We start from the raw sequence: 57,671 nt of genomic DNA, 5'->3' as shown, positions 1-57,671 counted from the left end.
CAGAGTCTTGGAAATTGGTTATCTAAGCTTCGATAATCTTTGCATCTCATTTTCAATTCTTCTTACTTCTAAAATCATACCCTCCTTGTTGAGGGTATTTTTTATTTCTTGAGTTAGCTACAGATATAAATACTTATAAAATTTATAGATCCTTTTTAATTCTACTCATTTGATCATCTGCTCTTGATCAATCCTTCAGAACTGATTAAGTTATAGAAAACTTAAGAAATATTTGAAATGAATAATTTTACTCAAACAATCGCCTCACTACTCCTTATGCTACCTATTTGTAGTTTTGCGCAAGCTTCAGACGATTACACCACCACAGTAAAAGTCAATGGTGTAGAGCTCAATCAAGCGCTAAGTGCAACGCAAATTGAAAAATTGCTCGGAAACACCTCTCAAAAAACTATAAAAGCATTTTCTGAATGTAGTGGGAACTATGAATATTCAAGCTCTACTGCATCAGGGAAAAAACTGATGTTTGAAATTTATAGTGAAGACAATCCACAGATTAAGTCTAACTCCTTCTATAAAACCAAAAATAATTTTCAACAACTTGGCACAACCAAAGGACGAGTTTGGCTTTCTTGGACAAATGCACCAGCAATCACAGATACAATCCTGATTAACAATAAACCCATCACTAATCTATATAGCATCAATCAATTTAAAAAAGACTTCCCAAACAGCGCCAAAACTGGCACCAGTGTTTTAATTTTAACGGCATCGGAAGCCAAAGAGTTTTTAAAAAATCCTGCTGAGTTTGAAGCGGGCTATATCGCCTACGTCAATTTTAATTTTAAAAATGGCAAACTAAGCAAATTAGAAATCAACCAAGGGATGGCCTGTTAAGTTTTATTGAGAATAGCATATTGATCTATATGCTATTCTCTAAAAGAATAACCTACCATATGACTTGTTTGTTTAAGCAAATAACATGTCGCACTATCGAATTACATATGTTTTCACATAAAAAAGACTGTAATCAGCTTTCTAACTTGTCTATAGCCTGATTTTGCTATTAAATTTGTGTCAGCATATTCATGGAATTAAACGATGCAATTTAAAATTCACGTCATAGATGTAAAAAATCAATTACAAAACTATATTTGGCTGATCGAAGAAAGTCAAAGCCATGATATCGTTGCAATTGATCCCACTGAAGCATCACTCGTTGAAAATTATTGCCTTGAACATCAGCTGAATTTAAAACAAATTTGGCTCACACACTGGCATAAAGACCATATTGGTGGTGTTCCAGAATTGATCGCAGACCATAATATTCCTGTTTATGGGCCGCGCGCTGAACTGAGTCACATTCCTTTTATTACCTACCCACTACAACACGATGATCAATTTGAATTTCATGGATTAAACATCGACATTATCGCAGTACCAGGTCATACCCTAGGACATGTCGTTTATTTTATTGATGAATTAGACAGTGTTTTCTGTGGTGATACCCTTTTTGCTATGGGTTGTGGACGTATGTTTGAAGGAACTGCTGAACAATTTTATCACTCTCTCAATCGACTCGCCGCTTTACCACCAAGAACCAAAGTTTACTGTACACATGAATATACCCTTTCTAATGCACAATTTGCTTTGCATATCGAACCAGAGAACCGAGCAATACAACAACGTGCCGAAGAGATCCAACTGCTTCGTGAACATGGGCAAATCACATTGCCCAGTACCATTGAACTTGAGCTTGAAACCAATCCTTTTTTACGTGTCGAAAGTGCTGAAGAATTTGCGCGTATTCGCGCATTGAAAGATAATTTTTAAGCAATCACGATTATTGTCCTCACAATGTTAAAACTGCGCCAACCTAAGCCTCTGTTTTTAAAAGCCTCTCAGCGGGCGGTACTGATATTACATGCATATACCAGTACCGTTCAAGATATGAGGGCCTTGGCAAAATTTCTGCATCAAAATGGCTACACTTGCTATGCACCTAGCTACGCTGGACATGGTTTAACGATTGATGAGTTTCTCACTTACACTACAGAGGATTGGTGGCGAGATACACATAATGCTTATCAATTCTTAGAAAATCAGGGTTATAAGCATATTGCTATCATTGGGGTATCTTTAGGCGCAATTTTATCATTAAAACTCACTGAGTACTTTCCGATTGATGCTTGTATTAGCATGTCTGCAACACAGGATCGAAATGTAAATGATCTCTTTAAGCGATTAAAACACTATGCAGAATATCTTCATCAATTTCAGAATAGCGATTTAGAACTAGACATAAAAAGCTTAGAAAATAAAGCAACAATACAACTACACCAATTGCATCAGTTTATTGCTGTAACTATAAGCAATGTTTCTTTAATTCGCGCGCCTATTTTTTTATTGTATGGTGAATTAGATGATGTACATTATCAATCCAGTGCACAAATTATTTATAATCATGTCAATTCCACAGAAAAACAGATTAAAAGCTATCCCAAGACAGGACACCTCATGACCTTAGGCAAAGATCAGGCTGAATTATTTAGTGATATTTTAGATTTTTTACAACAACATCATCCTGTTCGACTGCAATAATCTATTCTTCTGTTAAATTTACTTACATTTATTCAAACTAAAAATGAGAAAATTTCTGCTTTTAAAAATAGATATCTTTGCATCAAAATATTACAAGGACAATTTCCACACTATTTTAACAATTTGTTTTATTTAACTATTTTATAATAAATTCACATTTTATTCATATTTATAGCAAAAAAATACGCAATGATACAAAAGCCTCATTTCTCAAATTGCTCAAATATTGATATAAAAAATAACTTTCATCAAGTTTCCCCTTTAAAAATTTAATGATCACCCCTATTAAATTTATAGGCAGGAATTAAGGAGATCTTCTGTGAAAAAGGTTGTAAAGGCAAAGAATTTAATCGCTTTTCGTATTTGGTTAGAAAAATTAGGCTATTCAGTAAAAAATTTAGCTGATGGAAAAGGATTTACTTTCAGCTTTAAAAAAGAATATGGTTTAGTCACTTGTGATTTATCAGGTAATAACTTAGCGATACAGCTCGGTGAAGAGTTTGAGGATCACTTAAAGGCTTAGTAAGTGTGTAAATGAAGTTTCTCTTTAAAAAGACCTAAACGATTTCGTTTAGGTCTTTTTTTGATCTGGATAAAATTAAATTCCCAAACCTATGACTAAGATAAGATACAGCATCATCAGAATAAAAATTTAGGCATAAAAAAAGCATGATTTTCATCATGCTTTTTTAAATTTGGTGGGGACGGAGAGACTCGAACTCTCACACCTTGCGGCGCTGGAACCTAAATCCAGTGCGTCTACCAATTTCGCCACGTCCCCGAATAAAAACTAACGTTTTAGTCTTTTTAAATAACTTGGCAGAGGATCAAGGACTCGAACCTTGACGAACGGTTTTGGAGACCGTCATGCTACCATTACACCAATCCTCTATAACACTTCATTTTGCTTCAGTACCGCAAAATGAATTGCTTGGTGGGGACGGAGAGACTCGAACTCTCACACCTTGCGGCGCTGGAACCTAAATCCAGTGCGTCTACCAATTTCGCCACGTCCCCAATGGCTGTGTATATTATAGAGATCGTTTTATTATGACAAGCCCTTTTTTCGAAAAAGACACTCGTTTGTTTAAATAAAAAACAAATGTTGCAAATACTGCTTTTTGTTTAAACAATTTGGCTTAATACTTGTTTTATTTGATAAATATTTGAACAACGTTGCCCTGTTTTTTTCATTAACATTGCTGTTAATACCATTTCAAAAATTTTAAATCGCTCTGGTAACACCACATTTAACTCCTGACAATGCAAAAATGCCCAATCTTGATAGCTTTTTGCAGATAGCCGCTGTTGTGTCAACCACTCCAACCAAACGATTCCCAACGCATAAATATCGGATTGAAATGATTTTGCTTGCGCATGAAACAATTCTGGTGCCATATACCTTGGTGTTGCTGTATGTGTCTCAATACTTGTTAGATTTGCGTCTTGAGCTATTTTTACAGCCTGTTCAAAGTCAATCAAATAACTTTTTCCACCCTTAACCCGAAAGTGCTCAACTTTGATATCGCCATGCAGATAACCATAGTCATGCAGATGTTCAAGCACATCTAAGCTGAGTATCAATCGTATACCAATTTCAGCCAAGCTAAGTAAATCAGGTGCATCCTGAAAAAGCTTTGGGACATCTTCCACCCATAAAGCTTGATCAATGACCTCTTCTTCAATTTTAAATTGCTGAAATGGATCAAATATTGAAAAGTTTAATATTACAGGCTGAGATTCTGTCTCCAATGCATTCAATTTGCTATAGCAGTTTAGCTCATTGAAAAAGTGCTGTTGATAACAGCGATTCGAATTTTTGAGCTGCAATTTCAACCAAAACCATTGCTGTCCCTGTTGAATTTGATAAACACGGCGACCAAATTTTTGACTTTGGATTGAATTATATGCAACTGGAAGAATTCTGCTTTGGCTCATACTTCGATCAATTGTTCTGCTGGTATATCTTTCGTCATAGGATGATTCAAAACTTCTAGACAATGTTGGATTGTTTTACCAATACGTGCATGTGTTTCTATACTTGAAATTTTTGGCCAAGTTGCACGCTCACCTTCTCGTTGCAACAGCTTAAATAGATATGGGCGTGGGTTCTGTAACATATAGCTATAATGGCGTAGACTATACTCCCCAATAATATTGACATCACCATAGTAGCGCTGGTCAATAATACCGTAACCGTGATCGAGTAAACGACGCATAGATGGCACTCTTCCCATACGACCTCGAGCAAAATCCATGATCCCCATTGCAGCCATGCGTCCTTGACTACGTACGATACGTTCAGGCCAACTCAGTAAATCTCTACGGTAACGTTCTTCATCATTTTGCATAAACGGTACAATATGTGGATTAACCTGACTGGCAATGGTGTAATTCAAATTATAAAGACGTGACATGCGCTCTTGAGGGAAATCATTTCGTACGCTGCCATCCACCCAACGGGTATTGGCCAAATAAGGAGTATGTACACCATCGTAACGTTTACTAATTAAACGCACAGGTGGAAATAAAACAGGTACAGCACAGGATGCCAATACTGCACTCCAGACCAACAAATCTGGTGAAGTATATTTATTCATGATGCGTACATCTTCTTGAGAAACATCATAAGGTGCAACGGTGACATTAATATCTAATCCTGATTTTTCAAAAGCCTCATGAAAAGTCACATCGCCTAAATTTTCAACCAAGAATTTTTTAAGATATCGGACATCTGCAAAACCACCATTGCCTTTGATTAATTCTTTTACACTACGAAAGTGAAAAGCTTCGCTATAAAATTGGTCACCACTGAGTAAGTTTGGAATTTCACCTGGTTCATTTACCCCCAACATCGCAGTCATAATTGCGCCAGCACTCGAACCTGAAAGTACTTTGGGCATCAAGTCTTGTTCCATCAATGCTTTACAAACGCCACTATGAAATAAACCCAATGTAGCCCCACCTGAAAACATCAATGCAGGTTGACCATAGGCCTTTTCACAGTTTTCAAAAAACTTCCTTTTACTTTCATGACATAAAGTTTGGCAACCATCTGAAGCGATGAATGCCAAACTATTACTCACTTCCTCAATATAATCTTCAATTATTTTTTTTGTCCCAACATAGGTATGCGCAAATAACATCGGGTGCCCAATATTGGCAACATCATGACTAAATCCCTCTCTAAGGATATACATCAAGTCTTGGGTTCGATTTTGCATTCGGTAACGGCGTAATAAATTTAATCGATGGGAAATAATTTCAGCATCAAAATATGGTGAGGTATTATCTAGCTTCCACTCCTGTGCCCCCGTTTCTTCATCCAGTTTTAACGCTATAGATTTCCACTCTTCATAGTTTTCTGCATGTTTCAGTTTTCTTTTTAGTTTTTTAATACGATAAGCCTGATGCGGATTTAAATCTTGAGTAAGTTCTAATAACATTTCTAATATTCCTTTGATTTTTAATCCGACACTTTTAAATACCTGTCGATAAACTATGCTGAAAAATAACCAGATAATCAATTACCATAAGTCATTTAATTCTTGCTTTAGATTCCAATTATCGCCTATTGAGATTAGCTCAATAAAATTACTGTGCTAATATCAACCACACAATGTAATTTCTGAAAATAGCGAACGGATATGGCAACTTTCGACTTACCTGACAATATCATCCAAAAATTATCCACTGTTCTGGATCAGTTACATCAAGTCCTTCCTGAAAAGAAACAAGATACTGACTTTGAAGCAGTGGCTTTTAGGTGGCACGATAAACAACTCAAAGCGATTTATAACCCGAAAGCAATGCATTTGGATGATCTTAAAGGGATTGAACGGCAGAAAGCTAAAATTTTACAAAATACTGAACAATTTCTACACGGCTTACCTGCCAACGACATTTTACTGACTGGCTCACGCGGCACAGGAAAATCATCCATAGTTCGCTCTTTACTTACTCAGTATGCAGAACAAGGCTTACGTTTAATTGAAATTGAACGAGATGATTTGTCTGACTTGCCTGAAATTCAAAAAATTATTAAAGATCGACCAGAAAAGTTCATCGTTTATTGTGATGACTTGGCATTTAATGCTGAAGATGAAAATTACCGTAGTTTAAAAAGCGTTTTAGATGGCTCGCTACAATCTGGTTCAAGTAATTTTGTGATTTACGCAACCAGTAACCGTCGTCATTTATTGCCCGAATTTATGCATGAAAACACGCCTGTAACCAAAGTCGATGTGCCGCAATATAAAGAGTTGCATCCGCAAGAAGCCATCGAAGAAAAGATTTCATTATCAGATCGTTTCGGTATGTGGTTGTCTTTTTATCCAATGGATCAAAATCTTTATTTAGAAATTGTGGAACATTATTTGGCAAAAGCAGCAATGCCCTTTACTGAGGATGTTCGTGCGGAGGCTTTAAGATGGTGTCAGGCACGTGGTCAACGTTCAGGTCGTGCAGCATATCAATTCTCTAAACATTGGATTGGTTCAGAACGTTTAAAGGCATTATAAGCCCAACTTTTTTAGATATACAAAGCTCTAACTGAATAATAGTCAGGGCTTTAAATTATTCATCAAATAAATCGGTTCAATATACATGACCAAGCTAAGCGAATAGCAGACTCTCCAATAAAAGATCATATTTTTATTGGCTTAGTCATCCTAAACTTATTTATCGCACATTAAAGTGTCCCTGCGTGTTGGTCTCATCTGAACACAATCGCACGGACGAACACTGCTACTTTATTTAATCCATATGATTCAAATAAAGCTTAATTTCTTTATTCCCATGCAAAACCGCCTGCCAACATATAACTCAAACTGACTGCTGGTTAATCATGCAACTAAAAGCCAAAATTAAAAAATTCAGTATATTTAGATATATTTCAACAACTTAAATGCAAATCAATAATTCATCCAGAACATTTTATTTCAGCACATCACAGTTTAAGCGTGATAAAATAGCCGGCAGTTTCATATAGGATAGGTCTATGCAGTTTGTTCATCTTGGTATTCATACCGAATTCTCTATTACAGAATCGATCGTACGTATACCTGATCTGATTAAAGCTGCCGCATCTGATGAAATGCCTGCTTTAGCCATTACAGACCTATCCAATCTGCATGCAGCAGTTAAGTTTTACAACAAATCGCTGGGGAAAGGGATTAAACCTATTTTCGGCAGTGTAATTCGATTAAACGATGCCAACCATAAAGCAACTTTACTGGCGATGACCAATAAGGGATGGCGTGGGCTGACTGAAATTGTCTCTCGTGGCTTTATTGAAGGACAACAACTGTCGATTCCATGTGTACAAAAAGAGTGGGTGCTTGAACAGTCTCAAGACATCATTGTACTTTTGGGTCTACATAGTGATGTCGGAGAAATGCTTTGTGCAGCTTATCCTGAAAAAGCCGAACCGCTGTTAGAACAATGGATCGAAAAATTTGGCAATCGTGTTTATTTAGCATTGACGCGAACAGGTCGCCCATTAGAAGAAAGCTTCAATGAAGAAGCAGTTAAACTTGCTGCAAAATACAATATTGGTGTTGTAGCACATAATGATGTGCATTTTGTTAGACCAGAAGATTATGAAGCACATGAAGCACGCGTTTGTATCGCAGATGGATATGTTCTAGGTGATAATAAACGCCCTAAGCACTACAGCCCTGAGCAATATTTTAAAACCTCTGCTGAAATGATTAAGTTATTCGCAGATATTCCAAGTGCGATAGAAAACACCTTACAAATTGCAAAGCGTTGTACAGTTTCACTCCGTTTAGGATTCCATGATCTACCAGACTATCCGATTCCGGAAGGGCATACCATCCATTCTTACTTTGAGCATCTTTCTGAAATTGGTTTAGAAGAACGCTTAGACTTCCTTTATCCTGTTGAAACACGTGATGAAGATTGGGCTGAAATTCGTAAGCCTTATGATGAACGTCTGGCCTATGAGCTTGGCATTATCAATAAAATGGATTTCCCCGGTTACTTCCTCATCGTTATGGACTTCATTCAATGGTCTAAAAATAATGGTGTTCCTGTAGGCCCTGGTCGTGGTTCAGGTGCAGGCTCACTGGTCGCTTATAGTTTAAAAATTACCGACTTAGACCCGCTGCGTTATGACCTACTCTTCGAGCGTTTCTTAAACCCAGAACGTGTATCCATGCCCGACTTTGATATCGATTTCTGTATCGCTGGGCGTGATAAGGTCATCGATTATGTGGCACGCCATTATGGTCGTGATGCGGTTTCTCAGATTGCAACCTTCGGTACCATGGCTGCTAAAGGTGCGATTCGAGATGTAGCAAGGGTTTTAGGTAAATCTTACGGTTTGGCAGATCGTATTTCTAAAATGATTCCGACTAAACCTTTAGGTCTCACCTTAGAAGAATCTATTGAGGCTGAACCACAACTTAAAGATATCGTTACCAATCCATCCAACCCAGATTATGACGATGCTGCTGAAATCTGGGAAATGGCGCTCAAGCTTGAAGGCATTACCCGTAATACTGGTAAACACGCTGGTGGTGTGGTCATCGCACCAACCAAAATCACCGATTATTCGGCAATTTTGTGTGAAGCTGATGGTACGGGGCGGGTTGCCCAATTCGATAAAGATGATGTAGAAGCTGCAGGTTTAGTAAAATTCGACTTCTTGGGTTTACGTAACCTTACTGTAATTGAAGATGCGATTCAAAATATCAATAAGCGTATTCAATCTGATAAGCCGTTAAATATTTCAAACATTCCCTTAGACGATCCTAAATCCTATGCAGTATTTGCTGATGCAAATACCACCGCGGTATTCCAGTTTGAATCCGTGGGCATGAAAAAAATGCTTAAAGAAGCACGCCCAAGTAAATTTGAAGAAATTATTGCCTTCGTATCCTTATATCGACCGGGTCCAATGGACCTTATTCCTGACTTTATCCATCGTATGCATGGTGGGGAATTTGAATACTTACATCCGCTGTTAGAAAGTGTACTCGAACCCACTTATGGGATCATGGTATATCAGGAACAGGTGATGCAAGCCGCACAGTTCTGTGCTGGCTATACACTGGGCGGTGCAGATTTACTTCGTCGTGCGATGGGTAAAAAGAAAGTCGAGGAAATGGTCAAGCAACGTGCCACCTTTATTGAAGGTGCTGCGAAAAAAGATATTGATGAAGGTACAGCCAACCATATCTTTGACTATATGGAAAAATTCGCAGGCTATGGTTTTAACAAATCACATGCCGCTGCGTATGCTTTAGTTGCCTATCAAACGGCTTGGTTAAAAGCACATTACCCTTCTGAATTTATGGCTGCGGTCATGTCTTCGGAAATGCAAAACACTGATAACATTGTGTTTTTAATTGATGACTGTCGAATCAACAATTTAGTGGTATTACCGCCATCGGTAAATATGTCGTTCTACCAATTCTATGCCAGTGATGTAAACACCATTATTTATGGTTTAGGTGCAATTAAAGGTGTCGGCGAACAGGCCATGCAATCCGTGATTGATTCACGTGAGCAAGATGGTCCTTTTAAAGATTTATTTGATTTCTGCCACCGTGTAGATTTGAAAAAAATCAATAAAAGAACATTGGAAGCATTGATTCGCGCTGGTGCACTGGACTGTTTGGGAATTGAACGCTCAAGTTTAATGGCTCAACTTCCTGAAGCTGTCCAAGCAGCTGAACAAGCACGTTCAAATCGTGAAACGGGTATCATGGACTTATTTGGTGAAGTTGAAGAGGTTCAACGTAAGCCTGCTAAACCTGTAAAGCCTTGGTCAGATGAAGTGCGTCTAAAAGGCGAAAAAGATACACTAGGTTTATATCTGACAGGTCATCCAATTGATGTCTATCGTGCAGAATTAAAATCCTTTATTCCAAATAAAATTAATGAATTAACCCCAACTCGCCGTGGTGTAACTACTGTTTTCGCAGGTTTAGTGGTCGATATTGCCAATTTCCCAAATCGGATGATGATTACCCTTGATGACGGCACAGCACGTATCGAAGTCTCTGCAAATCATGAACGCTTCCAACGCTTTAAAGACATTATTCAAAATGAAAAAGTGGTTGTGATTGAAGGTGAAATTTATGAACGTGAAGGTTTTGACCGTCCTATGGGACGTTTGACCAAAGCATTCACTCTCAATGAAATTCGACAAAAGCGTGCCAATAGCATTGCCATAACACTGAATACTGAAGTGATGACTAAAACTTTAGCCTCGGATATTCAAAAGATCTTACTGCCCTTCTGTAATGTCGATATGTGCCAACATATCCCAATGCAGATCCAGTTAGATTACGACTATGCCACAGCTGAGTTACATTTAGGTCAACAATGGAAAGTTGCCCCATTGGATGAGTTACTTTCGAAATTACGTGATTACTTCGGTAAAGAATCTATTCATATTGAATACCAAGTCAAATCTAAAGCGGCAAAAGCCGTTGATCATCGTGGACTTGCCCAACCGACTCAAGTTGCACCGCCACCAGAAAATATGAGTATGGATGATGCAATGGATGACTATATGGCAGATGCAGGCCAATTCTCTTAACCTCCCTATTTGAATTTAAAGCTTAATATTTTGGAATATTCATGGATATTTTCGACAATGCTGTGATTTCACAGCATTTAAGTCATGTACGTATTGTCATGGTCAATACCACACTTCCTGCCAATATTGGAAGTGCTTTACGTGCGATGAAAACAATGGGCTTAACTAAACTTGTGCTTGTTGCGCCTAAAACCTACCCTCACCCAGATATAGATGCGTTGGCAGCTGGTGCAGCAGATCTGATCGAGCAAATAGAAATTGTCGACAGCTTAGAAAATGCCATTAAAGATTGCCATATTGTATTTGGAACCAGTGCGCGTAGTCGCACCATTCCGTGGCCTTTGCTTGATGCACGCCCTGCGGCTCAAAAATCAATGCAAGCGGTTATTCAACACCAGCAAGAAATCGCTATTGTCTTCGGTCGTGAAGATCGTGGTTTAACCAATGAAGAGCTTGCACTGGCAAACTTTCACGTTACAGTCCCAGTAAATAGTGATTATGGCGTGTTAAATGTCGCTCAAGCAATTCAAGTGCTGTGCTATGAAATGCGTATGGCAACGTTAGAACTGGCTGATAAGAAACTGGATACTGAAGCGATGATGCGTGTAACAGATTCAGAAGATATGCACTGGGATGAACCTTTGGTCACACACGAACAAATGGAACAGTTTTATCCGCATATTGAAAAAATGTTGGCTGAAATCGAGTTTTTAGACCCTAAAAACCCACGTTTACTGCCTTTACGCTTGCGTCGATTATTTGGGCGTATACAATTAGATAAGATGGAATATCATTTATTAAGAGGCATTTTTAGTCGAGTTCAAGCCTTAAATAATGGTACATGGAAAAAGTCAAAAGATGAGGATCAAAACTAATGCTAAAACAGCTTAAAGAAGATATCCAAGCTGTATTTGCGCGAGATCCTGCTGCGCGTAATACATTTGAAGTTTTAACCACATATCCTGGGATACATGCATTAATCATGCATCGTGTTGCCCATGAATTATGGGAAAAAGATTGTAAAACTTCAGCGCGTATTTTGTCTTCTTTTAGTCGTTTTGCAACAGGTATTGAGATTCATCCTGGCGCTAAAATAGGTAAACGCTTTTTTATCGATCATGGCATGGGTGTGGTAATTGGTGAGACAGCAGAAATTGGTGATGATGTCACCCTGTATCATGGAGTGACTTTAGGTGGCACAACATGGAATAAAGGTAAACGTCATCCTACTTTAGCTGACGGTGTTGTGGTGGGCGCAGGTGCAAAAATCCTAGGCCCTTTTGTGGTGGGTAAAAATGCTAAAGTAGGTTCAAATGCTGTGGTGACAAAAGCTGTACCGGATGGCGTCACGGCTGTAGGTAATCCTGCTCGCTTTATTAGCAAAGATAAAGAAATCATCTCAACACCTGAACCAAGTTGTCCAGAAGAAATGAGCAGTGTTATTGAAAATACAGAATTTCAAGCCTATGCAGCTGTACCAGAACAATCCGATCCTATGCTTGATGGTATGCGTGTTCTATTAGATCGCTTAGAACAAAATGAAAAGCGCCTCAATATTTTGTGCCAGCGTTTATCAATTTTAGACCCAACGTTCAATTTACAACACAATATTGAGCAGCCTTTGAGTGAAGATGAAATCAAAATCATTGAAGAAGTTAGACGTGAATGTGAGGCGCAAAACCATTCATCGAAAGCATAAGGCTGCTTGGGGTCTGTTGACAATTCGTCTACGTTTGCGACTACGTGTGTTTTTTAGGCGATACTAGGCGCGAAATATGAAATTTAGTCATTCTAAATGATGAGAAACATTGTTTCGCAAACTAACGAAGTAGCGGCAAAAAACACGCTAGTCCCCCGCTGTGCCTTGCGCTGCAAACAAAGCAGTACTTTGTTCTTGCTCAGGGTAGTGGCTAAAATTATCTCAGCCTTCGTTATGAAACTCGAAAACAGTCTCGCTATTCTCTTTGTTTCATCCCCTGCCTGCTCAATTTTAACCTACAACGCAAGCCATTTATGAAATGTCAACAGACCCAACTACTTTACAAAATGAAGTGTCAATAGACTGTAATGTATAATTTTTAATAATACGAACCAAATCAAGTTGCATGTTCAGACGTCTTTTCATAGACTGATGCCCATGCACGTTTTTTAATATAAATTAATGGAAGAAACACATGACGATTAAGCCTTTGGCATATGCATTACTCGCAGCTTCAGTACTTACGGCGTGTTCAACAACACCCATCAAGCAACAAAACAAAGTAGATGTAAACGAGCCTTTTATTTACACTGAGCCTGAATTGTCTCCTCCGTTCTATGCACTAAACCCTTTCGATTACTCTCAACCACCTGTTTTTGAGTTGGAGTTAAAAAAAGCATCGGCTCAACCTGTAAACAAACTTGAAGTTACTGATCCAGCAAATCCAAACCAAAAAATCATTTTAGATACCAATAAACTAATTGTACCTACAGTGAATAGCTCACAACGTGCTATGAAGTATGCAGTACTTGCGGAAAACAATGAAATTGACATCACTGCTATTGATGATTTCTTGCAAATGGTTGAAGGTAAAGCACGCCATTACCCACCACAATTTAGTGACCGTAAAGAGCGAAAAGGCTTTGAGGGTAAGTTAAAAGAAGTCTCTACTCAGCTTGACCAATTAGCCGCTGCACCAAATGCTTCTTTTGATATTTTGATTCGTGCATTTAAAGCAAGTATTTTGGGCCGTAACCTTGACCTTGGTTCATCTTATACAACTAAATCACTAGAATATGCTCAACGTATCCTTAAAATCAACAAAGATGATGCTGAAGCAAACTTGTGGTTTGGTTTCTCTTTATCAGAGGGTGGCGGTCAAAAAGAAGCCATCCCATATTTAGATAAAGCTATCAAACAAGGTGTTCAAGAAGCCTATTTATCTTCTGCAAATAACTTTATTGGTATGGAGCAAAAGAAAAATGCAATCCAAACCTTGAAAAATTATAAAGTGAAATACCCAGAAGAAGCTGAAGTTGCAGATCGTTTAATTGAAGAAATTGAAAAACAAGGTCGTTACAACGTTTGGCAGGTATTAAAAAATCCAGCACAGGCAAAATAAATTTATAAAATATAAAAAATAGACTGAACATTCAGTCTATTTTTTTTGTTTATCAATTGAATAAAACTCACGTATGATTCAGACAAAGATTGATCTAGTTAATGATTATGCAATACTCAAAAAACAATATTTTGCTTTGTGCTCTGGCAATTTGTCCATTGATTTTATCCGGATGCCAAGTTGTCAGTGTAAAAAATCAAAAGGTTAATGTAACTATTGCCAATGAACGTGACAGCATTTTGACACGTTCAAAAATGAGTGAAGCCAGCTTAAATGTTTTGTCAATGACTGGACGAGAAGCCAAATCATGTACAGATGAACCCGAAAAATGTGTGGCAGATTTAGCTGAAATCCCACAGATTCAAGATGAACAACTACTTTCGACCGCAAGTGAAATTTACTTAACCAAAGCAATCAATCTGGGCGACTCATCAGATTGTAAAGTCAGTCTTTTTTCTAAACATCAATCCACTGACAAGCAACAATCCTCCCAAAAAAACTATGAGCAATGTTTAGATCAGCAGATGGTGATGTTAGATAATAGCATCCGCTATAGTTATGCCTATTTATTTAAAACTGAACGCCAACCCCAAGACCGTATTTTTAATAACCGACAAGTTCAGATACGTGACTTTTATAATCAAGCATTAGCTAAACTGATTTCGACATATGCCCTAAGAAATAAAAACCAAAAAGTAGCAAAACAAATTAAAGTTGGCAAAAGCACTTATCGTATTAATTTTAATGGCTATCCTGCACTGGCTCAGATTGAACTTGAGGATCTTGTTTCGAGCTATAACTTAAACTTCTCAGGGTTACGCTCAATCAACCGTAGAGACGGTTTCGGTGCAGAATTTGTTGCAATTTTACCCAACACCACAGCACCTGAAGAAAACAAATATATTGTAAATCCATTTGATTATAAATACAAAAATGGCATGAATCCCAACATTCATCAACCACGTTATTTATCGGTCAGTATTGTAGCACAACCTGAAAATTCAAAGGAATCACTACAAAACATCTTACATAACCCAAATTTTCAACTGAATGTTTATGATCCTTATAGCATTGAAAATTTAAAAATTGGTGGCAAACAATACCCGCTTGCGGCAAACTTTTCAGCGCCCTATGGTCTATGGCTGGCTCAAAATAATTTAGGTATTGCGGCTTATCTGAGCTTAATTGATCGCGATCAAAGCCTGACTATGCCTCATTTGTATATGCTTGAACCATACAACCCAAATAAGAAAGTGATTGTTTTGGTACATGGTCTCGCCAGTAGCCCGGAAGCTTGGATTCGCTTAACTAATGATATTATGGGCGACAATGTATTACGTGAGCACTATCAAGTTTGGCAGGTCTTTTATTCCACTAATATGCCGATCTTAGAAAGCCGTTTTCAGATCAATGCCATCATTAATCAAGGTTTTGCTTCAATTAATCAAAATTCTGCTTCTGCTAAAGATGCTGTGTTGATTGGGCATAGTATGGGCGGGATTATTGCGCGCTTACTCGTCAGTGATGCCAATCTGACACAACCAGCCTTAAAGATGTTGAACAATCGTAAATTTGATAAATTTAAAGATGATCCAATGTTCAAATCTCGTTTGACTATTCAATCTATACCTAATTTTGATCGTGCTATTTTTATTTCAGCACCACATCGTGGCACTGCATTTGCTGATCGCTGGTTCACTTTAGCTGCTCGTCGAATTATTAAGTTGCCAGGTGCATTCTTGGGGGCTTTAGCTGACTCTATTGATGATCGTGATTTAAATGCAAAAAACTTTTTAAAAGATGTTGGGCATGGACTGATTCAAAATGGTCCAAGTGACTTAAGCCATAGCTCAAATTTCACCAAATTGACTGAAAACGTTATGCCGAAGAAAGACATGATCTATCACTCAATTATGGGCAATATCACCAATAGTACAGATCCTAACGTAATGACCGATGGAATCGTTCCATATACTAGTTCACATTTAGACGGTGCAGTATCTGAGAAAATTATCAAAGGTGGTCATTCGATCCAAGAGACACCTGAAGCGGTATTGGAACTTAGACGGATTTTAAGATTACATTTGACTGAACTTGGACTTTATAAACCATAAACTCAGCTTCTAAAGAAATAAAAATGCCAGTCAATCTTAAATTGGCTGGCATGGAGTTATTGGTTTTATAAAAATTTATCCGAATCAGTGAATAACGCACTTATGAATCAATGGTTCCGGCAAATAGTGCAATCACATCTGCTTCGGTTAATTTTTTTGTCTCATTGTTAAATGCATAAAATTCGGGCTTATTGTCTATAAAAATTTCCATATTAAATTTTAGTTCTTGAAGCTGTTGATCCAGAGCAAATGCATTGATATTGCAATAGCTTCGGTCTTTGGTCCGCCAAAACAAATTCGTTCCACAACAATTGCAGAACCCACGTTCGCCCCATTCAGAAGAATTATAAATACTTAAGTGATCATCTTGAGTAAACTTTAAACTACCCTGTTCTACATCAATCGTCATAATTACACCGCTCGTTTGTCTACGACAAATTGAACAATGACACGCATGAACATCATGATTTTTTAATTCAACCGTAAAAGTTGTTGCCCCACAAACACATTGCCCTTTCATAATAATTTCCTTATGTTTTATAAATTTTCAATAAAGATACTACAATGATGTAGAGAAATTATAGTGAAACAGATATTTTTTATCATACTCATGCTTTTTAATTGAAAACCTAAATGATTCACTCTAAATTAGTCAATACAACAATTTAAATATAATATTTGGAAAAGTATGCGTTATAAAATTATAGATGTTTATCAGCTCCAAAATATTCAACGGTATATTGCTAAGTGTTTAAAGACACAATCACCTCAATTCATCGTAATTGAAACTGATCAGACCTTATGTAAAGAGCTCGATATTATTGATGTCGACTTACAAGCATCTATTGCAACTTGGGCAACGGGTGAAAGAATTGATTTAAAAATCATTCATCAATCCAACCATATTGAAAAATTCTACGATTTTGAACATTAAAAAGATCAACTCAATCGTTCAAATTCAATAAAAAGTTTGACAGTAAATCCCCCAACATCATATTTTACTTTAAGTTCTCTTTTAGAACCCTATATAAAGGATAAATATATGAAACACCCAAAAGAAATGACAGGGCTTGAATTTCTACAAGCAATGGTTGCTGGACAAATTCCTAGAGCATCGATTAGTGAAACCATCCCAATGGATTTACATGAAATTTCGCATGGTCATGCAAGTTTTAAAGTCAAAGCGGACCAACGTTATTTAAATCCTTTAGGCGGCGTACATGGCGGTTTTGCAGCAACAGTTTTAGACTCAGCAACAGGTTGTGCAGTACATACCACCCTAGAAGCAGGCGTAGGTTATGGCACCATCGATTTAAATGTAAAAATGTGCCGCCCTGTACCTCAAAATAAGCAATTATTTGCTATTGGACAGTTGATTAATTTAAGTAAAAGTCTTGCCATTTCTGAAGGGAAATTGGTCGATGAAGATGGCAAATTATATGCACATGCAACAGCGACCTGTATGATTATTCGTACATAATTGACTGCTTAGAGTGCTATTTATATTGAATAGCACTTATTCAGCATTAGCCTTCGGTTCATCAACATACATCTTACCCATCTTCAACTGTTTTAGGCTCTCATCCCATTCCAAATTACGCTTACAATTGATTGCTTCTGCACGGCTAATTTCTGCCATGTTTTGCCCACAATATCCCCCACCAACTTCGACTTGAACGATAGCTTTGGCTTGATTATTGATAATCTGATAAGAAAATACCGCACTGTTAAAAATTTCTTGTATGGTTTTATGATCTTTAGATTGGTAGATCACCAGCTGATCTCCCCCATGCCCTCTAAATACACCATCTTCAACACACCGAATTGAGTCAGGTTCATAAATATATTCTGGCTGATCATCCCCAATTAAATCCACAACCGTAACAACATCTTTCATATCAACCGCTACAGCTTGCTTACAATGTTTCTGTGCATCTTTTACCTGCTGTATAAGCTCATCAGGATAACTTAACGTTTTAGATTTTCGCTCTATTTTTGCTTCAGTAATAGTTGTAGGAATTTCGACTTCAATCTCACTGCTTGCCTTTCCTGTATCAACTTTTGCACTCTCAACTTTGTCATTATCTGCTGCAATCGCAACTTTTTTCGTAGACTCTACTTGAGCTGCATTCTGAGAATTTTGCTGAGAGCAAGCACTTAAGAAAACAAGTCCTGATAAACTCAAAATATTAATGATGTTCAAAATATTTTCCTAAATATAAATAGGGTTTGATGTAAAATTTTATGTAAGGTTTAATAATGGAGTAAGTACTTAATGATATGAGATTTAACTATAAAAATGAAATCAACAAATCTATAAAAAACCGAATAATAACGATTTCTATGCTGATCTAGATTCACCTTTAAAATTTTGACAAATTTACTTTCGCATTTTGCTCAAAATGATTTCTAAAATATTCAGTCTGATATAAAGGTTGCATTTGATAAAAATGCTGTAAAACTTCTGCTCTTTTGACTTTATAGATTTCAGTATCAACCCATGCATATTCTTGTTGAATTTGCTGTTCATATTCTGCAAAACGTTCAGGGGGGCTAGCCAAAATTGCCAAATCGATATCAAGTAAATAATTTAAATCATGTTGATTAGACGGCTGATGTTCTTGTGTTGCAATGATCCATTGAGAAACTTTTTTTAAGACCGATTGCGTTAAAATACCCACACAATGCTTGTGCATTAATTGAGCACTTTGTTGCTCATTGTCTTTTGCTTGTGGATTATAAACGGCATCATGAAACCAAATTGCCAACTCAACAGCAACAGGATCATTCAATTGCGCTTTTACTTGGTGAAATAACTCAAGGCATTCGACAATATGTTGAACCGTATGATAATGACGTTGTGGCTCAGTATAAGCAGCAACAAGCAACTGCTGTAAAAAAATACACTGCTCTGTTTCGATTTCTATCTGATTCGCAAATTCAGCCCAATATTGATTGAATGGTTTGAGGTAATTTTCTGTTTTAGCTATGATCATATTTATAGAACATCTAAGACTTTATATATTAATACAACACTTTTGGCTGTTATCCCATGATCAATAAATCAAAATTTTTAGCCCCTTCTCATTTAGACAAATTTGCTTGTTATAAACACGCTGACTATTTTCAAGATCTCATTGATATTGAATGGCGAGGTCAAATACAGTCCTCCACACAAAATAAAAGATTTAAAATCAAATATTATGGAGATATTTTTGAAGAATATCAGCTCATTTGTGGGACAGACTTTGCACCAGAACTCATCTACGCGGTAGATGTAGAAAGCAATGAAGAAATTTTACTTTTTGATGGTACGCAACATGGCTATGATCCCATGTTCTGCGATGAGTTTACACATAAACAAATCACCGAAAGACCGTTAATCCATTTTTATAAAGATCAGGACAATCAGGATCAATTCGAGATCATTTTTAGTGTCTATCACAATATAGATTATGATGAAGAACTAGATGATTTTCTCAATCAAGACGGTGAAATTGAGCTTATTTCGGGGGAAATAATTTCTGTTGAGAGATTAAAATTAGATGGCTTTGATTTTGTTCAAATCAAAGCGGTAAATTCGCTTGGTCATGAATACATTATTTTTGAAAAAGAGCTGGCTTAAAGCAAGCCAACTCTCTTTCAATACATTAAACGATTGAAATACTTAAGCAACTTGCTCATCACGCTTAAATACCAGTTCACCTTTCAATGAACTCTCGGCATCGAAATAATAACCATCAGTATTAAAGGATTTAAGATCATCCATTTTTTTCAATTGATTTTGAATGATGTATCGAGCCATTAAGCCACGCGCTTTTTTAGCATAGAAGCTAATCACTTTATATTTACCATTCTTCTGATCTAAGAATACTGGTTTAATAATATCAGCCTGAATTTTTGCTTCCTTGACCGATTTATAGTATTCATCAGAAGCAATATTGACCAATAACGTTGAGCCGCTTTGTTGCAAATCCTGATTGATCAAATCGGTAATTCGATCCCCCCAAAACTCATAAAGATTATGACCACGGGTATTGGCAAGTTTTATTCCCATTTCCAAACGATACGGCATCATTAAATCAAGAGGACGTAATAAGCCATATAGGCCAGATAAGCTGCGTAAATGATCTTGCGCAAAATTGAGATCGTCTTGTGACAAACTATATGCATCCAGACCTGTATAAACATCGCCTTTAAATGCAAAAATTGCTTGTCGCGCGTTGGCAAAACTAAAGTCAGCATTCCAGTCACGAAAACGCTCCGCATTGAGATTGGCAATTTTTTCACTGACACTCATCAAACTGGCAATATCTGAAGCGGAGAGTTTACGACTTAGGTCTATAAGCTGTTGAGATTGATCCAGCAGTCTTGGTAGAGTGTGCGTATCGGTCGGGAGTGCTGACTGGTAATCGAGCGTCTTAGCAGGGGAAATTAAGGCGAGCATGGTCTTCCTGATCAAAAAATAACTAATCAAACTATAACAGTCGGGATATTTTAATTCCAATTCATGTTTTCTGTGAACAGAATCGGTAAACTATCGCACTTCCCTGCTTATGATCGTTTAAATTATGTCCGAACAACTGTTCATTCAAGGTTCGGTTGGCAAAATTGAAGTTTTTGTTGACTATCCTGTGGGCGAAGTAAAAGGTTTTGCTGTCGTTTGTCATCCTCACCCACTGCAAGGTGGTACACCTCAACATAAAGTTCCTGCTTTACTTGCACAAATCCTCTCTGAACAGGGTTGTGTGGTCTATCGCCCAAGTTTTCGTGGTTCTGGACAAAGCGATGGAATCCATGACGAAGGCTTTGCTGAAACTGAAGATATTCTAGAGGTCATTAGATACGTTAGACAATTACACAAAAGTCTACCTTTCTACGTTGGCGGTTTTAGTTTTGGTGCACATGTAATGGCAAAAGCCTATCATGCGCTACCTGATGAAATTAAACCGCAACAAGTGATCTTATGTGGTTTACCAACATCCACTGTAGATGGTCTGCGTCATTATGTTACCCCAGCCATTAAAGGCGATATCCTGTTTGTACATGGTGAAGCAGATCCGACGACTAAACTCTCTGATTTGCTTGAATGGGCAAAACCTCAGCGCCATTTAATTACAGTATTGCCAGGCGCAAACCATTTCTTTACAGGTTATTTAAAGCAGTTAAGAATCGCAATTTCGCGTTTTCTTCTTGTGCCATAAATCTGAATTTAAAAAGAATTCTAGGATAAATAAGGTGAATGAGTCACTTTATTTATCCGTTCACATCATCCCAACTCAAACCAAATTTCGCCAAATACTTTTTCACGCGATCACTGTCGTTGGTGGTTTGTCTTTGCTCGCGAGATACAGAAAATAAACGCCGTCCAGCATCGGCCATGGATTTCGATTTTTGGCAAACCTCAATCACCCCCTGCAATTGAATACGATCAAACTCATCAATCTGCGCCACTTGTTCAGCACTTAAAATTTTCATCAGTGACGATTGGGTTAAAGCCTCTTTATTTTCAGCAATATTCCAAATTTGTTGTAGTCGGCCAATCTCAGCATTTACTTCATGTAAACCAATACGCTCACCATTGGCTAAAGTCGCCATACGTGTCACGCTTGCAGTTAAATCACGAAAATTCCCTTGCCAACTGGCGTCTAAAGATTGCGCAAATTTTAAATATTTTTCTAAGGCGTCGGTATGAAAACGCAACTGCCGTTGATGCGCAACAGCAAAACGTTGTAATTCAAAGGTGATATTCGGTTCAATATCTTCTACGCGATCTTTTAAGCTCGGTAAAAAGAAGGTCCATGTATTTAAGCGAGCCCATAGATCTTCACGGAACCGCCCTGCACGGACTTCCTCACGTAAATCTCGATTGGTTCCTGCAATCAACTGAAAGTCAGCCTGAACCTCTTTATCACTTCCTACAGGAAAGAATGACTTATCCTCCAAGGCCTTGAGCAACATGGCTTGCTCATCCAACCCTAGCTCGCCGATTTCATCGAGGAATAAAATGCCATTATCCGCACTTTTCAAATAACCCGTACGTGCTGCAATAGCGCCTGTAAATGCACCTTTACTATGACCAAATAATGTCGACATCGCACTATCACCAACCAGTGTTGCGCAGTTCACATCAATAAAGCGTCCTGAAAAATGAAATTTTTCCTTTTTCAATTGATAAATTTGCTTGGCTAAATGCGACTTACCAACCCCTGTTGCACCCATAATCAAAATTGGCGCACTTGAGCGTGTTGCAACCAATTCCACTTCTTGAATCATTTGATTAAAGTTTTGGTTCTTCGTGGCAATATTGGCTTTTAACTGCTGCCAATTTTCAGATTGTTCATGTTCAAACCGCTGGGTTAATGCCGCATATCGAGATAAATCTAAATCTATAATCCGATATTCACCCTCGGGTTGTTGTTTACCTGTAGGTGCACTTTGAATGAGTTTGGCTGGTAAATAATGCGCATCAACCAGTAAATACCAACATATTTGCGCAACATGAGTACCTGTGGTGATATGTAATAAATAATGATTGTTCTCAGTATCAAAAGAATATGATTTTACAAAGTCATATAATGCACCATACATATCTGAAAAATCCCAAGGATCACGGATACACACCTTATGGCCAGTAATCTGGGTTTGCGGTGAGATTTCTAACGCATCTTGCCGCAAATGATCAATTAAGCTGACATTACGGCGATCATGTAACAAAACCAGCTCATCAATCACTAAATCTTCATGCATCAACAAACTTATGGTGGGACGCCAGCGTTGCCAGCGATCAAGTTTTTTCCCTTGATCTAAAGTAGAACCCACAAAACCAATCACGACTGTTTTTTTAAATTTTTGCATATTTCTATAAATCTATAAAATTTTATATATCTTGCTTAAAGCATAGTTTTATTTTGTCAAAAATCAAATACTGTTTATACCGTCATTTTTAATATTTTAAAAATCTCAGTTTCTCTTTTGAATATAATGCGACTATACTATTGATGTACAAAGCTTTTACTCACTTCTCCCATCACCGTCTGATTCGACACTTTTTGATGGAATCCACCCTGCTTTGTTGTAAAAACAATCATAGAAAACATTTTAAATATTCAATAGGTTTTAATTCCTCATGTTACAGTTTACATTCTTAGGGACATCCTCTGGTGTGCCCACATTAACACGCAATGTGTCAGGTTTAGCGATTCATTATTGCAAAAGCAAAGACTGGATATTGGTTGATGCAGGCGAAGGTACACAGCATCGTATTCAACAAGCAAAACTCTCTTTACAACATTTAAAAGCCATTTGCATTACGCATGTACACGGCGATCATTGTTATGGCTTGATGGGTTTACTGGCAAGTGCTGGTATGAATGCACGTAAAGATCCAATCACGCTAATTGCACCCAAAGAAATTCAGCAATGGTTAGAAGTTACCTGTCAATTCACTGAACTTTTTCTGCCTTATCCAATACATTTTATCGATGTAAATACTTTGACGAATCCCTTTCAATTGGATGAGCATATTTCCATTAACGTTCATCACTTACACCACCGTGTGACAAGTTATGCTTATGGTTTTAAAGCGACACAAACTCAGCGCAAACTCAATGTTGACGTTTTAAATCAACTCAAAATTCCAAAAGGTAAACTATGGGGTGATCTACAACAAGGTCAAAATATTGAGTGGAATGGGCAGTCCGTCTTAAGTCAAGAGGTTCTCATTCAAAACACTCAAAGTGTTTATGCCATTGTCGGTGGAGATAACGATCAGCCAGAATTACTATCGAACGCTTGTCAGGATGCAGCACTGCTGATTCATGAAACAACCTATACTCAATCGATATTAGACAAAGTAGGCGCAGGCCCAATGCACAGTTCTGCGAAAATGGTCGCTGAGTTTGCAGAATCGATTCAACTACCTAATTTAATTGCAACGCATCTCAGTGCCCGTTACCACGATGCACAAGGTGTGCAAACCATTGGTAATGAAATTGCCCAGTACTATCATGGCAATTTTTACATTGCTGATGATTTTGATCAGTATGAACTAAATATGCACGGCGAATTAACACCGTTTCGCACTGGGAAACCCTGGGAAAAGTAATTTTCCCAACTTCAATTTAACGCTATGCAATATTATTGAATCATAGATGGTCGTTCTATCGTGTGGAGATATGGATATCGCCCATTGTGTAGGAATGCTGGGTACAGGATCTATCCCTCGCCCAACATGAGCAAAACAAAGCTCAGCTTTGTTTGCAGCGCAAAGTTTGGCCTCATCTTCAAAAGGTGTGGCAGTGTAAGCTTTTTATATTCAAATAGTTTATTCCGCCATGCAATTAATTTAATTAAAAATATGAATTAAAAAAAACATCTTTTTGTGCCTGAGTTTTTAATAGGTTGACTATATCCCAACTAACTTTGCTTTTAGCTGGAGTTAGTGTCCTTTTTTATTTGCACAACATTAGGATCATTGATTTTTTACTTTAAAAATAGAAATAAAGATAAAAATCTATAAATAAAGATATTTTATTTTATACCTTTTAAATTTTAAAACAAATAACCACTGAAATTTTAAATTTTTTAAACTCATAAAATCAGTCACTTAAAAATAAAATTTCATTCCAAAACAAAACTTGGCACACTCTCTGCAATATCTATCTCAAGAAATTAAAAAATCACTTGAGGATGCTGTCATGGCGAACAAGACAATTTTTGCCTCTAAACAACAGGCAAAACCAAAAACCATTGAATACAACGAAGCTGGTGGTCGCGCATATAAATTAAAATCTCGTGCCGCATTAGCGCAGCTTGCTGCAACAGGTACACTGAATCAGACCTTTTATCAAAATGCACAAGTGCAACTTGATAATATTCTAAACCTAGCGCTTGAAGTAGAGTCTGAATTTGTGGCTAAAACTGCAATTTATGCACGTCAAAAGGCACATATGAAAGATACACCTGTAGTGTTATTGGCTTTACTTTCTGAACTTGATGCAGAATTATTTAAGCAAGTTTTTCCTTTGATTATTGATAATGGAAAACAGTTGAGAAATTTTGTTCAAATCATGCGCTCTGGAATGATTGGTCGTAAGTCATTAGGTTCATTACCGAAACGTATGGTCAATGAATGGATTCTTTCAGCATCGGATCAACAATTGATTGCGGCCAATATTGGAAACAGCCCTTCACTTGCCGATGTGTTAAAAATGACTCATCCAAAACCAAAGACAGTTCAACACGATGCTTTTTTTGCCTATGTCCTAGGAAAAGAATACCAACTTGTCCAACTACCGACTCAAGTGCAAGCATTGGAAGAGTTTCGATTGGGAACAGCAACACAAGTACCTAAAGTACCGATGCAGCTTCTAACCAATTTAAATTTGAATGCGAAACAATGGGCCGAAATTGCAAAAAATGGTTCTTGGCAAATGCTACGTATGAACTTAAATACCTTCTTACGCCATGATGTTTTTAAAATCAAAGGAATGACAAAAATCATTGCCGATAAATTGATGGATGAGCAAGCCATAGCCAAAAGTCGAGTATTTCCATATCAATTGATGATGGCTTGGTCAGCACTTGCAGAGGATATGCCACATGAAATTGCCAATGCGCTAAAGTTTGCTATGCAGCGTGCCATCGCCAATGTACCGAAACTTGAAGGAAATGTGGTGATTGCGATTGATGTTTCCGGTTCGATGTCAAGTTCTGTGACAGGTTATCGTCAGGGTGCAACCTCTCAGTTACGTTGCGTAGATGCTGCTGCATTATTTGCTAGTGCATTTAAATATGTAAATCCAAATATTCGTTTGATGCCGTTTGATACTGAAGTTCGTCAATTATCCAATTTCAGCAAAGTACAGGAATATTTAAAACGAAAATATTTTGGAAAACAGCAAAATTCAGAAATTGATATTTTTGCTTTGGCTAAAAAGTTTGCCAGCATGTGTGGTGGAGGAACTGATTGCTCTAAGCCTTTGGAACTGTTAGTGAAAGAAAATGCCAAAGTTGATATGGTAATTTTCTTCTCTGATAATGAATCATGGGCAGATCAAGTTCCAAGATCACACCGAAAAACTGGGATGATGCATTATTGGAAACAGCTAAAACAGCATAACCCAGATGCAAAACTGGTGTGTGTTGATCTGCAACCCTATACAACTACGCAAATGCCTGAACATAGCGATGTGATGAATGTCGGTGGGTTTTCCGATACGGTATTTCAACTGATTGAAAGTTTTGCCAAAAATGAAATGCATGCAGATCATTGGGTAAACGAAATTGAAAAAATAGATATTACACAAACTCAGCTTTATGCAAGTTGAATGTATAAACAAATTTGATCGAGTCTCTTCAAGTGTTTACATTTAACAATGTTCACACTTGATAAGACTGGGTTAGATAAAAAGCACAAATGCCATAGGAACTACATTTCAAGATTATGCTGTTTCTATATTTAATTGTTGTGCTAAGTAAGAAATTGCCAAATGCAGATAGAACTACATTACTTTGAATAATTGATGTTTTATCGACACCTTTGTTGGCAAAATACATCGCATAAAATGCGTTAAGGACTACATCTTTAATGCGTAGGTCGGTGGTTCAAATCCACCCTTTTCACGCTTTTGCAAGTTTGAAAAGTAGCTCAGTTGGATAGAGCAACGAAACGTCTTTAACATTTTGTTTATGCAAAGCAGTAAAAGAATCAAATGCTTCAAGGACTACATCTTAAAATTGACGTCATCGGTGGTTCGAATCCACCCCATCATTTCGATGATGGTCGCCAAGCGGTAAGGCACGAACGTCTTTGAAAAACTTGTTGATTCACTTGTAGGGCAGTATATGAAAATATACTGGGGTCATCAGTCCATCAAATACTCATAGGACTACATTAGAATTCACAGATCAGAGGTTAGATTCCTCTGCTGTATATACATACAGTCGCTTAAAGCAAAAGCGGTGAATTGTTTGTCTTATAATCAAATTTGTTGATGGGCTTTGACCTATGTTTAAACGATCAAATGCCTGTTGGATTACATCACGATCTCACGCACAGTATTTCGGGTACTGCACATATCCAACACCAACTTTTTTGATCTTGTATAAGCAATAATGAAAGTAGATCAAATGCTTTGAGGACTACATTACGCGTTTGTCGGCGCTTCGATACCACCCTGTATAACAAGATACAGTAGCTCAGTTGGTAGAGCCACGACTGTCTTCAGCCTTTTGTTGATGTACTCTCATTATAATAAATAGATTTACACGATAAGCAGTCACGAATATAAATTGGATTACATGGTAACGCCTTAGTGCAGGGTTTAAACCCTCCTATCGTGTTCACTCACAATATCCAATCTTAACGTTTGTGGCTGCTTTTCTTTTTAAACTTATCATGTTTAAAAGCGATGCTTGTGAATCAACAAAAAATTTGCTAGCTTGGAGTCTCAACTTAAAACCAAAGACAGGTGTCAGTCTGTAAAACGCAAATCATGTCTATACAAGTTATTGTTGACGATAACAATCTTGATCTTGCTTTAGAGAAACTAAGAGTCAAAAAGTACTATTTAGAAACTAACCACTGGTATAAGAAATGCCAGAACTATCATGAAAAACCGCCAAGTAAAAGTCGTAAAAAAAGCGAACTGAAACTTTTACATGGGCATAGTCAAATCCTAGAAGATGATCCTCTCGCACTGAGGTTAAAAATCCATATCGAAGAACATTATCAACCAACTGATGATAATACGATATGGGATATGAACAAAAATTAAGATTCACAAATTTCATCAAATCTAGTTTGGGAGAAGAAATTCTCCCAAACTAGATTTCATACTATAATCTGTAACATGATAAATATCCTGAATAATAACAATGCGTACTTGGTTTGCTTTCCTCTTATTTCCTTTAGTAATTTTTATATTCTTATTTTTCTTCTACGTCATTTTTTTGCTTTCACTCACTTTGGGTTGCGGTTTCCAGCAAGAAGATATCCCAACCTGCTCAAAAATTTATTATTTTTCAATTATATCAACATTCCCAATAGCTATTTGGCTCGGCTATTTTACAACTAAATTTGCACCACATTGCGGAAGATATTTCCTTAGTAGTATTTATAGCCTAATATTTTCAATCACTTTATTTGCCTATTTACAAGGCTCTAAAGTAAGCCTCATCTTTTCAATTGGTTTTAGCCTCCTTTTCTTATTATGTTTAGGCATTGGTTGTTTTATATTTTATTTAAAATATAAAAATAGATAAATTACTATCTAAAATAATATTTAAATTTGCATATTTTTTTTAAAACGTACATTCAAAATAAAATGCAAATCTATCTATTTATTAAAAATCAATATCTTATAAAATAAAAATCAATTAAAAGACAAAGTTGGCACACTCTCTGCAATATACAAAGCATACATCATGAGATGTATATAAATATCACCTGCCTGCAACCGCTTGGCAGGCAGGTTTTGAAAAGGATCAAAGCAATGACAATGTTAGTCGCAGAACAAATCGAAAAACAAACTTCCTTACCGCAGGAACATACTTATAACGTAATTCAGGATGCTAAAGGTGTTCCTATAAAAATGTGGACCAAAGGTGTCCCTGTCGATGAGAAATCGAAAGACCAATTATTAAAAACAGCGCAAATGCCTTTTATTTATAAATGGATGGCAGTAATGCCAGATGTACATGTAGGAATCGGAGCAACGATTGGAAGTGTAATTCCAACCAAAGGCGCAATCATCCCTGCTGCGGTCGGTGTAGATATTGGCTGTGGAATGATGGCTGCACGTACTTCGCTAAGCGCATCAGATTTACCAGATAACTTATACGCACTGCGTACCGAACTTGAACGTTTAATTCCGCATGGTATGACCAAAGGTCGTGGTCGTCGTGACCAAGGTTCATGGGATACACCTACTGCACGTGTTGATCAGGCTTGGGCTGAGTTGGTGACTGATTTTGAATATATCTGTGCCAAGCATCCCCGTTTGAAAAATACCAACAACCATAAACAGTTGGGTACTTTGGGAACAGGAAACCATTTTGTTGAAGTCTGTTTAGATGAGCATCAACAAGTATGGATTATGTTGCACTCAGGTTCTCGTGGTGTAGGAAATGCGATTGGTAATCACTTTATTGAGCTTGCACGTAAAGATATGCAAAAGCACTTTATTAATCTGCCTGATAAAGATTTAGCTTATTTAGTGGAAGGGACTGAACACTTTGATGATTATTGGTTTGCAGTGGGTTGGGCACAACGATTTGCCATGAAAAACCGTGAGTTAATGATGGAAGCTGCGGTTCAAGCTTTACGAATCATCATCAACAAACCATTTAATGCCAAAGTTGAAGCCGTTAATTGCCACCATAATTATGTGGATAAAGAAGAACACTTTGGTCAGGAAGTACTGGTAACACGTAAAGGTGCTGTACGTGCCCGTTTGGGTGAGTATGGAATTATTCCGGGTTCAATGGGTGCCAAGTCTTTTATTGTCAAAGGTAAGGGAAATCAGGAGTCTTTCTGTTCATGTTCGCATGGGGCTGGTCGTGTACATAGCCGTACTGCGGCAAAAAAGTTGTTTACTGTGGAAGATCAGATTGAACAAACCAAAGGTGTAGAATGCCGTAAAGATGCAGCCGTGATTGATGAGATTCCATCTGCGTATAAGCCAATTGAAGATGTGATGAAAGCACAAAGTGATTTGGTGGAAGTGGTTTATACCTTAAGTCAGGTTGTTTGTGTAAAGGGATAATATAGTGATAACCAACATCTCCAATCCGAGCATAACTGAAATTCGAGCATGGGCATTTTCGGATACATATCTGCCTACGACTGAATGGGATTTATACTTGGTCTGGAAAGATGAATTATTACTTTTTCTGGAACTCGCAGTAGACCACAAATGCAATAAGCAGAATTATTTTAAGTATCTGCTTTACTATATGGTTGCTTATCAATTTAAAAGATTAAGTGATCCCTTTAAAAAAACTTTGGTTTTACAACGGTATTTGAGTGAGTCCAAACAGATAAAGCATGGAGATATTTGTATCTGGAGAAATGAGATTATAGCCTTACAACGAAATATTCACTCTTTTTCATATGATGTATGTATTGAAAAAGGACTTATATATCATAAAGCTTTTTGTCTTTCACAAATTCCTCCTAATTGAATGTGAGTAATGCCAATGGATCGCTCTAAACAAATCAAGATCAGTCATTACGATCTTTTGGCTAATCAAGCAATCCATCTTGAATTACCACAAGAGCCATACATTGTTGTGCTAGCAATACATAACAACAATGTAACTAATGATTGGCGCAATCAATGCAGTGATTGGATTGTAAAATCTAAACAATGCTATTGGGCTTTAGCTTGGGGCCATGAATGTTCAATTTGGGATGATGCATTGGATTATTCTTATTTAGAATTTTGTAATTATGATCTACCTAAAGACGATGATTATAATTTCATGACCACTTGGCATGAAAATCAAACTTTAGAAGATGTTATCAAATTTGCCGGATCAATCCCAATTGATACTTTACCCCAGCAAACTTTATATGAAATCGTTGTGTTAAATATTTATTGACTATTAAAAGCGATAAGGAAAATAAAATGAAACTTGCAGAAGCACTTTTATTACGAAGCGATCAACAAAAGAAACTCGCTTCATTAAAACAACGTATCAATGCAAACGTATTGGTACAAGACGGTGATGAGCCATCCGAGGATCCAAATGAGTTATTAAAGCAAGTATTTGCATTAACTCAAGAATCCCAAAAACTTGTTTATGCCATTCATCAAACCAATGCTTTGGCAAAATTAACAGATGGTCGTTCATTATTGGCTTTACTTACTCAACGTGATGAGCTTGTAGAGCGTCATAAAATTTTAACGTCTGCTATCAGCAATACACAACGTGAGCCTGATCGCTATAGTACACGTGAAATCAAATGGCATAAGGTCATTCGAGTATCATCATTGCAAAAACAATCCGATGATATCAGTGCCAAATTACGCGACTTGAATGTATTGATACAAGCCACCAATTGGCAAGTTGATTTACTTGACGTTTAAAGCCATCATTTAAAAGCTTTGATAGGGCTTTACCCTATCAGATCTCGAAATATATTGGGCGAGTACAAGATCTAAGGCTGTATAGATTGAAATAAAAGTCAGCATCATTTTTGGGTAATGACAGCGAAGCGGATTTAGAGCGGAAACACACCAATCAAATCCATCACCTATCATCACTTAAACCTTTGTGAATCAGAGTGACTATTCACACAGCATTACCACGTACTGACAATATATTTCACCTTTTCTCAAGTGATTCGTCATTTGAGAAAACCCGAACATACTGGGCGAGTGCAAGATCCCCTACCTCCACAACACAGGATTGAAAATAAGGTGTAGTGGCTTGATGAGCGAGCGGGTTAGCTTAAAACTTTAAGCACAAATCAACCCATCACTACGTACAAGGCCAACCTTTGTGAAAACAAAGTTACAATGCACCGAGCATCACCATGCACTGACAGTATGTTCACCCCTTTTAGGAATTTTAATGAATTACCCTTGTTCTTGTTGTCATCATTACACTAAAGATTAGCCTCTAGGTAATTTTGACTTTGAGATTTGTCCAATTTGTTTTTGGGAAGATAATCCTGTACAAAATATTCATCCGAATTCAAAAAGTGGCGTAAATGCAATCTCATTAGTAGAAGCACAAGATAATTATCAATAGGGTTTAAGTGAATTACGATTTTTAAAACATGTTCGAAAACCGAATGATTTAGAAAAAAATGATGAAGAACAAAATGAACACATTAGTAAAAAATAAAACCATCCAAATTGATGGCTCACAAGGCGAAGGTGGAGGGCAAATTTTAAGAACTGCCCTTTCATTGTCTATGTTAACGGGTATTCCATTTGAGCTTGTGAATATTCGTACAGGGCGCAAAAAGCCGGGCTTAATGCGACAGCATTTAGTCTGTGTACAAGCATCACAACGCATCAGTAATGCCATTGTGGAAGGTGCTGAACTACATTCACAAAAATTATATTTTCAGCCCCAACAAGTTCAGGCGGGTAAATATGATTTTCATATTGGTTCAGCGGGTAGCACAGTATTGGTTTTACAAACACTACTGCCTGCACTGATGATGCAAAATGAAATCAGTCACATCAGTATCCACGGCGGAACACATAATCCAATGGCACCGACTGCAGATTTCATAGAGTCTTGTTTTCTACCTGCTCTTCATAAACTTGGAATAAAGGTTGATTTTGAATGTGAACGTGCTGGTTTCTTTCCAATTGGTGCGGGTCAAATCAATATTACTACTTATCCTTGGATAGATAAGCTTGAATATTCAGTATTAGATAAAGGCAAATTACTGGAAATACGTGGCTATGCCGCTGCCTTAAATATTCAACAGAATATTGCGGATCGTGAACTGGAAGTATTGCATAATAAATTGAGTTTAAGCCAACGTAATAGACTAAACTTTCAAGGGATTAGCCAAGGGAATACAGCTTTTGTGGTGTTAGATTACCAACACCATCAACAAGTATTTTCTGCGTTAGGTGAAATGAAGAAAAGTGCAGAAAAAGTAGCGCATGATTTAGCCAAAGAAGTTAAATCCTTTTTAGCTTGTGATGCTGTGGCTGACGAATATCTAGCAGACCAACTTTTATTGCCTTTAGCTTTAGGTAAAGGCGGTGCGTTTACTGCTCAAGTTGTCAGTGAACACACCACAACACAAGCTGAAATGATTCAAAAATTCTTAGATTGTGAAATTCACTTTGAAGCAATCAATGATATTTTTAAGGTGAGTGTCATCACATAAGCTTCAGCTATGCTAAATCCAGTTTACAAGCTCATCAATTGCTTATCTTTATGTGCCAATTCATTTTAAATTTCATACTTATTGGCACATTATGTAAATAAATGACCCAACTATTCATTATATAATCAACGCCTTAAATAAGTATGATTTTTAAAGTAGAAAATACCCACTTAAGGAATAAGGGAAATGATGAGAGTTTTATTGGGGACAGCATGTATCGCATTTTTAACATCGACAGCTTTTGCAGAAGATATCGTGGGAACTTGGCGTTATATCGATGACAAAACTGGTGAAGCAAAGGGACTGGTTAAAATTGAAAAACAAAGTAACGGTACCTATGCGGGTACAGCATTAAAAGCAACACCACGCCCAGGCTACACCCCAAAAGAATTTTGCACCAATTGCCCTGCACCTTATACCAACAAGCCAATTATTGGCTTACAGGTAATCTCTGGGCTAAAGACAGATGATCATGTGAGTTATACTGATGGGAAAATTATTGACCCAGTTTCAGGTAAAATCTATCGATTAAAAGGTAAAGTCAGCCCAAATGGCAAGAAACTATTTCTTCGTGGATATTTAGGTATTTCAGCGGTAGGTCGTAGCCAAACATGGTTACGTGTCGAGTAATAGCATAATTTAATTCATAATAGACATGACAGTTTTATCTCAATCAAACTGTCATTTCTAAACATCTATTTTTTAAATGATTTTTAAATCAGTTATTCACAGCAAGTTGATATAAAAAAGCTAAATGTGTGGCTGCATCACCTTTATCTAAATTGAGATCACTGGCACGCCCACCCAATCTCAGTGCAGGAAGATAACAATACATTTGATTATCAACTAATTTACCATATTGAGTTTGTGCCTTTGCTAAGGCTGATTTTTCTAAAAATTGCTCAATGATCTCATCATCACAAATCCAGTCATTAAAAAATCTGTTAATGACCAAGCTGTTACCCCAATTTCCGAGTTGTGTGGATCAATAAAGGATATATCTTCATCGCCATCTTCGCTTAATAAGCGATAATAAAACACCAAACCAAATGCTGAAATAGCAATGGGTAACCGAGTCATATCAGGTTGATCTTTCATTAACCATGACCAAAGCACATCTTGATAAAGCTCAGGGTTAATGATCTGTAACAAACCGTTACCATAGAAGCCAAAACCATGATTTTGCCAAAGCTCTAAGAGCGCTTCAGGTAAATACGCTTGATATTTTTTTACAGTTTCAGGGCTTACTGTGTTTCCCGCCTGATCTACTGAAAATTTATCGATAAATGCTTGTAATTGCATAGCTATCCCCTAGGCTCTGCTTATACTTTCCATTCAAATCCACTAAACGCATCATCTTCTTTTAACGTATTTTCTACAGCATTTGCCAATTGTTTAATCATACTCTGGGTTGCTATCTTCTTAAACCACGCTTGTTCTTCATCAGCATGGGCTGAAATTTCACAAGTTAATAATCCTTGATCATTTAAATGACAATTAACCCCCAAACCAATTGGATGATTTTCTACGCTGACAGCAAGGTCTTCATCGGAGTGTGTTGTTTCCGCTTTAAAGCCATATTGAGACAATTGTTTTAACAACAAAGTCGTCACGTATTCCTGAGTGACATAACATACATTTTCACCATGATTGTGACTGTTACTATGATTCTCACAGTTTGCTGTAAATTGTAATGTTCTCATTGCTTCATCCAAAAGGCTTTATAGTTGTATGGTTTTAGAATAAGCAATATAAACAAAACAGCCAAGCATTTGCTTGGCTGTTTTTAATTAATTATACAAATATTAGACAAGGACTGATTTATTCCGTGACTTCAATCTGAAGCCCCGCCTGATTGGTGAGTTCAGTAAATGTGGGGAAACTTGTTGCTACTGTTTCAGTGCCAATAATCTTAATCTCGCCAGAGTTACGTAAACCCGCCATCGAAAAACTCATTGCAATACGATGGTCATGGTGCGATTCAATTTCACCGCCAGAGAAAATAGCAGACCAGTCGCCCGATTTACCTTTTCCTTCAATGATGATGCCATCATCAGTTGGCGTACAATCAATCCCCATGGTTTTTAAACCATCTGCCATCACTTGGATACGATCAGACTCTTTAACCCGTAATTCGGCAGCACCTGTTAACACCGTTTTCCCTTCAGCACATGCAGCAGCAATAAACAAAGATGGAAACTCATCAATTGCCAACGGTACTTGATCTTCAGGCATATGAATGCCTTTCAGTGTACGGGTACCACGGATACGTATATCAGCAATCGGCTCACCGCCTGCAATTCGTTCATTTTCAACAGTTAAGTCTGCACCCATTTGCTTAAGGATTTCGATTACACCTGTACGAGTTGGATTAATCCCAACAGCTTCAAGGGTAATATCTGAACCTTCAGTAATGGCAGCACCCACCATAAAAAATGCAGCAGAAGAAATATCAGAAGGCACTTGAATCTCTGTCCCAACCAACTTGCCACCACCTTGGAGTGAAATACGGTTACCTTCCGTTTTCACAGCATAACCAAAAGCACGTAACATACGCTCAGTATGGTCACGGGTTGGTTCAGGTTCAGTCACAGAGGTTTCTCCCTCTGCCCATAGACCTGCCAATAAAATTCCAGATTTGACTTGCGCAGATGCCATTGGCAAATCGTAATGAATCCCTTTCAGTGCTTGAGCGCCAGTGATAGAAACAGGCGGAGTACCACGTTCACCCGTGGTTTGAATTTGCGCACCCATTTCACGTAAAGGTTTTGCAATACGCTCCATTGGACGCTTAGACAAAGACGCATCACCCGTCATCACAGAGTCAAACTGTTGTGCTGAAAGCATGCCTGAAAGCAAACGCATCGATGTACCAGAATTACCCATATACAGTGCCGTTTTGGGTGCTTTTAAACCATGAATACCCACACCATGTATGATCACTTCACCATTTTTAGGGCCTTCAATACTGACACCCATATCACGAAATGCTTGAAGTGTTGCTAAAGCATCTTCACCTTCTAGGAAACCTGTAACATGGGTTGTACCTTCAGCGATTGCACCAAACATGATGGAACGATGTGACACTGACTTGTCACCCGGCACGGTAAATTTACCTTTAAATGTCTTCTCACCCGGCAAAATGGTAAATTGTTGTGTCACCTTATTTTTCTCCATCAAAGGTTTATTGGCGAGCATATGATTGAAATGCTGTCGTGCCGCTTGTGCATGTCCTAGCAATCCCATCAGGGCTTGTGAATTCTCATCTTCAATCAGTTGACGTAATGTCGCAAGTTGCGTTTCAAAACCATCAACTGCTTTCAATATGGCTGTTTTATTGGCAAAAAATATATCATGCCACATCTGCGGATCACTGGCAGCAATACGTGAGAAGTCACGAAAACCTCCAGCGGCATAACGGAAAATATCTAGGTTATCTTCACGATTTGCAAGCTGTTCGACCAGATTAAATGCCATCAGATGCGGTAAATGACTGGTATGTGCCAACACTTCATCATGTTTGTCCACATCCATACAAATGACTTCAGCTTTTGCAGCCTGCCAAAGCTGAATCAGTTTTTCAACTGCCCAATCAGCACTAGTCGGCAACGGCGTTAGGATCACTTTATGATTTACAAACAAGTCAACTTTACCGGCATGGACACCTGTATGTTCTGCGCCAGCAATTGGATGACCAGGTACAAAACCTACAGGAAGATTTTCACCATAAACAGCATGTGCCGCAGCCACCACATTCCCTTTGGTACTTCCGACATCGGTAATGATGGCATTTTCAGAAACATAAGCTTGAATCGTTTCAAGTACTTTCTGTGTCGCGCGAACGGGTAAAGCCAGAACGATTAAATCTGCATCTTTTACAGCGTCTACAGGATCACTAAAACCCGCAGAAATAATTCCTAAAGCTTTTGCATCTTCCAATGTTTTTTTTGAGCGTGTTGATGCAACAACATTTTCAGCAAGATGTTCCGCTGCAATCACACGGGCTAGACTTGAACCAATCAATCCAAGTCCAATAAAAGCAACTTTTTTAAATAAAGGTTGTGACATAACGATTTTGAACTACCTATTTCACAACGACATCAAAGCACAGCAATCGGATATGAACCCAGTACACGTACTTCTTTAACCAGTGGGCGAATATCTTCAATCGCCGCTTTAACATTGTCCTGTTCCACATGACCTTCAAGATCAATGAAGAATACATAAGCCCATTTTTCAGGTAATGCTGGACGGGTTTCAATACTGGTCAAACTAATGTTGTGTTTTGCAAATGGTGCAAGAATTTCCAATAAAGCCCCTGCACGGTCATGTGCTGAAATCAGTAATGAGGTTTTATCATTGCCACTTTGTGGTACTTTTTCACGACCAATGACCAAGAATCGTGTGGTATTTTCAGGATTATCTTCAATATTGCCGTGGAGAACCTCTAAGTCGTAAATACTTGCAGCCACATCAGATGCAATTGCTGCTGAATGCCATTCATTGCGTATACGGCGAGCAGCCTCTGCATTTGAGCTTAAAGCTACACGTTCTACACCCGGATAATGTGCATCCAACCACTTACGACATTGCGCAAGGGTTTGTTGATGTGCATAAATTTGTTTAATACTGTCTTTACGGGTATTTGAAGAAATCAGGAATTGGTGATGAATACGCAATTCAACTTCACCAATCACATTTAAATGTGATGCTTTAAAACAGTCTAAAGTATGGTTGACTACACCTTCAGATGAGTTTTCAACTGGAACTAAACCATAATGTGCACTGCCCGCTTCAACTTCACGGAACACTTCATCGATCGTTGGTAGTGGACGAACCACAGCATCCTGACCAAAATGTTTTAATACAGCAGAATGGGTATAAGTACCGACTGGACCTAAAAATGCAATACTTTGTGGTGCTTCAAGTGCCAAACATGCAGACATAATTTCACGGAATAAACGTGCCATGGTTTGATCTGACAATGGCCCTTCATTGCGCTCCATAACTTGACGTAAAACCTGTGCTTCACGTTCAGGACGATAAAATAACGGATTCTCTTCTGCTGCAAATTTTGCTTTAGCAACTGATTCAGCCAGTTTTGCACGGCGATTGATAAGTTGTTGGATTTGCTGATCTACAGAGTCAATATCTTCACGGATTTGAGCAAGATCTAGAGAAGTCGTTTTTTGATCATCGTTGATCATTGTTATGTCGCCCTTTAAAGTCGAGAATTACGAGAAGTCTATGTTTTAGACCACTGACAGTATAACAATAGTTCAGTTTAATTTGTTGGGCAATAGTGCATTTTTCAATGTTTCACTTCCAACTTATATATTGAATAAAATGTCATCACTTTATAAATTTTCTGACCACAAAATGAATTACAAAGCAGCTATAGAATTTTAAACATTGCGCTCTATGATAAAAAGCATAAGCGCATTTCGAGTCATAGAATATGAATAAAAAAATCGCTGTTCTCATTACCCATGATTTCGAAGATGCGGAATATCATCATCCCGTTGAAGCTTTTCGAGCTGCAAGCCATTCTGTGCGCAATATTGAAAAGTCTGCGGGGAATATTGTGTATAGCAAACAAAGAAAATCTTCGGTCAGTATAGATTTAGGCATTGATGAAATCTCTGTTCGGGATTTTGATGCGCTGATGATTCCGGGTGGCTATTCCCCTTATCATCTTAAAGAAGATGAACGCTTTATTGATTTTTTACGTAATTTTGCCAATGCGCAAAAACCTATTTTTTTATGTTGTTACAGTAGCCATTTGCTTATCGATGCACAAATTGCCATTGGACGGCGCTTAACCTCAATTGAAGATATCCTCAAAGAACTTAAAGAAGCTGGCGCTGTGGTTTTTGATCGCGAAGTGGTAAACGACAACAATTTATATATTTCTTCACGTTCAACTTTTGAGTTACCTATCTTTATCAATGAATGTTTAAATGTATTAAGTGCTTAATCCCTAAACCTTGATAATAAAAAACCTTCTTTAAATAAAGAAGGTTTTTTATTTGAATACTTTATCGTTGCTATTTATTTATGCATTATCGACCAATGATGCCACGCGCCACGATTTCTTTCATGATTTCATTTGTTCCACCATAAATACGCTGAATACGTGCATCTACAAAGAAACGAGAAATTGGATATTCCGTCATATAGCCATAACCACCAAACAGTTGTAACAAGCTATCGATGATTTTCATCTGCATATCAGTACTAAAACTTTTTAAAGCCGCTGCTGTTTCAACATCCAATTTACTTTGTTTATATAAAGCTAAATTTTGGTTATAGAATGCTGCTGTTGCCAACTCATCAATTTTTGCTTGAGCCAAAACAAAACGCGTATTTTGGAAGCTGCCAATTTTCTGACCAAATGCTTGACGTTCCTGTACATACTGAGTGGTAATATCGATTGCGCCACGAATTGCACCAAGTGCTGTTGCTGCAATTGCAGTACGTTCACGAGGTAACTCTTGCATCAAATAGGCAAAACCTTGACCTGCGCTACCTAACAATTGATTTGCTGGAACTTTAACATTATCAAAGAACAGTTCTGAGGTATCTTGCGAATGCAAACCAATTTTATCGAGGTTGGTGCCCTTTTTAAATCCATCTAGATGTGTATCAACCAATAAAAGTGACACACCTTTTGCACGCGCTTGTGGATCAGTTTTTGCTGCCAATACCACTAAATCTGCATGCTGACCATTTGAAATAAACGTTTTAGAACCATTCAAAATATAATGGTCACCATTTAAAATTGCACTACTACGCATCCCTTGTAAGTCTGAACCCGCGCCCGGTTCCGTCATCCCTATTGCGCCCACCACTTCACCTGACACCATTTTCGGTAACCAGTATTGTTTTTGTTCTTCGTTGGCAATATGCAAAATATAAGGAGCTGCTATTTCTGAATGACATGAAATTGCGGTAGACAAGGCACCATAACCTGCACGTGCAGACTCTTCAACTAACATCAATGAATATTCAGTTGGAACGCCGTAACCACCATACGCTTCAGGCACATCCACACAAAGATAGCCATTTTCACCCAATAATGACCATACTGAACGTGGCATTAAACCTTCTTTTTCCCATTGCTCATAAAATGGAGCAACGTGTTCACTCATAAAACGTTTAAAGTTATCACGAAAAAGTTCTAAATCTGCATCATATGCCAACATGTCTTGTATTCCTTTCAATCTGAGTTTTTGATTTTATGATCCCTAGCATGCTAATCATTTTTTACGGACTTGTCATGACCACATGAGGTCATTTTTTCTGAGCATTTTTGCGAATAAAGAAAAGACTTTTCTATAAAAAAAGAGTAATCAGCTTTCACCAATTACTCTTTAGGTTGTCAATAAACAATTAAAACTTAGAATTTATCGTCTTTAAACATCGGTAAAGAAGAATTTAGCTTGGTGATCTCACTCATCAATTTATTCACGACAGATGGAATTAAGGCATCTGCCATTTGTGCAGCCTGCAAACCTAACTTCTCGCCAAGTGTTGGCTTACGACGTGTTTGAATCACATATACATCATGTTGTGGCAGTAAGCTCAGCAAATATTCATCTGAAGTTTGCAATTTATCCACTAAATTTAAATTACGCGCATCTTCACCATACCAATGTTCACCTGTAGCAACTTTTTCCACATTGAGTTGTGGGCGATATTTTTCAACAAAATGCTTAAATAATTGATGTGTTTGTTGTAACTCTTCTTCAAATTTTGCTTTACCTTCTGGAGTGTTTTCACCAAACATCGTCACAGTACGTTTAAACTGACCAGCAGTATATAGCTCAAAATCAACATGATGCTCTTTCAACAGTCTATTAAAATTGGGCACTTGAGCAACAACACCAATCGAACCAACCACAGCAAAAGGTGCAGAGACGATTTCACTTGCGATACATGCCATCATATAACCGCCACTCGCAGCTACTTTATCCACACAAATCGTCAGATTAAAGCCTGCATCACGTAAACGAACTAATTGTGCAGCTGCAAGACCATAACCATGCACCATACCACCTGGGCTTTCTAAACGTACGATGACACGATCACGCCCTGCTTTTGCTGTCGCAAGAATTAAGGTAATTTCTTCTCGTAAATTCTCAACCGCTGAAGCTTGTACATCTCCTTTAAAATCCAATACATAGATTTTTTGATTATTCTTTTTACGTATACGAGCTTCTTTTACAAACTGTTGAGTCAGTTGAAACAGTTCCAATTTCGATGCAGTAGACTGAGCAATTCTTTTTCTTTGCTCATTAATTCGAGCATTTAAATGACTAATGCGAAGTTCTGCGGGTACTTTAGGTAAATGGAATAACATAGAATTTATAATCTCGAATATTTGAGGAAATGCTTTTCTAATAAGATGCGGACGGATCAGGTAAATTTCAATACACTTTTTGAAAAATTCGACAAAGCTAAACTCACTTAGGCTATATAAAGTATAAAAGTAGGTCTTATTAAGACTTTTGAAAATACAATAACCAAATTTAAGTTATGAATAATATAGCTTTTTTTTATACTTTAAAACGCATTAAAATTCGAGTAAAGATGCACATCGTGAATAAATTAAGATTTTATTAATAGTTTTTACATCTAAGTTAAGCTTTGATGATTTCATTATATTCAGCGACTTTATCTTGAAAATAAGCCAAATGCCACTTAGTAGAACTTTTGCTGGCTTTTCTTATGACAAATTCACATAAAAAAACATAGACATGTTTATATCAAACGAATAATACAAATAAACATATATCACACATTTTTAGAATTTATATTAGCTCATTTAGCAGCTCTTTTTATCTAAATAACATATTTGTTATTTTGATTAAACTATTTAAAATCAACACGTTAAAAAGAATAATTACATTTTTAAAATTTATGAACATTTGCGTGTCATTTCTTTAAAAAATGTTTAATTTTATCAACATCAAGGATAAGGATTGAGTATGGATATCTCCTCACACGATGAACACCTACCCCCTAAAAAACAAAAGTTTTATCAAATCCTCTATGTTCAGGTTATTTTTGCCATTGTACTTGGTATCCTTCTTGGACACTTTTGGCCAGATATTGGTGCAAGTTTAAAACCATTAGGTGATGCATTTATTAAACTGGTTAAAATGATTATTGCACCTGTTATTTTCTTGACGGTTGTCACTGGAATATCAGGCATGAAACATATGGGAACTGTAGGACGAGTAACCGGTAAAGCGATGCTTTATTTCCTAACATTCTCAACACTCGCATTAATCGTCGGGATGATTGTTGCCAATATTATTAAACCAGGACAAGGTTTAAATATTGACCCTACATCATTAAAATCAGAGAAAGTTGTTGAGTACGCTGAAAAAGCACATGACGCTTCGATTGTCGACTTCTTGCTGAATATTCTTCCAACAACCATCGTTAGCCCATTAACCAGTGGTGATATTCTACAAGTTCTATTTGTTGCCGTATTATTTGGTTTATCCTTAGCTGCGGTAGGCGAAAAAGGTCAACCGATTGTAGATTTCTTAAATAACCTTACAGCACCTGTATTCCATTTAGTTGGAATGCTGATGAAATTTGCTCCGATTGGTGCTTTTGGTGCAATGGCATTTACAATTGGTAAGTATGGTATTGAAAGTATTGGAAATCTTTTACTTTTAATTATGACGTTCTATATCACTGCCTTACTCTTTATTTTGGTTATTTTGGGTGCAGTGGCGCGCTACAATGGATTTAGAATTACAGATCTAATTCGCTATATCAAAGATGAATTATGGTTAGTTTTAGGGACCAGTTCATCTGAAGCCGCACTTCCATCATTGATGCGTAAAATGGAAAAAGCAGGCTGCGAAAAATCTGTAGTCGGCTTGGTTATTCCTACTGGTTATTCATTTAACCTAGATGGTACCAACATCTATATGACGATGGCGGCGCTCTTTATTGCACAAGCCTGCAATATCGATTTGAGTATTCAAGACCAAATCTTATTATTGCTCGTTGCAATGCTAAGCTCTAAAGGCGCTGCTGGTGTTACAGGTGCTGGATTTATTACCTTAGCAGCCACATTATCTGTTGTTCCAGCAGTTCCTGTTGCAGGTATGGCTTTGATTCTAGGTATTGACCGCTTTATGTCTGAATGCCGTGCACTGACCAATTTAGTCGGTAATGCGTGTGCAACGATTGTTGTGGCACGTTGGGACAATGCTTTAGACAAAGACAAACTGGCTACTGCATTCGCTCATCCGAGTAAAGCACACTATGACGCTAAAGCAGTTGAACAACATCGTGAAGATCCAATCGATTAAAAACATACTATAAGCAATCTTGGTAATAAGAAGGAGCTTTTGAGCTCCTTTTTTATATAAAGCAACTATGAATAGCTCAGAAAATTACAAATAACAATCAACTGCTATTCGCATATAAAATAAAGCCCTAACTGAAAAATATGTTTAATACACAAAGCTTAAAATGATGTATGTCTTAAAAAAGCCTTTGTCTAATTTCCCGCTCTTATAAGCTCAAATAATTAAGCATTTATTTCATGGCACTTATATTGAAATATGAACGCATAGCTCATCTATTCCTACCTCTTAAATTATTTAGCCTTACCCATTCTTATTAAATTGGTTTTATTAAAAAATACTAGACTTAACTAAAACTGCATTACATCCCTATTTCAGCACCCAACAAAGAAAAGATTTAGACAATCAATTTATTATTTGGCAGCTTAGGTTTTTAATTTTTTTTATCTACCATTCTCATAAATTTAATTCATTGTCTCAAATTTTTATATGCTTTATCTATATAAAAAGAGCCTTACGGCTCTTTAATTTCTCAACTAAACTGGACTTAATCAGTGCTCGACTTAACCAAAACGACCAGTAATATAAGCTTCAGTCAATTGGTGATCTGGTTGAGTAAAGACTTTCTCTGTAGAGTTAACTTCGATTAAGTCTCCTAAATGAAAGTAGGCTGTACGGTCAGAGACACGTGCTGCTTGTTGCATGGAGTGGGTTACAATTGCGATTGTATATTGTGCAGAAAGCTCAGAGATTAACTCCTCAACTTTTGCTGTCGCAATCGGATCAAGTGCAGAACATGGTTCATCCATTAAAATCACGTCTGGGCTTACAGCAATTGTTCGCGCAATACACAAACGTTGTTGCTGACCACCAGAAAGACCTGTGCCTGGCTGACTTAAACGATCTTTAACTTCATCCCACAAACCTGCTTTACGCAAACTATTTTCAACAATCTCTTCTAAATCATACTTATCTTTGGCTAAACCATGTAGTTTAGGCCCATAAGCAACATTATCAAAAATTGATTTAGGAAACGGGTTTGGTTTTTGAAATACCATTCCGACTTGAGCACGAAGCAATACAACATCTAGATTTGGATCATAAATATCTTGATTATCTAAACGCACTTTACCTGTTACACGACAAGTATCAATCGTATCATTCATACGGTTTAAGGTGCGTAAAAATGTTGATTTACCACAACCTGATGGACCAATAAATGCAATCACTTCATTTTCATAAACTTGAAGATCAATACCCTTAATCGCTTCAGCTTCACCATAGTAAACATGCACATCTTCAGCACTAATTTTCACAGTTGTATTTTTTTCTTTCTTCGGCGTCGAAGACTCAAACTGGGATACAAAAGAAGTGCTTGCTTGCTTTTGCTTACTGTCAGTCGATGTAAATTGAGAATGTTCAGAATTCACGGTTGTATCCTGTCTTAAGGAATTTTTAGTTTCTACAGTATTCATCTCTATTCTGCCCTCTTTTACCAGCGAACTTCAAATTTCTTACGTAACCAAATTGCAAAGCTGTTTAGACCGACCATGAGTGCCAATAACACAATGATGGCTGCAGCCGTACGCCCTTCGAAGAAGTTACGTAATTCATTACCTTGCCATAAGTAAACTTGAACAGGTAAAGCCGTAGATTGGTCTAATGGAGATACTGGAATATTTGCAACGAAAGCACTCATACCAATTAAGAGTAATGGTGCTGTTTCACCCAATGCATGAGCAATACCAATAATCGCACCTGTCATAATCCCTGGCAGAGCCAAAGGCAATACATGGTGGAATACTGTTTGTAAACGAGAAGCACCTATACCTAACGCCGCTTGACGAATTGATGGAGGTACTGCTTTCAGTGATGCACGAGTGGTGATAATTACTGTAGGCAAGGTCATTAAACTTAATACCAAACCACCGACCAAAGGTGCGGATATAGGCAAATGCATCCAACCAATAAAAATGGCAGCGCCCAATAATCCAAATACAATCGATGGAACCGCTGCAAGGTTATTGATGTTTACCTCAATAATGTCTGTGATAAAGTTTTTTGGTGCAAACTCTTCGAGATAGATCGCACTTGCCACGCCCAATGGAATAGAAATCGCAATCACAATTAACATCATGAACAATGAACCCATAAATGCACCTGCTAAACCTGCTGTTGCAGGTGAACTTCGTGAATCAGGGTTAGTGAACATTTGTGTGTTAAAAGTTCGGTTAATAATCCCTTTTGCGGCCAAATCATCTGAAAGTTGACGTACTTCTGGGCTAAGTTGTTGTTGCTCATCAGGTAATGAACGATCGATATGACCTGCTAACCAAACATCAATATTAGCATCAGCAAGGAAGTTGAGTTCGACTGTTTTACCAATCAATGCAGGATCTTTGAAGACCATATCACGGATACGATAAGCTTCTGAGCTGGTGTAAACACCCGAAAGATCATCTCGACGGCTTTCAAGTGTAGGATCTTTTGCAATGATTGCATTTACAATCAAGGCATCCCAATCAACCATACCCATTTTAGTTTGCCAGTCTACATAACGCTCTTGAAAAACAGCAGGAGACTCCCCTACTTTTTGCGTTGGTTTTGGTCCTGCATCAATCATAGCGGGATCAAAATATACAGGTACAGTCATGCTTGCTTGCCAAAATGCTGGCAACCCTTTGTATAAAATACTTCCAAATAAGATTGCTACAAATGCCAAGCCAGTAATCACTGCTGAAAAGCCAGCAATACGGAAGGTCTTTTCTTTACGATGGCGTTTTGACAATGAGCTAGCAATTTTAGCTTTACGTTTTTCTCGCAACTCAGCAGCGGCTTGAGGATCAAATACATTTTGATCCACAGGAGATGTATTTGATGTACTCATTCGTATTGCTCACGATATTTACGCACAATATAAAGTGCGACAATGTTTAAACACAATGTAATGGTAAATAAAGTTAAACCCAGTGCAAATGCAACTAATGCCTGCGGACTTGCAAAGTCTGTATCACCTGTTAATTGTTTTACAATCGTTACTGTTACTGTGGAAACAGCTTCAAGTGGATTGATATGTAACAATGGACTATTACCAGCAGCGAGTACTACAATCATGGTTTCACCTACCGCACGAGATACTGCGAGTAAGAATGCACCAGTAATACCTGGTAAGGCAGCTGGGAGAACCACTTGGCGAATAGTTTCAGATTTGGTTGCACCTAAACCTAAAGAACCATCACGCAAAGCTCGCGGCACTTGAGTAATAATGTCATCTGATAAAGAAGATACAAATGGGATAATCATAATCCCCATTGCAAAACCCGCTGTTAGTGCGCTAGTCGCATTAACTTCAACGCCAATAGAATCACCAATTGATTTGAAGATTGGACCAAGCACCATCATGGCAAAAACACCATAAACAATGGTTGGAATACCCGCTAAAACTTCAATTGTTGGCTTTGCCCATGAACGGAATCGAGGTGAAGCATATTCAGCAAGATAAATTGCAATCATTAGACCCAGTGGAACAGCAACCAGTAGTGCAATACCACTGACCATGAGTGTTCCCCAGAGTAATGGTAGCAAACCATAACTTCCTTCGGCATTTCCTGAAGTACTAAACCCAGGATTCCACTCTGTACCAAAGAAGAAGTCGATTGGACTTACAAACTGGAAAAAGTGCATCGCTTCACTGAACATCGACATCACAATACCCACAGTTGTGAGAATCGCGACACCAGAACAGAGGATCAAAACAACATTAATAGTTTTTTCAACTTCGTTACGTGCACGAAATTGTTGACTAATTCTTTTTCTTGCCCAAATCAATCCAAGGATCGCAGCACACGTTACCACAGCAAACTTTGCAAACGAGCCAATTCTTTCAAATTTTGAGAGTTGTTCTGCAGCTGCAACCTCATAAGCTGCTGGCGTATCTGTCACACCAAAGCCAGAGGCAATTGCTTTAATACGATCTACCAGTACATCTACCCCAGCTGTATCTAGCGATGAAGCAACAGTTGCTGGAACATTTTTTAAAATTAGATGTTGTAAAACACTTGGTTCTACCAAATTCCAAACAATCAAAATTAAAAAAGCTGGGATTCCACACCACAACGCCACCAAAGAGCCATAGTAGCCAGGACGCGAATGTAAAATTGCAGTGTTATTTCCCTTACCTGCTAGGCTTCGGCTTTTTCGTAGCCCGATTTGATATGCGATAGCGATTAAAGCCAATAACACGCCAATGAGTAGCAGATTCATGTATTCTCCACCGTTTTTTCAATTTCAATGCTTTGAAAAAACTCTACTTAGCAAGGAAAGCCGATGGTAGTCACCCACCATCAGCTCCATTATTGCGGTTTTATTATTTACCAGCTTTAAAACCAGCTAATACTTTTGCACGTTCAGCATCTGACAATGAAATCAAACCAGCTTTGTCTAACTTAGAACCTTTACCAGATACCTTCTTGTTAAGGAAGTATTCAGTATATTCTTTTAAGCCTTTGATTGACTGTAAGTGTTCACCTTTTACATAGAAGTATAAAGGACGAGATACAGGGTAAGTACCATTTAAAACAGTTTGCTCAGAAGGAACAACGTTGTTCACTGTCGCAACACGTAATTTATCTTTGTTTTGGTCATAGAAACCTAAGCCAAATACACCTACCGCACTTGGAGATGTTTTTAAACGTGCTAGAGTTTCAGTATAATCACCAGCAATTTCAATTACTTTACCGTCTTTACGGAAGTTAGAACATGCTTTTTTCTGTGCATCTTTGTCTAACTTTTTGAAGTAATCGTAAGTTTCGCAACCCGCTTCAACCATTTTCTCTTGGAACACTTCACGTGTACCGTGGTTAGAAGCTGGAACAACTAAAGTAATTGGCTCATTTGGAAGCGATTTATCAATTTGGTTCCAACGTGTATATGGGTTTGGTACCAATTTACCATTTGATGGTAATTCAGCTGCTAGGGCTGCAAATACGTGTTGTGGACGTAATTTATAAGCTGCTTTACTTGCATTTGAAGCAAAAACGATACCGTCATAACCGATTTTTATTTCTTGGACTTTGTTTACGCCAGCTTTTTTACACGCTGCGATTTCAGTATCTTTAATTTTACGTGAAGCATTTGCGATATCAATTGTGTTATCGCCTACACCTGAACAGAACTGTTTAAGACCAGCAGAACTACCGCCTGAGCCAACTACAGGTGCCTTAAATTGAGGGAAAGTGTTACCAAATTCTTCAGCAACAATACTCGCATAAGGAAGTACAGTAGAAGAACCAGCGATTTGGATGGTATCACGAGCATTTGCTGATACTGCTGCCCCTGAAACTGCTAATGCAAGTGCGATGTGATTAATGCGCATTCTTTTCTCTCTTAAATAAACTGCAATTTTGAAGTACACCACTTCTTGTTGTGTAGTACTTTTCGGATAATTGCATTTTGATTTTAAAATATGACAAATAAGTTACAGCTTTATGACGCTTTTATGATATTTGATAATTCACATTTGATTTTATTAAAAATCTTTTAAATTCAATATGTAATCAACTGTGTGCTATTTTTTAAATTTGAGGATATTACAATTCAAATTGTAATATTTCATGTGTATGTCACAAAAACTGTATTAACGTTTACATACTTAAAGCGACAATATACGTCGTATCAACCTTATTTACTCATCTAAAAACCTTTAAAATAAATAAAAAAGAGCAATTTAAATAATGAGATTAAATCGTAAAGAATGGCATGAAACTTTTCTAAAAATGGTAGCCTCAGCTAGCATGATTACATTCATTATCTATATGAGCTGTTGGATCATTTACTTTTTATTGGCACAAATTAGTCAATACAATCTGATCCAAAATATTGTTATTAGTTTTAGCTTCATCAGTTTATTTATATTAACCATGCAAACCTTACGCTCAATGTATCAAGTCTACTATTTGCCTTTAATGAATAGTTGCAGGTTAAATTATCAAAAAATTATTTTCTTTTGCAGCAGTTTCTCCATCGCACTTATTGTACTCAGTTCTTTTTTATTAAATTTTGGAAAAATGTTAAAAGATTATTACAGCTAAGCCTATATATGGAAATCCACCGCTTATCATACTTAGTAGTCAATCATGTGTTCTCTTTTTTTCCATCATTACGCATAATAATTGAAATTTCAAAGAACACAGCATTGTTTTATATTCAAATGAGCATTCCATAAAAGATTTGAATATGAATAGCAAAACGCTGAACAGCTTTAACCCAGACCTCCCCGTTCATATGAGCTTCTCCGAACATGACTGGCAACTCTTAGCCCAATATTGGTATCCAATTGCAATAGCAAGAGATATTACTGAGCAACCACTCGGAACCATGTTGCTGGATATGCCATTGGTCATTTATAAAATAGGTGCTTAAATTATTGTTGCCAAAGATGCCTGCCCACATCGCGGTGTTCCGTTAAGCATCGGAACAAATGATGGTCAAGGTATCGTTTGCCGTTATCATGGTTTACGCTTTGGTGAAAATGGTAAATGTAATCGAATCCCTGCTCATCCCAATCATAAAATTTCGGACCGTTTCCACCTAAAAACCTATGCTGCTGTTGAACGTTATGGATTAATCTGGTGTTCACTTTTAGCAAAAGAACAGGATATAGCCAATATTCCAAATATGCCGCATTGGGATGAGACCGCGTACCAACAACTGGTTTGTCCTCAAGTCGATTTAAAATGCTTTGCTGGTCGACAATTGGAAGGCTTTATCGATGTTGCCCATTTTGCATGGGTACATCCAGAAACTTTTGGTGACCCAGAAAATACAGAAGTGCCTGATTACACTACGCAAGAAACAGACTATGGTTTTAGTGCTGATTATATCAGTAGTGTAGGTCGTTACCCGATTGGTCTAGATCAATTAGGACAAGCGGATTTTCAATGGTTACGCCATTTTGAAATTCATTTGCCTTTTACCGCAACATTAACCATTCATTTCCCCAATCAAGCGAAACAGGTCATTATGAATGCTGCCTCGCCCATGACAGCACGTAGTACTCGATTATTTGCCCCCATTTGTCGTAACTATGATCAAGATTTACCAATAGAAGATGCTTATGAATACAACCTTAAAATCTTTGAAGAAGACCGTTTGATCGTTGAGACACAAAAACCAGAATATCTACCTTTAGATTTATCCATTGAGACGCACTTCCCTGCTGATCGCAGTTCAAGTATGTATCGCCGTTTATTAAAAAAAATTGGATTTAGCCCATTCTTCGCTGCATAAATCAGTTTCATCACCATGTTTTATAGAAGTTGATCTGGCTTCTTTAAAACAATAAAACCTGAATGTATCGTTCTATATATTTATTATTTTTCAAGTTGATTAAATTTAACTCAAAAGTTTCTATTAAAATTGCACTCTTCGTTTAAAAGATTAAAATGCAAATTACATAAACGAAGTGACTCCAATTAGGTGGTATAACATGCAACAAATGTGGTCAGACATCGATACCTATATCGAATCACATTTAATTCCTGAAGACCCAATCCTCATACAAACATTAAAAAACACTGAGGATAAAGGATTTCCAGACCACCTTGCTGTTGCCGCAAATCAGGGCATGTTATTGCAAATGTTGATTCAAATGAACAAGTGCAAACGTGTTTTAGAATTAGGTACTTTTGCAGCGTATAGCACCATGTGGTTAGCCCGTGCGTTACCTGAAGATGGCTATATTTTAACGATTGAAGGTCGTGATACACATGCTGCTTTAGGTCAAGAAAATATAGATCGTGCTAATCTAAAGCAAACCGTTGAATTAAAATGTGGTCGCGCAGCTGATATTTTAAAGAATTTGCCTGAAAGTACTAAAGCTTTCGACTTTATTTTTGTCGATGCAGATAAACAAAGTTATCCTGAATATTTAGAGCTAAGCTTAAACCTTTCACATTCTGGAACAGTCATTGTTTTGGACAACGTGATTCGTGCTGGTGATATTCTTGACCCAGCGAATATTAAACCAAGTATTGAAGGGATTCGTGACATGTATAAAGCTATGCAAAACCATCCTAAAATTCTGTCATGTACTGCTTTACAAACAGTTGGCAGCAAAGGACATGATGGTTTTGCCATTGCAATTGTGAAATAAACCATTGTAACCTAAATTTAAAAGCTGCTATTTATATAGCAGCTTTTTTGTAGCTATGATTTTAACAAATCTATTCAAGCTTAGATCATCTTCCTTAGAGTTATCCCCTGAACTTGTTTGTAGAATTGTGGATAACTCAATAATGATTTAATAAGCCTATGAAAATAAAATATTTTTAATTGTCGATTAATTTTCAACCAGTTAAATTCACAGTTCATTAAAAAGCTATTGCATTTCAAAATGCAATATTTTTATTAAATTTTTTAATCAAAAAAAATGCCACAAATCCCATTATTTGTGGCATTCCATTTCTTCTGTTTCATCCATCTTTTGACTTAATATCGACGGTGAAGTTGCTTTTTTTTCCTAAGATAAAACTTATTTTGCGACTAACAATGGAACAGAGGCATTTCTAAAGATTGAGGTTGTCACACTACCTAAAAAGAACTGATGAATCTTACTATGACTAAAAGCACCTAGCACAATCAATTGAATTTGATGTTGATTTTGATAATCCAAAATATTTTCAGCAACATCACCATAACGATATTCTACTACTACATCCAGACCCGCATCTTTTAAACGTTGCGCAGGCTCATTGAGAATTTCAGGATGATCACCGACATAAAGTAAATGACATTGTAAAAGTTTAAGTAAATCACTTTTTTCAACACGTTTTAGCATTTTTTGACATGTTTCAGAAAGCTCATAAGCAAAAATAAAACGGGTTGGTGGTTTAAATGTTTGCCCAACAGTTAATACAGTACTTTTCGTTCCACGAATAAAGTTTTCAACATTACTGCCCAATATTTTATTCTTCTCAGCTGAACGCTCACCAACTCTACCGATTACAGCGATATCATCTTCAGTCAACTCATTAAAGCTTTGTTCTAGAAAATCACCTTTGGCTTGAATTTGAATAGGTCTGATATTGTATTTTTCTTGAATCATTTCTGAAATATGCTTAAGTAAATTATTGCTGTAATCCAGTGCTAATTCACTTTGCTTTTGTTCAAGCTCAGCCAGCTCTTTAAGCAACATCGCATTACTTTCGAAGCCAATTACCCCACTAATTTCCCCTAAATGATAACTTGCAGGGTAATAATCCAATACTTGCAATAAAACCAGTTCACGACCAGTTTTTTGAGCAATCCATGCGGCTGCTTCTGCCAATGCATTGATGCACGGAGAAGAGTCAATACAAGCCACTACTCTGTTCATTTTAACCTCGCTTTAGCTTTACAGCTTTGGGTCTATATTATTTAAATTAGCACAAGTTTTTATAAGTTTGGACAACTTTATGTAATTAATTCCATAATTTAATTATGTATTTGTACAAACTGTGCATTCATTCACGATAACGAATAAAACGTGCTGGGTTTCCAGCCACAATTTCTCTTTCAGCCACATTTTTAGTGACCATACTATTCATTCCAATTATGGCATGTGAAGCAATTTTTACCCCATCTTTTACACCAACGTGTGCCCCCAACCAAACATCTTGACCAATTTCAATGCCTTGGGAAGTCACAGCTTGTTGATAAACAGGAATACTCAAATCCATACCATGATCAAAAGCATAAAGATGACAATAGGCGGCTATACGGACTTGATCATGTAATTTAATACCGACTTTACCCCCATCTAAAATACAATGATGGTTGATCGCAACTTCATTACCAATCTCTAACGGCCCATGCAACGTACAATCCGCTGCAATAAAAGTATTATCCCCAATGAGAATTTTCCGACCAGGCTCAGCAAAAATATGAGCCAAAGGTGAAATAAAACAATTTTTACCTATTTCAACAGTTTCCATTGCCATCAAATACGCTTGGTACTGCTGCTGCCACTGCTCCGCCCAAACTCGATTTTTCGGTTTAAGTGAATAATACAGCCATGGCATATAATTTAAGCGATGCTTATGTTGTTCACGATATTTTAGTAATGGATCTTGCTCATTCATCAATGTCTTCCAACAATTTAAGTTGCTCACGCCCACGCGTTACATCTTGAACTTTTAACTTAAGTGGATCAATTTGATGTATTTGTAATAATGCTTCAACTTCAACACCATCAGCGGTATATTGTTCTTTATACTCAATGTCTTGGGTATTTAATTCATACTGAAAAATCGACCATTCGCTGAAGTGGCATTGAAAATAAATTTTCTTCTTTTCAATCAGTTCTATTTTCTCAGCCAAAAGCAAACATTGCCCTGAACAGCCGCCATAAGCCCGAACTAAACCACCTGTACCTAATTTGATGCCACCATACCAGCGATTGACCAATACAATTGTGTTGGTTAAATCATTACCCTCAATGGTTGCAAGGATTGGTCGGCCTGCTGTACCTGAAGGTTCAACATCGTCATTAAAACGAACATTATGACCTATTTTCCATGCCCAGCATTGATGTGTTGTTGTTAGATCTAAATGTTTTTCCAGAAATATTTTAACTTGCTGCTCATTTTCAACAGATGCTGCAATGGCTTGAAATCGACTCTTTTTAATGTCTTCCTCAAAAATCATTTCAGATACAAGTGTATAAACCATAATGAAAATAAAGCATTCAAACTCAATATATTGTCATTATAACGTGCTTTTAAAATACATGGGACAATAAAAAACCCTAAGCGAACTTAGGGTTTTTCAATTTACTGACTAAATTATAGAACAAGCTGATGATTTTGAAGCAAGAGTTTCAAGATATCATCTTCAGTTTTGCCATTAAATGCAGCACCTGATTGCGCTAAATTATCCAATTGGAGTAAATCGGTTTTGCCAGTGTACGTAGTTCCTGCACCATCACGATCTAGGGTGAGAGTGACATTATTACCATCAACTCTTACTCCAAGATAGTTTTTCAGATAGTTTGCCGATGCTGTTAAATCGGTTGTGATATTTGCACTATTAAAACCAATCAGTAAATCAGAAATATCTATGATGTCTGCATTCGTATCAGTGTTCACATTTCCTGAATGGAAGTCTGTCCAATGATCGACGCCATTTCCACCACTTGCACTCGCACTTTCTAATACATGATATACAAGCACATCTGAACCTCCATTACCCGTAAAGGTATCATTCAGTTCACCACTAATCAGTGTATTGCGGAGAGCATCACCAGTGGTTAGTGCATCAACTGTTACTGTAAGAGATGCTGTATGATCTTGACCAAAAACAGAGAGTTTATAATCGAATACTTCTTGACGACCGATTACTCCCGCACTTGGTGTATAAACATAGCTTCCATCACTTTTCACGAACAGACTGCCATACTCACCTTGCACTGTCACACCATTATATCCAACCTCTACAAACTGACCATTACCCGTATCAATACTAAATTTAGCATAAGATGGATTATAGGTATCGTCTGTCAACATGTTGCCAATAATTGGAGCTGCGGTTACTGGGCCAATTTCATTATAGTGAGTAATATCTTGCGCTAAGCTCACTGTAGCATTAAATCCTAAACCTATATTACCCGATGCAGATGCTGTAATTGTATAGGTTCCTGGCCCTAAATTAGGCATGTCGACAGTTATTGAACTTCCAAGTGCATTGAGAAGAGGCTTACCGGTTATCGTCCCAACAACTGTACCATTTTGATCTTTGATTGTAAGAACAATCGTTGGCAATAGAGAAACTGAAAGTGCTGGGATATTTACTTTAACTACAACATGAGAAGAGTCTGTATTCGCCACACTAAATGTCGTCGGAGTATAAGTACCAGCACCACCACCTAATGAACCTGCCACTGCAAAACTAGCACCTTGATTCGCTTCACTTACTGTTTGTACCACATTCGTTACAGCACCAATAGCGACATGCTCTGCATTGTCTAAAATAATTGGAGCTGGAAGAGATATATCATTTTGAGGGTTTGCATTATCCCAAACCACGCCAGAGTTATCACCATCAATACGAATATTTAAATTCGCTGTTGCTTCACTGCCATTAAAGTCCCTGATCGTGTAAGTAAATGTATCTACCTTGCCAATATCTGCAGCATCACCATTACTCACATATTTATAATGACCGTTTGGAGAAATATAAAGTGTTCCGTAAGCACCTACAACAACCGTGTTTGCACCTGATAATGTGACTGCAGGATCACCCACTTCATTGGCCACTTTAGTAACAAATGTTGTTGTATTTACTTCATCTGCACCATCCACACTTGAAATTACATTTCCTTCAATGGTACTTGAACCCAAATATTTATTGGTTTGGTCTTGCATGGTTAATTCAACACCACCAAATAACTGGGCAGATGCTGTCGAATCCAATAAATTCAAAATTTGTTGTAATAAACCAGAATCCGTTGGTTTCTCTTGTAGCGCGATTGTATAAACGCCGGGTGGTAAATTATCTATATTAATCTGACCAGAATAATTAAAGATAATGCCCAACAATCCAGGTGGCGTTAGTTTTACAGCATCTTCCACAATGAAGTGCTCTTTTTGTATAACGCCGTTTTCATCTACATATTGACGTTCAAGTACAGCATTGAAAAACTTATCAGCTGTTCCTAATAAAGCACCAATAAGTCCACCTATCGCAGCACTTACAACGCTACCGCTCACATTGACATGAATACTCGATGTGCTGTTTTCTTCAACTTCAAAATTAAATGGTACGGTATTACCTAAAGAGATATTTAGTCCGAGTAAATTTACACCTAATAATTGAGAAGCTCGTCCTTGTTCACCAACATCATCACCCACAGATTCATGATAATTTTTAACAGTTGCAAGGTCATCATTTGCCACAACTTGATCTACATGATCTGGTGGAGTCAACTCTCCAGGATCTGCTGGTGTTCCTGCAATATTAATAATGATTTGAGCAATATCAGATGTTGTTCCATTGGACAGTTTATAATCAAATATTTCAGTTTTTCCTAAAGCCGCCTCTCCAGCTGTCACAGTATAAGTAAAGACTCCTGTTAGAGTATTAATTTCAAGGCTGCCATACTCTCCTTGAATCGTAACAGTACCTGATGCAACAGAAGAACCATCTATTTCAATAATCGAACCACCACTGACTACATCTTGCCCATTGCCATTATCAGCAAAAACATTACCTGTTAATTCATAGTTAGCAAAAACTTCTTCAGTTCCAGTTACACTGATATTTGTTTTTTCATAAATCGTTAACAAGTTTGACAATAGAGGAGCAACAGCAGCATCAACAATGTAATCAATTACTCCAATTGGTAATACGTCCAGTAGCTGGTTAACTACGCTTGAAAGTGGTAAGCCAATTGTATTAACAGGGATTAAAATTGTATTGACTAAAGCAAGTATTGGAGCACCCAAAACCGGGCCGAGTACTGCAGTAATTGCTGCCCCGATAGCTGCAGCATTTGAAGCCCCCAGAATTTCCCCTTCACCACCAAGATCACTAATAGCAACATCTTTGAGTAAGGTTGTTAGAGCACTATCATCTGCCTGAACGGCTACCGTATAATTACCTTCTGGTAAATTAGTAAAATCAAGCTTAATTGAATCGTTGCTATTTACGACACCAATGATTCCAATACCACCAACAGTGACAATACCACCTTGACTCGTACCACGTGCAACCTCCACTGGTCCATTGGTAGTTTGCTGATAAATAACAATCTGAACAGCCTCACCGACCGAAATCAGATCTTGTTGCGAAACCGTGACAGAAATATTACCAGTCGACCCCTTACCTGCATTGCCTGTTGTTTGTGGAATTGAAAAATCTAGACCGGTAGCATTATTCCCCAAGATATCAACCACTGCGATATCTGAACCAGCAACTTCTGTACGATCAATACGAGTTTCCTGACCTAGATCCAATGCAAATTCATCATTTACAGCATTAAGTGGCGGAATAACAATCGAACCATTGTCTACTGCTGTCGCTGGCAGCGTTGCTGCATCATTGCCTGCTGCATCTTGAATCGCATTAACATCATTCCCCGTGGTTGGATCG

49 protein-coding genes, 3 tRNA genes and 1 pseudogene (1 of these 53 running past the window's edge) are annotated in these 57,671 nt (G+C 37.5%); 28 read left to right on the top strand and 25 right to left on the bottom strand.

Annotation, left to right across the window (positions count from 1 at the left end):
• The 5 genes from ACG9ZL_RS06955 to ACG9ZL_RS06935 form a co-directional block, all read left to right on the top strand.
• A protein-coding gene (locus ACG9ZL_RS06955) for a methionine ABC transporter permease (protein WP_004719300.1) crosses the window boundary here: on the top strand, positions 1-36 show its end. The gene continues 660 nt to the left of window position 1, outside the view; 36 of the gene's 696 nt are visible here — the last part of the coding sequence; its start codon lies off the left edge, out of view; it ends in the stop codon at positions 34-36.
• 201 nt (positions 37-237) lie between these two features.
• The gene (locus ACG9ZL_RS06950) at positions 238-855 is read left to right on the top strand and encodes a hypothetical protein (protein ID WP_419359535.1); all 618 of its coding nucleotides are present in this window, start codon (positions 238-240) and stop codon (positions 853-855) included.
• A gap of 204 nt (positions 856-1,059) precedes the next feature.
• Positions 1,060-1,791, top strand: coding sequence for a hydroxyacylglutathione hydrolase (gene gloB / locus ACG9ZL_RS06945; RefSeq protein ID WP_336954441.1), 732 nt, complete (start codon positions 1,060-1,062; stop codon positions 1,789-1,791).
• Between the two features lie 24 nt (positions 1,792-1,815).
• Positions 1,816-2,559 (top strand): alpha/beta hydrolase, encoded by a 744-nt coding sequence (locus tag ACG9ZL_RS06940; RefSeq protein WP_419359533.1) that lies wholly within the window; start codon positions 1,816-1,818, stop codon positions 2,557-2,559.
• A 319-nt stretch (positions 2,560-2,878) separates the two neighbouring features.
• The gene (locus tag ACG9ZL_RS06935) at positions 2,879-3,082 is read left to right on the top strand and encodes a hypothetical protein (protein ID WP_336954439.1); all 204 of its coding nucleotides are present in this window, start codon (positions 2,879-2,881) and stop codon (positions 3,080-3,082) included.
• A 173-nt stretch (positions 3,083-3,255) separates the two neighbouring features.
• Here the strand turns inward: ACG9ZL_RS06935 and ACG9ZL_RS06930 are convergent.
• The 5 genes from ACG9ZL_RS06930 to ACG9ZL_RS06910 form a co-directional block, all read right to left on the bottom strand.
• Positions 3,256-3,340 (bottom strand) — tRNA-Leu (locus ACG9ZL_RS06930).
• A gap of 36 nt (positions 3,341-3,376) precedes the next feature.
• Positions 3,377-3,450, bottom strand: a tRNA-Trp gene (locus ACG9ZL_RS06925).
• Between the two features lie 41 nt (positions 3,451-3,491).
• Positions 3,492-3,576, bottom strand: a tRNA-Leu gene (locus ACG9ZL_RS06920).
• Positions 3,577-3,684: 108 nt separating this feature from the next.
• Positions 3,685-4,497, bottom strand: a complete 813-nt coding sequence (locus ACG9ZL_RS06915) for a protein kinase domain-containing protein (RefSeq protein ID WP_336954437.1) — start codon at positions 4,495-4,497, stop codon at positions 3,685-3,687.
• Positions 4,494-6,005: a DUF3336 domain-containing protein gene (locus tag ACG9ZL_RS06910; RefSeq protein ID WP_336954436.1), complete on the bottom strand. Its 1,512-nt coding sequence runs from the start codon at positions 6,003-6,005 to the stop codon at positions 4,494-4,496. The genes ACG9ZL_RS06915 and ACG9ZL_RS06910 overlap by 4 nt, the downstream gene beginning before the upstream one ends.
• Positions 6,006-6,206: 201 nt before the next feature.
• Between ACG9ZL_RS06910 and ACG9ZL_RS06905 the strand changes: the two genes are divergently transcribed.
• From ACG9ZL_RS06905 to ACG9ZL_RS06880, 6 genes are all read left to right on the top strand, one after another.
• Positions 6,207-7,079, top strand: a complete 873-nt coding sequence (locus tag ACG9ZL_RS06905; RefSeq protein ID WP_419327751.1) for an ATP-binding protein — start codon at positions 6,207-6,209, stop codon at positions 7,077-7,079.
• Positions 7,080-7,558: 479 nt separating this feature from the next.
• A complete protein-coding gene (gene dnaE / locus ACG9ZL_RS06900; protein WP_419327750.1) occupies positions 7,559-11,131 on the top strand; it encodes a DNA polymerase III subunit alpha in 3,573 nt (1,190 codons plus the stop codon).
• A gap of 41 nt (positions 11,132-11,172) precedes the next feature.
• Positions 11,173-12,006 (top strand): RNA methyltransferase, encoded by an 834-nt coding sequence (locus tag ACG9ZL_RS06895; protein WP_336954433.1) that lies wholly within the window; start codon positions 11,173-11,175, stop codon positions 12,004-12,006.
• The gene (gene cysE, locus ACG9ZL_RS06890) at positions 12,006-12,830 is read left to right on the top strand and encodes a serine O-acetyltransferase (protein ID WP_336954431.1); all 825 of its coding nucleotides are present in this window, start codon (positions 12,006-12,008) and stop codon (positions 12,828-12,830) included. Before ACG9ZL_RS06895 ends, cysE begins: the two co-directional genes overlap by 1 nt.
• Before the next feature lie 475 nt (positions 12,831-13,305).
• Positions 13,306-14,232, top strand: a complete 927-nt coding sequence (locus ACG9ZL_RS06885) for an ABUW_2363 family tetratricopeptide repeat lipoprotein (protein WP_336954430.1) — start codon at positions 13,306-13,308, stop codon at positions 14,230-14,232.
• Between the two features lie 101 nt (positions 14,233-14,333).
• Positions 14,334-16,346: a lipase family alpha/beta hydrolase gene (locus ACG9ZL_RS06880; protein WP_336954429.1), complete on the top strand. Its 2,013-nt coding sequence runs from the start codon at positions 14,334-14,336 to the stop codon at positions 16,344-16,346.
• A 100-nt stretch (positions 16,347-16,446) separates the two neighbouring features.
• Here ACG9ZL_RS06880 and ACG9ZL_RS06875 read toward each other — a convergent pair whose 3' ends face one another.
• Entirely contained in the window at positions 16,447-16,866 is a 420-nt protein-coding gene (locus ACG9ZL_RS06875) for a GFA family protein (protein ID WP_419327749.1), read from the bottom strand.
• 168 nt (positions 16,867-17,034) lie between these two features.
• Here ACG9ZL_RS06875 and ACG9ZL_RS06870 point away from each other — a divergent pair, with 168 nt between their 5' ends.
• Together ACG9ZL_RS06870 and ACG9ZL_RS06865 are read left to right on the top strand one after the other, a co-directional pair.
• Complete coding sequence (locus ACG9ZL_RS06870; protein WP_336954427.1) at positions 17,035-17,280, top strand: hypothetical protein; 246 nt, start codon at positions 17,035-17,037, stop codon at positions 17,278-17,280.
• Between the two features lie 108 nt (positions 17,281-17,388).
• The gene (locus ACG9ZL_RS06865) at positions 17,389-17,826 is read left to right on the top strand and encodes a PaaI family thioesterase (protein WP_419359531.1); all 438 of its coding nucleotides are present in this window, start codon (positions 17,389-17,391) and stop codon (positions 17,824-17,826) included.
• Positions 17,827-17,862: 36 nt separating this feature from the next.
• Here the strand turns inward: ACG9ZL_RS06865 and ACG9ZL_RS06860 are convergent, their stop codons facing one another.
• Entirely contained in the window at positions 17,863-18,549 is a 687-nt protein-coding gene (locus tag ACG9ZL_RS06860) for a hypothetical protein (protein ID WP_419359529.1), read from the bottom strand.
• Positions 18,550-18,709: 160 nt separating this feature from the next.
• Positions 18,710-19,342: an HD domain-containing protein gene (locus ACG9ZL_RS06855; RefSeq protein WP_419359527.1), complete on the bottom strand. Its 633-nt coding sequence runs from the start codon at positions 19,340-19,342 to the stop codon at positions 18,710-18,712.
• Positions 19,343-19,398: 56 nt separating this feature from the next.
• Here ACG9ZL_RS06855 and ACG9ZL_RS06850 point away from each other — a divergent pair, with 56 nt between their 5' ends.
• Positions 19,399-19,971, top strand: a complete 573-nt coding sequence (locus tag ACG9ZL_RS06850; protein ID WP_056511990.1) for a hypothetical protein — start codon at positions 19,399-19,401, stop codon at positions 19,969-19,971.
• A 42-nt stretch (positions 19,972-20,013) separates the two neighbouring features.
• On the opposite strand, the gene yaaA is transcribed toward ACG9ZL_RS06850, so the two are convergent.
• A complete protein-coding gene (gene yaaA, locus ACG9ZL_RS06845; RefSeq protein ID WP_004719270.1) occupies positions 20,014-20,793 on the bottom strand; it encodes a peroxide stress protein YaaA in 780 nt (259 codons plus the stop codon).
• Positions 20,794-20,917: 124 nt separating this feature from the next.
• On the opposite strand from yaaA, the gene ACG9ZL_RS06840 reads away from it, so the two are divergent.
• Positions 20,918-21,550 (top strand): alpha/beta hydrolase, encoded by a 633-nt coding sequence (locus ACG9ZL_RS06840; RefSeq protein WP_336954423.1) that lies wholly within the window; start codon positions 20,918-20,920, stop codon positions 21,548-21,550.
• A gap of 52 nt (positions 21,551-21,602) precedes the next feature.
• Here the strand turns inward: ACG9ZL_RS06840 and rtcR are convergent, their stop codons facing one another.
• The gene (gene rtcR / locus ACG9ZL_RS06835; RefSeq protein ID WP_419327744.1) at positions 21,603-23,204 is read right to left on the bottom strand and encodes an RNA repair transcriptional activator RtcR; all 1,602 of its coding nucleotides are present in this window, start codon (positions 23,202-23,204) and stop codon (positions 21,603-21,605) included.
• Positions 23,205-23,475: 271 nt separating this feature from the next.
• Here rtcR and ACG9ZL_RS06830 point away from each other — a divergent pair, with 271 nt between their 5' ends.
• The 9 genes from ACG9ZL_RS06830 to ACG9ZL_RS06790 all read left to right on the top strand — a co-directional run bounded on the left by ACG9ZL_RS06830 (position 23,476) and on the right by ACG9ZL_RS06790 (position 33,843).
• Positions 23,476-24,453 (top strand): ribonuclease Z, encoded by a 978-nt coding sequence (locus tag ACG9ZL_RS06830; RefSeq protein WP_419327743.1) that lies wholly within the window; start codon positions 23,476-23,478, stop codon positions 24,451-24,453.
• 592 nt (positions 24,454-25,045) lie between these two features.
• Positions 25,046-26,677, top strand: coding sequence for a TROVE domain-containing protein (locus tag ACG9ZL_RS06825; protein ID WP_419359525.1), 1,632 nt, complete (start codon positions 25,046-25,048; stop codon positions 26,675-26,677).
• Between the two features lie 1,167 nt (positions 26,678-27,844).
• Positions 27,845-28,126, top strand: coding sequence for a hypothetical protein (locus tag ACG9ZL_RS06820; protein ID WP_224963817.1), 282 nt, complete (start codon positions 27,845-27,847; stop codon positions 28,124-28,126).
• Positions 28,127-28,849: 723 nt separating this feature from the next.
• Complete coding sequence (locus ACG9ZL_RS06815; RefSeq protein ID WP_419359657.1) at positions 28,850-30,115, top strand: RtcB family protein; 1,266 nt, start codon at positions 28,850-28,852, stop codon at positions 30,113-30,115.
• Positions 30,116-30,548: 433 nt separating this feature from the next.
• The gene (locus ACG9ZL_RS06810; RefSeq protein ID WP_419359523.1) at positions 30,549-30,953 is read left to right on the top strand and encodes a DUF7684 family protein; all 405 of its coding nucleotides are present in this window, start codon (positions 30,549-30,551) and stop codon (positions 30,951-30,953) included.
• Between the two features lie 26 nt (positions 30,954-30,979).
• Positions 30,980-31,441, top strand: a complete 462-nt coding sequence (locus ACG9ZL_RS06805; RefSeq protein ID WP_336954417.1) for a DIP1984 family protein — start codon at positions 30,980-30,982, stop codon at positions 31,439-31,441.
• A 556-nt stretch (positions 31,442-31,997) separates the two neighbouring features.
• A complete protein-coding gene (locus tag ACG9ZL_RS06800) occupies positions 31,998-32,108 on the top strand; it encodes a CPCC family cysteine-rich protein (RefSeq protein ID WP_419359655.1) in 111 nt (36 codons plus the stop codon).
• 73 nt (positions 32,109-32,181) lie between these two features.
• Positions 32,182-33,213: an RNA 3'-terminal phosphate cyclase gene (gene rtcA / locus ACG9ZL_RS06795; RefSeq protein ID WP_419359521.1), complete on the top strand. Its 1,032-nt coding sequence runs from the start codon at positions 32,182-32,184 to the stop codon at positions 33,211-33,213.
• A gap of 186 nt (positions 33,214-33,399) precedes the next feature.
• On the top strand, positions 33,400-33,843 hold the full coding sequence (locus tag ACG9ZL_RS06790) for a DUF2147 domain-containing protein (RefSeq protein WP_105713769.1): 444 nt from the start codon (positions 33,400-33,402) through the stop codon (positions 33,841-33,843).
• 88 nt (positions 33,844-33,931) lie between these two features.
• On the opposite strand, the gene ACG9ZL_RS06785 is transcribed toward ACG9ZL_RS06790, so the two are convergent.
• The 5 genes from ACG9ZL_RS06785 to pheA form a co-directional block, all read right to left on the bottom strand.
• Positions 33,932-34,168: a T6SS immunity protein Tdi1 domain-containing protein gene (locus ACG9ZL_RS06785; protein WP_419359519.1), complete on the bottom strand. Its 237-nt coding sequence runs from the start codon at positions 34,166-34,168 to the stop codon at positions 33,932-33,934.
• Positions 34,105-34,515, bottom strand: coding sequence for a GAD-like domain-containing protein (locus tag ACG9ZL_RS06780; protein ID WP_419359517.1), 411 nt, complete (start codon positions 34,513-34,515; stop codon positions 34,105-34,107). Before ACG9ZL_RS06780 ends, ACG9ZL_RS06785 begins: the two co-directional genes overlap by 64 nt.
• A 20-nt stretch (positions 34,516-34,535) precedes the next feature.
• Positions 34,536-34,916 (bottom strand): hypothetical protein, encoded by a 381-nt coding sequence (locus tag ACG9ZL_RS06775; RefSeq protein WP_004719243.1) that lies wholly within the window; start codon positions 34,914-34,916, stop codon positions 34,536-34,538.
• Positions 34,917-35,034: 118 nt separating this feature from the next.
• Entirely contained in the window at positions 35,035-37,281 is a 2,247-nt protein-coding gene (locus ACG9ZL_RS06770) for a bifunctional prephenate dehydrogenase/3-phosphoshikimate 1-carboxyvinyltransferase (RefSeq protein ID WP_336954411.1), read from the bottom strand.
• Positions 37,282-37,313: 32 nt separating this feature from the next.
• Positions 37,314-38,420, bottom strand: a complete 1,107-nt coding sequence (gene pheA, locus ACG9ZL_RS06765) for a prephenate dehydratase (protein ID WP_004719240.1) — start codon at positions 38,418-38,420, stop codon at positions 37,314-37,316.
• Between the two features lie 251 nt (positions 38,421-38,671).
• On the opposite strand from pheA, the gene ACG9ZL_RS06760 reads away from it, so the two are divergent.
• Positions 38,672-39,190, top strand: coding sequence for a DJ-1/PfpI/YhbO family deglycase/protease (locus ACG9ZL_RS06760; RefSeq protein ID WP_336954410.1), 519 nt, complete (start codon positions 38,672-38,674; stop codon positions 39,188-39,190).
• A gap of 85 nt (positions 39,191-39,275) precedes the next feature.
• On the opposite strand, the gene ACG9ZL_RS06755 is transcribed toward ACG9ZL_RS06760, so the two are convergent.
• Positions 39,276-40,418: an acyl-CoA dehydrogenase family protein gene (locus ACG9ZL_RS06755; protein WP_224963824.1), complete on the bottom strand. Its 1,143-nt coding sequence runs from the start codon at positions 40,416-40,418 to the stop codon at positions 39,276-39,278.
• Between the two features lie 194 nt (positions 40,419-40,612).
• The gene (sohB, locus tag ACG9ZL_RS06750; protein WP_336954479.1) at positions 40,613-41,584 is read right to left on the bottom strand and encodes a protease SohB; all 972 of its coding nucleotides are present in this window, start codon (positions 41,582-41,584) and stop codon (positions 40,613-40,615) included.
• 619 nt (positions 41,585-42,203) lie between these two features.
• On the opposite strand from sohB, the gene ACG9ZL_RS06745 reads away from it, so the two are divergent.
• A complete protein-coding gene (locus ACG9ZL_RS06745) occupies positions 42,204-43,550 on the top strand; it encodes a dicarboxylate/amino acid:cation symporter (protein WP_419301466.1) in 1,347 nt (448 codons plus the stop codon).
• 560 nt (positions 43,551-44,110) lie between these two features.
• On the opposite strand, the gene pstB is transcribed toward ACG9ZL_RS06745, so the two are convergent.
• From pstB to ACG9ZL_RS06725, 4 genes are all read right to left on the bottom strand, one after another.
• Positions 44,111-45,022 (bottom strand): phosphate ABC transporter ATP-binding protein PstB, encoded by a 912-nt coding sequence (pstB, locus tag ACG9ZL_RS06740; RefSeq protein WP_419359515.1) that lies wholly within the window; start codon positions 45,020-45,022, stop codon positions 44,111-44,113.
• Between the two features lie 17 nt (positions 45,023-45,039).
• Complete coding sequence (pstA, locus tag ACG9ZL_RS06735) at positions 45,040-46,434, bottom strand: phosphate ABC transporter permease PstA (protein WP_419327736.1); 1,395 nt, start codon at positions 46,432-46,434, stop codon at positions 45,040-45,042.
• The gene (pstC, locus tag ACG9ZL_RS06730) at positions 46,431-47,810 is read right to left on the bottom strand and encodes a phosphate ABC transporter permease subunit PstC (protein ID WP_336954407.1); all 1,380 of its coding nucleotides are present in this window, start codon (positions 47,808-47,810) and stop codon (positions 46,431-46,433) included. The genes pstA and pstC overlap by 4 nt, the downstream gene beginning before the upstream one ends.
• 103 nt (positions 47,811-47,913) lie before the next feature.
• A complete protein-coding gene (locus ACG9ZL_RS06725; protein WP_419359514.1) occupies positions 47,914-48,921 on the bottom strand; it encodes a substrate-binding domain-containing protein in 1,008 nt (335 codons plus the stop codon).
• A gap of 860 nt (positions 48,922-49,781) precedes the next feature.
• On the opposite strand from ACG9ZL_RS06725, the pseudogene ACG9ZL_RS06720 reads away from it, so the two are divergent.
• Both ACG9ZL_RS06720 and ACG9ZL_RS06715 read left to right on the top strand, forming a co-directional pair.
• Positions 49,782-50,834, top strand: a pseudogene (locus ACG9ZL_RS06720) (Rieske 2Fe-2S domain-containing protein).
• Positions 50,835-51,033: 199 nt separating this feature from the next.
• On the top strand, positions 51,034-51,699 hold the full coding sequence (locus ACG9ZL_RS06715; RefSeq protein WP_336954405.1) for an O-methyltransferase: 666 nt from the start codon (positions 51,034-51,036) through the stop codon (positions 51,697-51,699).
• A gap of 378 nt (positions 51,700-52,077) precedes the next feature.
• On the opposite strand, the gene ACG9ZL_RS06710 is transcribed toward ACG9ZL_RS06715, so the two are convergent.
• The 4 genes from ACG9ZL_RS06710 to ACG9ZL_RS06695 form a co-directional block, all read right to left on the bottom strand.
• Entirely contained in the window at positions 52,078-52,920 is an 843-nt protein-coding gene (locus tag ACG9ZL_RS06710) for a universal stress protein (protein ID WP_336954404.1), read from the bottom strand.
• Positions 52,921-53,047: 127 nt separating this feature from the next.
• The gene (locus ACG9ZL_RS06705; RefSeq protein ID WP_336954403.1) at positions 53,048-53,665 is read right to left on the bottom strand and encodes an acyltransferase; all 618 of its coding nucleotides are present in this window, start codon (positions 53,663-53,665) and stop codon (positions 53,048-53,050) included.
• Positions 53,658-54,254 (bottom strand): IMPACT family protein, encoded by a 597-nt coding sequence (locus ACG9ZL_RS06700; RefSeq protein ID WP_419359513.1) that lies wholly within the window; start codon positions 54,252-54,254, stop codon positions 53,658-53,660. Before ACG9ZL_RS06700 ends, ACG9ZL_RS06705 begins: the two co-directional genes overlap by 8 nt.
• A gap of 113 nt (positions 54,255-54,367) precedes the next feature.
• On the bottom strand, positions 54,368-57,671 hold a 3,304-nt coding region (locus ACG9ZL_RS06695; protein WP_419359512.1), incomplete at its 5' end, for a BapA/Bap/LapF family large adhesin.

The organism is Acinetobacter legionensis (genome assembly GCF_048551735.1).
Taxonomy (GTDB): Bacteria; Pseudomonadota; Gammaproteobacteria; order Pseudomonadales; family Moraxellaceae; genus Acinetobacter.
The sequence above is the reverse complement of the archived record's forward strand: the minus strand, read 5'-3'. Positions and strand labels throughout refer to the sequence as shown.

Coding starts and splice junctions, on each gene's coding strand:
- ACG9ZL_RS06725 (WP_419359514.1), bottom strand. CDS start 48,921: ATGCGCATTAATCACATCGCACTTGCATTAGCAGTTTCAGGGGCAGCA.
- ACG9ZL_RS06940 (WP_419359533.1), top strand. CDS start 1,816: ATGTTAAAACTGCGCCAACCTAAGCCTCTGTTTTTAAAAGCCTCTCAG.
- ACG9ZL_RS06850 (WP_056511990.1), top strand. CDS start 19,399: ATGATCAATAAATCAAAATTTTTAGCCCCTTCTCATTTAGACAAATTT.
- ACG9ZL_RS06715 (WP_336954405.1), top strand. CDS start 51,034: ATGCAACAAATGTGGTCAGACATCGATACCTATATCGAATCACATTTA.
- ACG9ZL_RS06760 (WP_336954410.1), top strand. CDS start 38,672: ATGAATAAAAAAATCGCTGTTCTCATTACCCATGATTTCGAAGATGCG.
- ACG9ZL_RS06865 (WP_419359531.1), top strand. CDS start 17,389: ATGAAACACCCAAAAGAAATGACAGGGCTTGAATTTCTACAAGCAATG.
- yaaA (WP_004719270.1), bottom strand. CDS start 20,793: ATGCTCGCCTTAATTTCCCCTGCTAAGACGCTCGATTACCAGTCAGCA.
- ACG9ZL_RS06870 (WP_336954427.1), top strand. CDS start 17,035: ATGCGTTATAAAATTATAGATGTTTATCAGCTCCAAAATATTCAACGG.
- ACG9ZL_RS06905 (WP_419327751.1), top strand. CDS start 6,207: ATGGCAACTTTCGACTTACCTGACAATATCATCCAAAAATTATCCACT.
- ACG9ZL_RS06825 (WP_419359525.1), top strand. CDS start 25,046: ATGGCGAACAAGACAATTTTTGCCTCTAAACAACAGGCAAAACCAAAA.
- ACG9ZL_RS06805 (WP_336954417.1), top strand. CDS start 30,980: ATGAAACTTGCAGAAGCACTTTTATTACGAAGCGATCAACAAAAGAAA.
- ACG9ZL_RS06915 (WP_336954437.1), bottom strand. CDS start 4,497: ATGAGCCAAAGCAGAATTCTTCCAGTTGCATATAATTCAATCCAAAGT.
- ACG9ZL_RS06700 (WP_419359513.1), bottom strand. CDS start 54,254: ATGGTTTATACACTTGTATCTGAAATGATTTTTGAGGAAGACATTAAA.
- gloB (WP_336954441.1), top strand. CDS start 1,060: ATGCAATTTAAAATTCACGTCATAGATGTAAAAAATCAATTACAAAAC.
- ACG9ZL_RS06820 (WP_224963817.1), top strand. CDS start 27,845: ATGTCTATACAAGTTATTGTTGACGATAACAATCTTGATCTTGCTTTA.
- ACG9ZL_RS06840 (WP_336954423.1), top strand. CDS start 20,918: ATGTCCGAACAACTGTTCATTCAAGGTTCGGTTGGCAAAATTGAAGTT.
- ACG9ZL_RS06710 (WP_336954404.1), bottom strand. CDS start 52,920: ATGAACAGAGTAGTGGCTTGTATTGACTCTTCTCCGTGCATCAATGCA.
- cysE (WP_336954431.1), top strand. CDS start 12,006: ATGCTAAAACAGCTTAAAGAAGATATCCAAGCTGTATTTGCGCGAGAT.
- ACG9ZL_RS06770 (WP_336954411.1), bottom strand. CDS start 37,281: ATGTCACAACCTTTATTTAAAAAAGTTGCTTTTATTGGACTTGGATTG.
- pstC (WP_336954407.1), bottom strand. CDS start 47,810: ATGAATCTGCTACTCATTGGCGTGTTATTGGCTTTAATCGCTATCGCA.
- dnaE (WP_419327750.1), top strand. CDS start 7,559: ATGCAGTTTGTTCATCTTGGTATTCATACCGAATTCTCTATTACAGAA.
- pstB (WP_419359515.1), bottom strand. CDS start 45,022: ATGAATACTGTAGAAACTAAAAATTCCTTAAGACAGGATACAACCGTG.
- ACG9ZL_RS06910 (WP_336954436.1), bottom strand. CDS start 6,005: ATGTTATTAGAACTTACTCAAGATTTAAATCCGCATCAGGCTTATCGT.
- ACG9ZL_RS06855 (WP_419359527.1), bottom strand. CDS start 19,342: ATGATCATAGCTAAAACAGAAAATTACCTCAAACCATTCAATCAATAT.
- ACG9ZL_RS06885 (WP_336954430.1), top strand. CDS start 13,306: ATGACGATTAAGCCTTTGGCATATGCATTACTCGCAGCTTCAGTACTT.
- ACG9ZL_RS06830 (WP_419327743.1), top strand. CDS start 23,476: ATGTTACAGTTTACATTCTTAGGGACATCCTCTGGTGTGCCCACATTA.
- rtcR (WP_419327744.1), bottom strand. CDS start 23,204: ATGCAAAAATTTAAAAAAACAGTCGTGATTGGTTTTGTGGGTTCTACT.
- ACG9ZL_RS06755 (WP_224963824.1), bottom strand. CDS start 40,418: ATGTTGGCATATGATGCAGATTTAGAACTTTTTCGTGATAACTTTAAA.
- ACG9ZL_RS06895 (WP_336954433.1), top strand. CDS start 11,173: ATGGATATTTTCGACAATGCTGTGATTTCACAGCATTTAAGTCATGTA.
- ACG9ZL_RS06745 (WP_419301466.1), top strand. CDS start 42,204: ATGGATATCTCCTCACACGATGAACACCTACCCCCTAAAAAACAAAAG.
- rtcA (WP_419359521.1), top strand. CDS start 32,182: ATGAACACATTAGTAAAAAATAAAACCATCCAAATTGATGGCTCACAA.
- ACG9ZL_RS06705 (WP_336954403.1), bottom strand. CDS start 53,665: ATGAATGAGCAAGATCCATTACTAAAATATCGTGAACAACATAAGCAT.
- ACG9ZL_RS06815 (WP_419359657.1), top strand. CDS start 28,850: ATGTTAGTCGCAGAACAAATCGAAAAACAAACTTCCTTACCGCAGGAA.
- ACG9ZL_RS06875 (WP_419327749.1), bottom strand. CDS start 16,866: ATGAAAGGGCAATGTGTTTGTGGGGCAACAACTTTTACGGTTGAATTA.
- ACG9ZL_RS06950 (WP_419359535.1), top strand. CDS start 238: ATGAATAATTTTACTCAAACAATCGCCTCACTACTCCTTATGCTACCT.
- ACG9ZL_RS06780 (WP_419359517.1), bottom strand. CDS start 34,515: ATGCAATTACAAGCATTTATCGATAAATTTTCAGTAGATCAGGCGGGA.
- ACG9ZL_RS06775 (WP_004719243.1), bottom strand. CDS start 34,916: ATGAGAACATTACAATTTACAGCAAACTGTGAGAATCATAGTAACAGT.
- pheA (WP_004719240.1), bottom strand. CDS start 38,420: ATGATCAACGATGATCAAAAAACGACTTCTCTAGATCTTGCTCAAATC.
- pstA (WP_419327736.1), bottom strand. CDS start 46,434: ATGAGTACATCAAATACATCTCCTGTGGATCAAAATGTATTTGATCCT.
- ACG9ZL_RS06810 (WP_419359523.1), top strand. CDS start 30,549: ATGGATCGCTCTAAACAAATCAAGATCAGTCATTACGATCTTTTGGCT.
- ACG9ZL_RS06880 (WP_336954429.1), top strand. CDS start 14,334: ATGATTATGCAATACTCAAAAAACAATATTTTGCTTTGTGCTCTGGCA.
- ACG9ZL_RS06790 (WP_105713769.1), top strand. CDS start 33,400: ATGATGAGAGTTTTATTGGGGACAGCATGTATCGCATTTTTAACATCG.